The following is a 47,393-nucleotide window of genomic DNA, read 5'->3' on the forward strand; positions in this document are numbered from 1 at the left end:
CGTCGCCGTTGCCGAGGGTCAGCGGGGTGAGGACGTAGTAGCCGATGGACTGTTCGTCGGCGGCGGTGCGCTGCCGGACCACGACCTCGTGGGCGGTGTCGTAGCGGCCGGTGGCGGTCACCGGGCGCCACATGTCGCGGTGCGGCAGGTCCCGTCCGGGGGCGGCCAGCTCGGTCACCGGGACCGGCTTCGCGGCCAGGCTGGACGCGATGAGCTGGTTCTGCGCCACCTTGTGCTCATGACGGTGCAGCTGCCAGAAGCCCAGCTTGATCATGACGGGGATCAGCACGAGACCCACGAGGGTGAGGATCACCCACTGCCGGGACAACAGGAAGCGGTACACGGCTTCGACGGTACCTGGGGCGGTCCGGCCGCCCGGCGCCGGGTCCGGGGGTGCCGGCCGCCGCCCCGCCCTCAGACCCGGTCGACGATGCCCACCCGCCCGTCCGAGCGGGCGCAGTGCGCCCCGCAGTACCACTTGCCGTCGGCCTCGACGCCCTGGCCGATGATCTGGACCCGGCAGTGCTCACAGATAGGCGCCATGCGGTGGATGGCGCAGGAGAAACAGTCGAAGACATGCACCGCGCCCTGCGCGTGCACCTCGAACGTCATCCCGTAGTCGTTTCCGCAGACCTCACAACGTGCCATGCGCCACAGCGTGCGGGTGGGGCCGGTGCGGGGCGAGGCGCCGGCGGGCGTGTTGGGCGGGCTTCACCCGGACGCAGGCGCGGACCCGGCCGGCGCGACGTCCTGCAGCAGCTGCATGAACGCCGCCTCGTCGATCACGACCGTGCCGTACGCCGCGGCCTTGACGGTCTTGGAGGTGCGGGCGTCCGGGTCGTTGGTGACCAGCAGGCTGGTCACCCGGGACACGCTCGTGGCGACGTGCAGTCCGGCCTCGATCGCCCGGTCCTCCAGCAGCTCCCGGTCCACCGAGGTGTCGCCGGAGAAGGCCACCCGCATCCCCTGCACGAGCCGCCCGCCCTCGGCGTAGCGCCCCGGATTGGGGTACGGGCAGGCCGGCCGCTTGCGGGAGGGTCGCCAGGTGGACGGGCGGTAGGTCGACGCGGCGGCGGTCCGGCGGGGCGCGGGGCTGTCCGACCACTCCGTGAGCGGCTGGCAGCTCAGCAGCGGCAGCCGGAGGTTCTCCCGGGCGGCCCGCCGCAAACTGGGGCGAAACGCCTCGGCCAACACCCGGGCGTCGTCCAGCGCGTGGTGGGCGCGCTCCTGGACGACGCCGTAATGGGCGGCCAGCGACTCCAGCTTGTGGTTGGGCAGCGGCAGCCCGAGCTCCTTCGACAGCGCGATCGTGCACAGCCGCTGGCTCACCGGGGCGACCGCGGCGGCGCGGGCGTACTCACGGGCGATCATCGACCAGTCGAACATGGCGTTGTGCGCCACCAGCACCCGGCCGTCGAGCCGCCTCGACAGCTCCGGGACGACGTCCGGGAAGAGCGGGGCGTCGGCCAGCACCGCGCTGGTGAGCCCGTGGATCCACACCGGGCCGGGGTCCCGCTGCGGGTTGACGAGGGTGTACCAGCGGTCCTGGACCTCGCCCGTCGCGTCGAGTTGGTACACGGCCGCGGAGATGATCCGGTCGTCCCGCGCCAGGCCCGTCGTCTCCACGTCGACCACCGCATACCCCTCGGGGTACCCGGACGGCCAGGGAGCCGGCGGCGTGGGCGGCGTCGGTGGCGCGGGCGGTCCCGGCTGCTGCCCGATCTTCGGCGCGATCGGGTCGGCTGCTGCCATGCGGTCTTCGAGCATGGTCCCTGAGGATACGGGCCCCCACCGACACCGGCCGAACCCGGACCGCCGCCACAACCCGCCCGGACGGCCCGCATTCCGGCAAATCCGGCCCACCGCCGCGCGTTTGACGCCACCGCGTCCCGATGCCCCCTCAGCCCGGCAGCAGGGACGCCACCAATGCCTCCAACGCGACCGTGAACAGCCGCTCGGGGTCTGCCGGTGCGGCCAGGGCGCGGGCCAGCGCCGGATCGTGTTCCGCGGTGGGGGAGTCCCACAGCTCGCCCTCGCCGGGGTGCTGCGCGGGCGACCGCTCGCGGGCCCGCTCGACCAGCACGAAGCCGACGACCTGGAACTGCACCGCGCGGACCGCCTCGGCGGCCGGCCGCCCGCGCAGCCCGGCGGCGTGCAGCTCATGGACCAGCGCCTGCTGGGCGGGCAGGAACATCCGCTCCGTCAGGCCGCGTTCGTGCACCATCGCGATCAGCTGCGGCCGTTCGCGCAGCGCCGCGTACAGCGCCCGGGCGACCGAGACGACCCGGGCGTGCGGGGTGCGTCCGGTGGGCCGGATCTCGCCCATCTCCCGGACGGTGCGCTCGACCAGCGCGTCCAGCAGGGACTCGCGGTTGCCGACGTGCCAGTAGATGGAGGTGACGGCGGTGCCCAGCTCCGTGGCGAGCCGGCGCATGGTCAGGGCGGCCGGGCCGTGCGCCCGCACCAGGCGGGCGGCGGCCGCCAGCACCTCTTCCCCGGTCAGCGCGGTACGTGTCATGACCCCCACCTGTCCCGTCAACTCCCTTGCCCGCAAGGCCCTTTACCCTTCGTCCCGCACGGTGTAACAGTGTTACAGGCGCCGATGGAACCCCCGGAAGGTCACGACCTGAGAAGGGCGGTACGACATGGCACGCATACGCTACGGAGCCCGCACCGAGGCGGAGATCGCCGCGGCGCGCGCCACCGGCTCCCGGCTCCCCGACATCTGGTCCACCGGTGTGGTGGCGCTCTGGGAGAGCGATCCGGACGCGGTCGCGGCGGTGCTGCCGCCGCCGCTGAAACCCTCCGGACGGCCGCTGGTCCGGGCCACCGTCAGCACCGTTACGCTGCCCGGCTATCCGCTCGGCGCCGGCTCGGTCGCGGTCACCGCCGAGCACGACGGCGTGGCGGGCTGGTACCCGCTCGTCATGCCGATGACCCACGAGCGGGCCCTGACCGGCGGCCGGGAGGTCTTCGGGGAGCCGAAGAAGCTCGGCGAGGTGACCGTGGAGCGCGACGGCCTGACCGTACGCGCCGCACTGGCCCGGCACGGCATCGCCTTCGTGGAGGTGCGCGGCGCGGTGAGCGGCCGCCTGCCGCTCCCGGAGCCGTCGGAGCGGACGGACTTCTACTTCAAATGCCTTCCCGCGGCGGACGGTTCGGGCTTCGACGGCGACCCGGTACTGGTGCACTGCGTGCGGCGGGAGAAACACCGCACCCTGGAGCGGGTCACCGGCGACGTCGTCCTGCGGGAGTCGATGTACGACCCGGTCGCCGACCTCCCCGTCCGCACCCTCGTCGGGATCACGCTCGGCGAGAAGAGCAGCGACCAGCGGGGCAGGGTCGTCGCGCGGGTGGACCCCGAGGCCCTGCTGCCCTACGTCCACCAGCGGTACGACGACCCGCAGCAGATCCTCGACGGGCCGCCCGAGGGGAGCCTCTGATGGAGCTGCGGGCGGGACAGGTCGCGGTCGTCACCGGCGCCGCGAGCGGCATCGGCCTCGCCCTGGCGCGGCGCTTCGCCGCCGAGGGGCTCAAGGTGGTCCTCGCGGACGTCGAGGAGGCGCCGCTGCGCGCCGCCGCGGACGCGCTCACGGCCGACGGCGCGGAGGTCCTCGCCCGCACCGTCGACGTCGGGGTGCGCGACGAGGTGCAAGCTCTCGCCGACGCGGCGTACGCCACCTTCGGCGCGGTCCACGTGCTGTGCAACAACGCCGGCGTCGGCTCCGGCGCCGAGGGCCGCATGTGGGAGCACGAGGTCAACGACTGGAAGTGGGCCTTCGCGGTCAACGTGTGGGGCGTCTTCCACGGCATCCAGGCGTTCGTGCCGCGCATGCTCGCGGGCGGCGCCCCGGGCCACGTCGTCAACACCTCCTCCACCGACGGCGGTATCGCCCCGCTGCCCACCGCGTCCGTCTACGCCGTCACCAAGGCCGCCGTGGTGACGATGACGGAATCGCTCCACGCCCATCTGCGGGCGGAGGGCGCGCCCGTCGGGGCGTCGGTGCTGTTCCCCGGCCCGCACATGCTGCGCACCGGTCTGTGGGAGTCGCACCGCAACCGGCCCGCGCGGTACGCCAAGCAGCAGCCCCGCCGGACGCCCTACCGCAGCCTCGGCCAGTGGGAGGCGGCGATGAAGGAGGCCGGGCAGGAGATCGCGTTCACCCCGGTCGAGGAGGTCGCCGGGACGGTGGTGGACGGGATCCGGGCGGACCGGTTCTGGATGCTGCCGCCCGGTGAGCACACCGACCGGCAGATCAGGGCCCGGGCGCGGTCGATGCTGGAGCGGTCCGCCCCGTCGTACCTCGAACGCTTCATCCTGGACTGAGGGGTGTGTGATGACCGACCAGGACCCGTACCTGATCATCTCCTCCGACTGCCACGCCGGGCTGCCCACCGAGGAGTACCGGCCCTATCTGGAGCGCCGCTTCCACCGGGCCTTCGAGGAGTTCCTCGGGGAGCGCGGCGCCCGCCGGGAGGAGGCCACCCGGCTCGGCATCCGCAACGACGCGTTCGCCGCCCGATGGTTCGCCGACAACGAGGAGGGCCTGCGCGGCGGCTGGGACCCCGCGCAGCGCCTCAAGGAGCTCGACGGCGACGGCGTCGCGGCGGAGGTCGTCTTCCCGGACGCGGACGCGGTGGACAGCCGGACCGCCGCGCCCTTCGGCGTGGGCCTCGGGCTCTCCGGCGACCAGGACCCCGAACTGGGCATGGCGGGGGCCCGGGCGCACAACCGCTGGCTCGCCGAGTTCGTCTCCGCGCACCCCGAACGGCACTGCGGCGTCGCCCTGTTGCCCGTGACGGCGGACCCCGGCGAGGTCGTCGCGGAGATCCACCGCGCCAAGGAGTCCGGACTCGGGGCCCTGATGATCCCGTCCATGTGGGCCGACAAGGCGCCCTACCACGACCGGCGTTACGACCCCGTATGGGCGGCCGCCGCCGGGTGCGCGATGCCGGTGGTCACCCACTCCGGTGCCGCGCCCCGCCACGAATACGGCGACCACCTGGGCATCTACGTCTCCGAGGTGACCTGGTGGCCGGCCCGGCCGCTGTGGTTCCTGCTCTGGTCCGGCGTCTTCGAACGCCACCCCGGCCTGAAGTTCGGCGTCGCGGAGTCGGGCTGCTGGTGGCTGCCGAACCTGCTGTGGTTCATGGACCGCCTCTATCTGGGCGCGCACGGCGGCAAAAAACTGTCCCCCTTCGCCGAGTTGAAGCGGGCGCCCCACGAATACCTCGACCGCCAGGTGTTCGTCTGCGCCACCAACACCAAGCGCCGCGAACTCGCCCAGCGCTATGAGATCGGTGTCGACAACATCCTCTGGGGCAGCGACTTCCCGCACCCCGAGGGCACCTGGCCGGACACCCGCAGGTGGTTGCGCGACACCTTCCACGACATCCCGGTCGCCGAGACCCGCCGGATGCTCGGGCTGTCCGCGGCCGAGGTCTTCGGCTTCGACCCGGTGGCGCTCGCCCCGCTGGCCCGCCGTATCGGCCCGACGCCCGCCGAACTCGGCCAGCCCGGCGACCAGTCGGCGGTCGAGGCGGCCTGGGCCCGCTCCCGCGCCGTGGGCCGCCACTGGCTCACCGGCCACGACTTCCCGCTCCTGGGAACGGAGTGATGACCATGACCGCACCGATGGGGACCACCATGACGACGACCGGGACGCCGACCGAGGAGCGCTACACCGTCATCTCCGCCGACTGCCACGCCGGCGCCGACCTGCTCGACTACAAGCCGTACCTGGAGTCCCGCCACCACGACGCCTTCGACGCCTGGGCGGCGACCTACGTCAATCCGCACGAGGACCTGCTCGCCGACACCGCCGACCGCAACTGGAACTCCGCCCGCCGGCTCGCCGAACTGGAGGCCGACGGCATCGTCGCCGAGGTCGTCTTCCCCAACACCATCCCACCGTTCTTCCCCAGCGCCTCCCTCATGGCGCCGCCGCCCACCGGTACGGAGTTCGAGCTGCGCTGGGCCGGCCTGCGGGCCCACAACCGCTGGCTGGCCGACTTCTGCGCGGACACCCCGGGCCGCCGGGCCGGCGTCGCCCAGATCCTCCTCAACGACGTCGAGCTGGCCGTACGGGAGGTCCGCCGCACCAAGGAGGCGGGGCTCACCGGCGGCATCATGCTCCCCGGCACCCCGCCCGGCTCCGGCCTCCCCGAACTCCACTCCGCGGCCTACGACCCCCTCTGGGCGGTCTGCGACGAACTGCAGGTCCCGGTCAACCACCACGGCGGCTCCGCCTCCCCGCCGCTCGGCGACGAACCGGCCGCCCGCGCGGTCTTCATGGTCGAAACGACCTGGTTCTCGCACCGCGCCCTGTGGCACCTGATCTTCGGCGGCGCCTTCCGCCGCCACCCCGGCCTCCGGCTCGTCCTGACGGAACAGGGCTCGGGCTGGATCCCCGGCGTCCTGGACATGCTGGACTACTACCACAGCCGGCTGGTCACCGCGGCGACCCGGACCGCCACCACCGCGGAGTCCCGGTTCGGCGCGGGTCTGGCCGCCACCATGGACGACACCCCGGCCGCCGTCTGGCGCGACCACTGCTTCGTCGGCGCCAGCTTCATGCGCCCGCACGAGGTGCCGCTGCGCCACCGCATCGGCCTCGACAAGATCATGTGGGGCAGCGACTACCCGCACGACGAGGGCACCCACCCCTACTCCCGCGAGGCCCTCCGCCTCGCCTTCGCGGACCTGCCCCCCGACGAGACCGCCGCCCTGCTCGCCACCAACGCCGCCCACGTCTACGGCTTCGACCTCGCCCACCTGGCCCCCATAGCCGCCCGCGTGGGCCCCACCATCACCGAACTCACCCACCCCCTGGACAAGATCCCCCCGAACGCCACCAGCCCGGCCTTCGCCCCGGGCGGCTCGGTACGGGTGTGGTGAGGGGCGGGGGCGGTCGGCCTCGGCCGGGGACCGCCCGCCCCGCCGTCACCCGCCCAGCAGCCGCGCCTCCTCCGGTACCTCGTGCACCGTGCCGTCCGGTCCGCGGCTCACCCGGTGCAGGGTGGCGCCCGGCGTGCGGGTCACGACGTCCGTCAGGCGGCCGGCGGAGAACAGGCCCGCCGCGCCGTCGTCGACCGCCCAACCCGTCGGCAAGGCAGCGTTCTTGACCGCCTCGCGGTAGCCGGGACGGCGCAGGGACTCGGTGTCGTAGTGCGGGCACAGGCTGCCCGGCAGCAGGCCCAGGCCGTCGGCGAGCGGGGCCGGCGGGCCGAACGAGTCGGAGAAGGCGCTCTCGAACCAGCAGCAGGCACCCGCGCTGATGCCGCACAGCAGGACGCCCGCCGCGTACGCCTCGCGCAGCACCGCGTCCAGACCGTGCAGCCGCCAGACGGCGAGCATGTTGGCGGTGTTGCCGCCGCCGACGTACACGACGTCCTGCGCGAGGACGAACGCCCGCAGATCGGTCACGGTCCGGCGGAACAGCTCCAGGTGGCTGGTCTCGCAGTCCCGCTCGGCGAACGCGGTGTGGAACTTCTCGACGTAGCCGGGGGCGTCCCCGCTGGCGGTGGGCAGGAAGCAGACCTTCGGCCGCGGCCGCCCGGTGGCGGCCAGCACGAAGTCGTCGAGCAGGGTGTCGGGGGCGTCGGAGAAACCGCCGCCGAGGACGGCGAGGGTGGGTGCGGTCGTCATCGGGCCTCACAGCGATCGTCGGCAGCTGACATCACGTCTCACATACTTCTGAGTAACAACCCCTAGCGGCGCCCCCGTCCACGCCTTTATGGTGCGGGACATGCCGCACCTGCCCGATGTCGTGTTGTGGTCCGTACCGGCCTTCGTCCTGCTCACCGTGGTGGAGATGGTGAGCTACCGCCTGCATCCCGACGAGGACGCGGCGGGCTATGAGGTCAAGGACGCGGCCACCAGCGTCGGCATGGGACTGGGGAGCCTGGTCTTCGACGCGCTGTGGAAGATACCCATCGTGGCGATCTACGCCGCGATCTACGAACTCACCCCGCTCCGCATCCCCGTGCTGTGGTGGACGCTGCTGCTGATGCTGCTCGCCCAGGACTTCTTCTACTACTGGTCGCACCGCGGCCACCACGTCATCCGCGTCCTGTGGGCCTGCCACGTGGTGCACCACTCCAGCAAGAAGTTCAACTTCACCACCGCCCTGCGCCAGCCCTGGACGACCTGGACCGTCTGGCCGTTCTACGTGCCGATGGTCGCGCTCGGCGTGCATCCGGCCGTGGTCGCCTTCACCTCCGGCGCCAACCTCGTCTACCAGTTCTGGGTGCACACCGAACGCGTCGGCAAACTGCCCCGCCCCTTCGAGTTCGTCCTCAACACCCCCTCCCACCACCGCGTCCACCACGCCTCCCAAGGCGGCTATCTGGACCGCAACTACGGCGGGATCCTGATCATCTGGGACCGGATGTTCGGCTCGTTCGTCGCCGAGACCGAGCGGCCCGTCTACGGCCTGACCAAGAACATCGAGACCTACAACCCGCTGCGGGTGGCCACCCACGAGTACGCCGCCATCGCACGCGACGTACGGGCCGCGGACAGCTGGCCCGAGCGGGCCGGGCGGATCTTCCGCGGCCCGGGCTGGCAGCCGGCCGCCAAGCGGCTCGGGACGGACCCCGCCCCCGCCCCGTCGCCCGCCTCTGCCGCCCCGTCCGTCGAGGAGACCGTCGCGTGACGGCCCGGTGGCCGGGGGCCGTCCGGCCCCTGCTGGCCGCGTTCGCCGTGCTCGCCGTCGTCCACCTCGCCGCGCTGCTCGCCGGTGCCACCCTCGTCGACCACCTCACCAAACCCGCCCTGATGCCGGTGCTCGCCGCGTACGTCCTCGCCCGCGGCGGCCCCGTACTGCTCGCCGGGGCGCTGCTGTTCGGCTGCGGCGGTGACACCTTCCTCCAGATCGGGGGGCACGGCGGGGGAGTGGTCTTCCTGGTGGGGATGGGCTCGTTCGCCGCCGGGCACGTCTGCTACCTGCTGCTGTGCGGGCGCCACGGCTCCCCGCCGGGCGGCCGGGCCCGTACGGGGGTGCTCGCCGGCGGCTACGCCCTCGCGCTGGTCGCCACCGTCGCCCTGCTGTGGCCGGGCCTCCCGGCCGACCTGCGGATCCCGGTCGCCGGATACAGCCTGCTGCTCACCGCGATGGGCTTCGGCGCGCTGCGGGCGGGACCGTGGGCGGCGGCCGGCGGACTGCTCTTCCTGCTCTCCGACACCCTGATCGCGTCCGGTATCGCCCACTGGCCCCAGCTGCCGCTCCCGCAGTTCTGGATCATGCTCACCTATACGGCGGCGCAGTTCGCCCTGGCCGAGGGCGTGCTCCGGGCGGCCGGGCAACGGCAAGGGGCCGGGCGCCGAAGCACCCGGCCCCCGCAGACGGTCACCGCCTGAGCCGCTTCCCGGCCGTGTCTTCCCGGTGGCCGGTCAAGCCGTCCCGGTTACTTCTTCACCGCGTCGAGCGCGTCGACGATCCCGTAACCGAAGTGGCTGTTGATGTGCTGCGTGCCGGTGCAGGTGGTGTCACCCGTGGGGCAGCCGGGGTTGTCCGCCTGCTCCTTGAGGAGCCACTGGATCTCCTGCGGGCTGGACTTCGGGTGGGCGCTCTTCAGGAGCGCCGCGATGCCCGCCACGTGCGGGGTGGCCATGGACGTACCCGCCAGATAGGCCCAGTCGCCGCCCGGCATGGTGGAGAGGATGTTGCCGTTCTTGGCGGGCAGGTCGGGCACCTGCTTCGAGTCGCCGCCCGGCGCGGCCACGTCGATCTGGCCCAGGCCGTAGTTCGAGTAGCCGGACTTGAGCTTGTGCACACCGGTCGCCGCGACCGTCACCGTGCCCGGCAGCTGGGTGGGCACGTCCCAGCAGGTCTTCGGGTTGATGGTGCGCTCCACGGGCGTGGAGTCGTTCGGGCTGGAGGCGTCGGGCAGCTGCGGGGCCGCCAGATCGAGGTTGGAGTTGCCCGCGGCGGCGACGTTGAGCACGCCCTTGCGCTGCGCGTAGCTCGCCGCCCGGCCGACCGCGTCAACGATGGCCGCCTGGTCGGCGTCATCCTTGCAGTTGAACATCCACGGGTCGACGTAATAGCTGTTGTTGGTGACCGCCACGCCGTGGTCGGCCGCGAAGACGAAGGCGCACACCACGCTCTCGGCGTAGAACAGGCTCGTCTCCGGCTCGCTGACCTTGATGGCGGAGACCTTCACGCCCGGGGCGACACCGGCCACCCCGACGCCGTTGCGGGCCGCGGCGATCGTGCCGGCGACGTGCGTGCCGTGGTAGTCGCTGGCCGGGTCCCAGGGCCGCCAGGCCCCCTTGGAGGTGTCGGCCACCCCGCCCACGCAGTTGGCGGACTGCTTGGCGGAGAAGTTGGGCTTCAGGTCCGGGTGGGTGTCGTCCACACCGGTGTCGATGACGGCGACGGTGACGTTCCGGCTGCCGGGGTTCACCTTCGCGGCCCGGTCGGCCTTGATGGCGGGGAGGTCCCACTGCAGCGGTTCGAGCGGCTCCTCGCCCTTCGCCTTCGCGGTCCGGCCGGCCGCCGCGAGCTGGGACTTCGACAGGTCCACCTTCTGCGGCTTGCCGACGTCCGTGGTGCCCGACGCCTTCAGTGGCGCGGTACGGGTCGCACCCGCCGACGCCACGCCCGGCACGGTGCGCATGGAGGCGGCGAACTGCGGATCGGCCGAGTGGACGACGATCACGCCTATCTTCTCGTGGGCGACGATCACCTTCCCGCCGGCCCGGGCTATCGCCTTCTCGACCTTGCCGACCGTCGCACGGCCGGGCGTGGTGTTGACGACGTACGACAGCAGCGGGCCGTCGGCCGAAGCGGCGGCGGCCCGGGCCTCCTGCGGCGCGGCGGTGGCCGCGGGGGAGAGGACGCCGAGGGACGCCGTCAGAGCCAGCCCGAGCGGTACGGCCAGCGCCCGCATGCGTCTGGAGCGGGGATGAGCCATGGGTACTCCACATCATCCGTGAGACCGCCCGGGCGCGGGTTTGCGCACGGGCGGGTGCAATGAGACGTGAAGTTATCGGCGATCACTCGGGTGCAGCAATGGAATCCGGAGAAAAAACCGGGCGAAAACCGTACGACGGCCGAAGCGGTACGCCCTTACCACAACCGGAGGTTGACGTACCGTCACGTCCGCCGGGGATCAGTCCGTGCGGCGCAGGGTGCTGATGCTCAGCGGCGGCAGCGGGATCCGCCGGCCGTACCAGCGGCGCACGGCGGGGGCCGCACCCGGCCGGGGCTCCGACGGGGCGGTGGCGAGCGGCGCCGGCAGCCGGACGCTGCCGTAAGGGCGCCGACGGGGAGTGGAGGGCTGCGGGGCCTGCTGGGGCGGCGGGTTCACACCGGGCTCAACGAAGCGCCCCGCGCGCGGTGGCGGGCCGTGCGGCCATCCGCCGCATTTTCCTCAGGGTTTCCGCCGGCGGCCCCCTGTCGGATCGGGGGCCACCGCTCTACGATGCGTGATCCACGTCACTTACGTGAGCTTTATCGTCGGCCTGGGCCGACCCTCGCGCAGCCGCCGGACCCGGCCCGGAGCACCCGCCCCCTCGCGTCAGGAGATTCCGTGAGCGCCGCACCTACCCTCGACCCGGGGACGCACGAGCCGCCCGACTACCAACAGGTGCAGTCGAGCGCGGAATTCGACGAACTCCGCCGCGCACACCGCTCGTTCGCCTTCCCGCTCACCGCCGCCTTCATCGTCTGGTACCTGGTGTACGTCGTGCTGTCGAGCTACGCCGGCGGCTTCATGGCCACCAAGGTCGTCGGCCACCTCAACGTCGCTTTCGTCCTCGGCCTGGCCCAGTTCGTCACCACCTTCCTCATCGCCTGGTGGTACTCCCGGCACGCCGCCCGCAGGCTCGACCCCAGGGCCGAGGCCATCAAGTCCCGCCTGGAGGCCGGCGCATGAGCCCCTATCAGCAGCTGTCCGCCGTCCCGCTCGCGGCCGGCGGCGCGGGCGAGCACCGCCCCCTGATCATCGCCCTCTTCGCCGTCTTCGTCGCCGCCACCCTCGGCCTCACCGTCTGGGCCGGCCGGCAGACCAAGGGTGCGGAGGACTTCTACGCCGGCGGCCGCCAGTTCAGCGGCTTCCAGAACGGCCTGGCCATCTCCGGCGACTACATGTCCGCCGCGTCCTTCCTGGGCATCGCCGGCGCCATCGCCCTCTTCGGCTACGACGGCTTCCTCTACTCCATCGGCTTCCTCGTCGCCTGGCTCGTCGCGCTGCTGCTGGTGGCCGAACCGCTGCGCAACTCGGGCCGGTTCACCATGGGCGACGTCCTCGCCTACCGGATGCGCCAGCGTCCGGTCCGCACCGCCGCGGGCACCTCGACCATCGTCGTCTCGATCTTCTACCTGCTCGCCCAGATGGCGGGCGCCGGGGCGCTGGTCACCCTGCTGCTGGGCATCACCAGCGAGGCCGGCAAGGTCGCGGTCGTCGTCCTCGTCGGCATCGTGATGATCCTCTACGTCACCATCGGCGGCATGAAGGGCACCACCTGGGTCCAGATGATCAAGGCGGTACTGCTGATCGCCGGCACCCTGCTGATCACGTTCCTGGTGGCGCTGAAGTTCCACTTCAACATCTCGTCGCTGCTCGGCGCCGCGGCGGAGAACAGCCGCAAGGGCGCCGCCTTCCTGGAGCCCGGCCTCAAATACGGCGCCACCGCCACCTCGAAGATCGACTTCATCTCGCTGGGCCTGGCGCTCGTCCTGGGCACCGCCGGCCTGCCGCACATCCTCATCCGCTTCTACACGGTCCCCACCGCCAAGGCCGCCCGGAAGTCCGTGAACTGGGCGATCGGCATCATCGGCGTCTTCTACCTGATGACCATCGCGCTCGGCTTCGGCGCCGCGGCCCTCATCAAGCCCGCGGACATCGAGAAGCCCGGCAACACCGCCGCCCCGCAGCTCGCCGAGGTCATCGGCGGTGGCGCCGGCTCCACCGGCGGCGCCGTCCTGCTCGCCCTCATCTCCGCGGTCGCCTTCGCCACCATCCTCGCCGTGGTCGCCGGCCTCACCCTCGCCTCCTCCTCGTCCTTCGCCCACGACATCTACGTCAACGTCCTCCGGAAGGGCGAGGCCACCGAGAAGGAGGAGGTCGGCGCGGCCCGCTGGGCGACCGTCGGGATCGGCGCGGTCGCCGTCGTCCTGGGCGTCTTCGCCCGCGGGCTGAACGTCGCCGGCCTGGTGGCGCTGGCCTTCGCGGTCGCCGCCTCCGCCAACCTCCCGACGCTCCTGTACAGCCTGTTCTGGAAGCGCTTCACCACCCAGGGCGCGCTGTGGTCCATCTACGGCGGCCTGGCCTCCTCCGTCCTCCTGGTGCTCTTCTCGCCCGTCGTCTCCGGCAAGGAGACCTCGATGTTCCCCGGCGCCCACTTCGCCGTCTTCCCGCTGGAGAACCCCGGCCTGATCTCCATCCCGCTGGGCTTCCTGCTCGGCTGGCTGGGCTCGCTGCTCTCCAAGGAGGAGCCGGACGCCCAGAAGTACGCCGAACTGGAGGTCCGCTCCCTGACCGGCACCGGAGCGCACTGACCGCCCCTGAGGCATCCGTACAGGACCCGGGCGGGGCGGCGTCGTAGAGATCTACGACGCCGCCCCGCCCACCTCGTGCTTCTCATCCCTGCTCTCTGTCGGACCCATCGCGTAGGCTCGAAGACGTACTGATCGACCAGCGGACGAGGTAGCGGTCCGTAGCTCTCGGGGAGGGGGCCCTGTGCTCATCGACACTTACGGCCGTGTGGCCACCGACCTGCGGGTTTCGCTCACCGACCGGTGCAATCTGCGCTGTACGTACTGCATGCCGGAAGAGGGCCTGCAGTGGCTCGCCAAGCCGGACCTGCTCACCGACGACGAGATCGTCCGGCTGATCACGATCGCCGTGCGCGACCTGGGCATCGAAGAGGTCCGCTTCACCGGCGGTGAGCCCCTGCTCCGCCCCGGCCTGGTCGGCATCGTCGAACGGGTCGCCGCCCTCACCCCGCGCCCCCAGATGTCGCTGACCACCAACGGCATCGGCCTGCAGCGCACCGCCCGGGCCCTGCGCGACGCCGGCCTCGATCGCGTCAACGTCTCCCTGGACACCCTCCGCCCCGACGTCTTCACGGCCCTCACCCGCCGCAAGCGGCACGATGACGTCCTCCGCGGCCTGGAAGCGGCCCGCGAGGCCGGCCTCACCCCGGTGAAGGTCAACACCGTCCTGATGCCCGGGCTCAACGACGACGAGGCCCCCGACCTGCTCGCCTGGGCCATCGCCCAGGACTACGAGCTCCGCTTCATCGAGCAGATGCCGCTCGACGCCCAGCACGGCTGGAAGCGCGACGGCATGATCACCGCCGGTGACATCCTCGCCTCGCTGCGCACCCGCTTCGAGCTCACCCCCGAGGGCCAGGAGGTCCGCGGCGCCGCACCCGCCGAGCGCTGGCTCGTCGACGGCGGACCGCACCGCGTCGGCGTCATCGCCTCCGTCACCCGCCCGTTCTGCCGCGCCTGCGACCGCACCCGGCTCACCGCCGACGGCCAGATCCGGACCTGCCTGTTCGCCACCGAGGAGACCGACCTGCGCGGCGCGCTGCGCTCCGGAGCGCCGGACGACGAGATAGCCCGCATATGGAAGCTGGCGATGTGGGGCAAGAAGGCGGGCTCCGGCCTGGACGACCCGTCCTTCCTCCAGCCCGACCGCCCGATGTCCGCGATCGGCGGCTGACCCGGACGAAGCGCCCCGGCCGTCAGCGCCCGCTCGCCGACGCCTCCCATTCCTCAAGCGCCACCACGTCCTTGAGGAACCCGCGCACGCCGAGGAACTGCGACAGATGCTCCCGGTGCTCCTCGCACGCCAGCCAGGTCTTGCGGCGGTCCGGAGTGTGCAGCTTCGGGTTGTTCCACGCCAGCACCCACACGGCGTCGGCCCGGCAGCCCTTGGCCGAGCAGATGGTGAGGTTCTCGGTGGAGTTCGGGGAGTTCACGCCTCAACCCTACGTCCGCCCGCGGCGGCCGCCCGACCGGCCTGCGGACATGACGACGCCGGGCAGCCACGGGGGGAGCCGCCCGGCGTCGGTCCGTCGCTCCGACGGGGGATGCGGAGCGCGTACGCAGTATGTCACGGGGAATGGTGCGCGGTGCACCGGAACTCCATGATTGATCTGAGCTTTTCTTGAGCTTTGCAGACCGGTAGGTGATCAGCTGAGGTCGGAGTCGGGTGCCGCCGCGCCCGCCGCGGGCCGTTCCGGAACGGAATCCGCCGTACCGTCCGTCGGCCCCGGCGTCAGCATCGGCCGGCTCGGCCCCGCCACGAACGTCTTCGGCAGCGAAGGGACGTTCTCCCGGCCCGCGTTGGCGATCACCACCGCGATGTACGGCAGCGCCATGCCCAGCACCAGCGTGGCGATGGCCACCGGCCGCTCGATGTTCCACAGCACGACGGTCAGCAGCACCGCCACGGTCCGCACGCCCATCGAGATCACATACCGGCGCTGCCGGCCGCGCACGTCCTCGGTCAGACCCTGCCGGGCCCCGGTGATCCGGAAGGTCTGGCCGCTGCTCTGCTTCCGCACCACGATTCCCACCACCTGCTCGGTTCCGCCGGAATTCACCCCGGTTTCCGGTCGGATTCCACGGTACGCCCAGGCTGCGCCGCATTCGAGACCGGGTCCCGCCCACCCGGCCCGGGCTCCGGCGTGCGCGGCGGTCGGGGCGGAGCGACACTGGCGGGGCGACCCGCACGTGCGACCTCATGTGCACCGCGCCGTCAGAGGAGGCGACATGACGTGGTTGTGGGCCATCATCGTGGGGCTGGTGCTGGGCCTCATCGCCAAGGCCGTCATCCCGGGCAAACAGCAGATCCCGCTGTGGCTGACCATCATCTTCGGCATGCTGGGCAGCGTCCTCGGCAACTGGGCGGCCACCGGCCTCGGAGTCAACGAGACCAAGGGCATCGACTGGGTCCGCCACCTGCTGCAACTGGCGGGCGCGGTCATCATCGTCGCCATCGGCGACCGGTTGTGGGTCTCCGTGCGCGGCCATCGCAGACACGCGACCTGAGAAGAACCTGAGAGAACCAGCAGAGACACCGGGGCGGCCGGCGCGCACCACGCGCACCGGCCGCCCCGTCGTACGGCTTCCTCAGCGGCCCTGGAGGTGGGCCAGCTTCCGCCCCGCCTTCAGGTACGCGTCCCCGGTAGCGTCCGCCAGCTTCTCGGCGAGCACCTCGCCCAGCGGACGGATCGCATCGGCCTCCGCCAGCACCACCGTCCGCTGACCGCCCTCGCCCTCCACGACCAGTCGCAGCGCGTTCTGCTTGGCCAGCCGCCGGGCCGCCGAGGCGCTCGGCGTGAACTCCAGCACCTTGCTCAGCACCGTCGCCACCGTCTCCGCGCCGTGCTCGGCGACCTCGACGACCGGCAGCGACTCCACGTCGGAGAAGGACTTCTTGGAGAACTGCGCGATGAACCCGGCCCGCGCTGCCATCGCCGCGTCCAGGCCGTACAGCGCCGTCACGACCTCACCCGCGAGGATCTTCTTCAGGTCCATCGGGTGCAGCGAGCGGTCCGTGACCCGGCCCAGGGCGAGCGTGATCTCCTCGTCCGTCCACTCCGTCCAGGCCTTCAGGTACGGCTCCATCAGTCGGTCCGGCACCGACATGATCTTGCCGAAGACATCGTCGGCGGGCGCGCTCAGCCCGACGTAATTGCCCTTGGACTTCGACATCTTGGCGCCGGTGCCGTCCGTGCCCTCGATCAGCGGCATGGTCACCACCAGCTGCGGCCGCTGCCCGCGCAGCTCCATCAGCTTCCGGCCCATCTGCAGATTGAGCAGCTGGTCCGAACCGCCCAGCTCCACGTCGCACTCCAGCGCCACCGAGTCCAGACCCTGCGCGATCGGGTACAGCAGCTCGGTCATGGTCAGACCCGAGCCCGCCGCGAGCCGGTTGCGGAAGTCCTCGCGCTGCAGCAGCTGCGAGGCCGGCACCTGCGCGAGCAGCGACAGCAGCTCCGGGAAGGTGTACGGCGCCAGCCACTCGCTGTTCTGCCGGAAGCTGACCTTCTCGAAGTCGAAGAAGGGGCGGACCTGTTCGCGGTACGTCGCGAGGTTGTGCGCGATGTCCTCGTCGGTCAGCGGCGGCCGCTCGGCCGTACGGCCCGACGGGTCACCGATCTTGGCGGTGAAGTCACCGATGATCAGCGTCACGTCATGGCCCAGCCGCTGGAACCGGCTCAGCACGATCAGCGGAACCGCATGCCCCAGGTGCACATCGGTCGCCGTCGGGTCGATGCCCAGCTTGATGTGCAGCCCCGTGCCGGCCGCCCGGCGCTCCTCGATCCGCTCGGCCAGCTGCTCCACACCCGGCAGCACCTCGACCGTACGGGACGCGATCAGCTCGGCCTGCTCCTTGGCGGGCAGGTCCGTCAGGTCGAGATAGCGCCGCGCGCCCGTCTCCTGGAGCAGCTCCCGGACCGTGGCGTCCGAGGAGAGGTCGGCGGAGAGCAGCGTACTGGCGCGGGCGACGGATTCGCCGAGGCGTGTCATGGCGTCCCTGATCGATCGTGGTTCCCGAAACGGGAGGACAGGGGCACAGTCTATTAGCCCCCTGTGACAGTCCCGCTGCTGCGCCCGTGCGCCCGCCCGGTCACCCGCGCTCACCCCCGGCCCACGGCCGGCCTCCCGGCCCGCCTCACACCCCCCGGCTCACCGAGCTCATGTTGAAGTCCGGGACGCGCAGCGCCGGCATCGCCGCCCGGGTGAAGTAGTCGCTCCACTCCCGCGGCAGCGTGCGCTCCGTACGGCCCGCCTCCACCGCCCGGGACAGCAGGTCCACCGGCGACTCGTTGAACCGGAAGTTGTTGACCTCGCCGGTCACCTCGCCGTTCTCGACCAGATAGACGCCGTCCCGGGTCAGCCCGGTCAGCAGCAGCGTCGCCGGGTCCACCTCGCGGATGTACCACAGGCAGGTCAGCAGCAGCGCCGGCCCGTCGTGCCCCGCGGACGCCACCATCTCCTCCAGCGAGCGCGAACCGTCGCCCTCCAGAAGGAGGTTGTCGATGCCGGGAGCCACCGGCAGACCGGTCAGGCCGGCGCTGTGCCGGGTGGCGACCAGCCGGTTCAGCACGCCCTCGCGCACCCACTCGGTGCCCGTCAGCGGCAGCCCGTTGTCGAAGACCGACGCGTCGTCCCCGGAGGAGTGCGCCAGCACGAACGGCGCGCACTCCAGGCCGGGCGCCCGCGGGTCGCTGCGCAGGGTCAGCGGCAGCTCGCTCAGCCGCTCACCGATCCGGGTGCGGTCCGCCGGCCGGTCCGCCGGCCCGCCCGCGCCCTCGGCCGGCCGGGAGAAGACCGTACGGCCCTCCGCGGCGTCCCGGGCCCCGGCGGACCACATCTGGTAGATCAGCAGGTCGGCGACGGCGGTCGGCGGCAGCAGCGTCTCGTACCGCCCGGCGGGCAGCTCCACCCGCCGCTCCGCCCAGGCCAGCCGCCGGCCCAGCTCGGCGTCCAGCTCCCGCGGGTCGACGTCGGTGAAGTCGCGAGTCGCCCGCCCGGCCCAGGCCGAACGGGGCGCCGCCGCGCCGGGGGCCGCCGCCTTGGCGTTCAGCTCCAGCGTTCCGGTGGGCTGGTCGTGCCGCAGCCGCAGCCCGGCCGAGGTGCCCAGGTACGACGAGACCACGCCGTGCTGCGCGAAGCCGTACAGCTCGCGCCCGGCCGCCCGGGCCTGCTTGAAGGCCTCGCCCAGCGCCGGGGCGAACGCCGCGAACACCTCCGAGGAGGTCTCGGCCGGCGCGTCGGTGAAGTCCGCGGCCGCCTTCTCACCGCCGACCAGCGGCTGGGCGTCCTCGGCCGGACCGGCGTCCCGCGCCGCCGCCTCCGCCGCCCGCACCAGCGGCTCCAGCTCGTCCGCGGTCACCGCCGAGCGCGAGACGACCCCGGAGGCGGTGCCCTCCGCGCCGTTCACGGTGGCCACCACCGTCAGGGTCCGCCCCCGGGTGACGCCGTTGGTGGTGAGCGCGTTGCGCGCCCAGCGCAGATTGGCGTCGGAGTGCTCGTCGGCGATGACGACACACCCGTCGGCGCGGGACAACGCAAGGGCACGCTCGACGATCTCGTGCGGCGCAGTGGTGCGACGGCTCATCGACCGGCCTCCTGGGTGGTGTTCACGACGCTGACGCCCTCGGAGAGGACCGACGTGCACCCGCATGGCGCGGCCCGCCCTCCCCCCTCTTCTTACCGGTTCGCACGGAGTCGCGTCACGACTTCACCGTGGGGGAGGCACCCGGCTCACTGCGATGAGCCACCCTCAAGACGGCTCAGCATGAGCGAAAGGGCGCTGCTCGCATCGTTGCGGTTCTGCTCCTGCGATCCCGTTCCTGATCTGTCCACCTCGGTGGTCAAGACGAAATTTCCCTTACGGCCGGTGAGGTACGTGTAGTAAGTGTCGACCTTATTGCCATTTTCGTCCGAGACCTCATGGCCTTCCTCGGCCACCACTTCATCAAAACCTTTCAGCTCTGGAATGTTGATCTCGTGGACATCTTCAAGCTGTGTTTTTCCAGATCTTTGCGTGGGGCATCGCTGCAAGGCCTCGCGCTTCTCGGTCAAGCCGTACTGGGCCGAATCCGCTGCTTTGTAGGCAGTGGTCCCAGAGTAGGCAAGGACTGCCTTGTCCGGTGTCTGGGACGAGCGCAACAGGGTGGTGAACGCACCGGCAATCGGTTGTGTCGACCAATTACAGTTCTGGTCAACTGTGATTTCGTTCAGATCGCTGTTCTCGTAGGGATCCTGTGCCACATATCCGCTGCCCCAGTCCGCAGGCTTCAGCGTCACGCTTTTCACGACAGCGCTGGCTGCAGCAACTGAGTCGACGCTCGGAATGCTGGACGGTTCGCCGGAATTCGCGTTGGGGGAGGGGCTGCCCGAAGGATTTCCACCGCCGTTGCCGGCGGTGGAAGCGAAGGCGATCGCGACTGCGATCGCCACGACGGCGACGGCGGTGCCGATGAGCACCGGCGGAGTGCGCCACCAGGGGCGTCGAGGGGGCGGGGTGCCGGGCGCCGGGGCATGCCCGGGCAGCGGGCCGCTCGGAGGCCCGGCAGGCGGGCCGGTCGGTGGTGGAGAGCTCACGTGCCTCATCTACCACCGGTGGCAACGGCTCCCCGGCGCCGAGCATGAATTCACCTGACTGACCGGCGAAGGGCAGGCGAGCAGATCTGCGCCGGGCGGGGTGGCCGCGCCCCTGTCCGGGGCCGGCGCAGGCCACCCGTCAGGCGCGGCCCGCCTCGCTCGACGTGTTCAGGATGTTCACGTCCCGGAACAGCGCGGACGGGCAGCCGTGCGACACCGCCGCGACCTGTCCGGGCTGCGCCTTTCCACAGTTGAATGCCCCACCCAGGACGTACGTCTGCGGACCACCCACCGCCTCCATGGACCCCCAGAACTCCGGGGTGATGCCCTGGTAGGCGACGTCCCGGAGCTGCCCGCAAAGGCGCCCGTTCCGGATCGCGTATGCCCTCTGTTGAGTGAATTGGAAGTTGTACCGCTGCATGTCGATCGACCACGAGCGGTCGCCCACCACGTAGATGCCGCGCTCCACGCCCGTGATCAGCTCCTCGGTGGACGGTCCGCCGGGCGCCGGCTGCAGGGACACGTTCGCCATCCGCTGCACGGGGACGTGGCCCGGCGAGTCCGCGTAGGCACATCCGTTGGAACGCGCGAAACCGGTCAACTTGGCGATCCTGCGGTCGAGTTGGTAGCCGACCAGGATGCCGTCCCGGACCAGGTCCCAGGACTGCGCGGCCACCCCCTCGTCGTCGTAGCCGATCGTGGCGAGACCGTGCTCGGCGGTGCGGTCGCCGGTCACGTTCATCAGCGGGGAGCCGTACGCCAGCTTCCCGAGCTGGTCGAAGGTGGCGAAGGAGGTGCCGGCGTACGCCGCCTCGTAGCCCAGCGCCCGGTCCAGCTCGGTCGCGTGCCCGATCGACTCGTGGATCGTCAGCCACAGATTGGACGGATCCACCACCAGGTCGTAACGGCCGGGCTCGACGCTGGGCGCGCACATCTTCCGGGCGAGGTGCTCCGGCATCCGGGCCAGCTCCTCGTCCCAGTCCCAGTGGCCGCCGGTCAGGTACTCCCAGCCGCGGCCCACCGGCGGGGCGAGGGTGCGCATCGAGTCGAAGTCGCCGCTGTCGGGGTCCACCGCGACCGCGGTCAGCTGCGGGTGCAGCCGGACGCGCTGCTGCGTGGTGCTGGTGCCCGCGGTGTCCGCGTAGAACTTGTTCTCCTGGACGGTCATCAGCGAGGCGTCCGCGTGGGCCACGCCGTCGGCGGCCAGCAGCCGGGAGCTCCACTCCGCCAGCAGCTCCGTCTTGTCCGCGTCCGGCACGTCGAACGGGTTGATCTCGTACGAGGACACCCACGTACGGTCCGGATGCGCGGCCTCGTCCGCCAGCTCGACACGCTCCTCGGAGCCGGCGGCCTTGATGACCTTCGCCGAGAGCTTCGCCATCGCCACCGCCTGCGCGGCCACCCGCGCCGCGGCGTCCATCGTCAGGTCCACCCCGGACGCGAAGCCCCAGGCCCCGTCATGCACCACCCGAACCGCGTACCCCAGGTCGGTGGTGTCGGAGGTGCCGGACGTCCGGGCGTCGCGGAGCCGCCAGGACGCCTCGCGGATCCGCTCCAGGCGGAAGTCCGCGTGCGTGGCGCCCAGGGCGCGGGCCCGGGCCAGCGCGGCGTCGGCCAGCGCGCGCAGCGGCAGCGCCAGGAACGATGCGTCGAGGGCATGGGGTGCAGCGGCCAAGGCGTCCTCCCGTAGTCGGCGCCTGCATCATGCCTTGTGGCGGGCGCGCGGCCCAGAGGACTGGGGGTGTGGCACGGCGCGTCGGCCACCGTGGGTGGTGGTTCTGTGGGGACCCGACAGAGGGCGGCGCGCGCGCCTGTCCGGGCTCGATTCCCCGGAAGGGCCCTGTGACCGATAGTTTCGTATCGAACGCAGGACGGACAGGAAACGGAAAGGGTGATCTCTTGAGCCGCTCGGTTCTGGTCACCGGAGGTAACCGCGGCATCGGCCTCGCCATTGCCCGGTCCTTCGCCGAGGCAGGCGACAAGGTCGCCATCACCTACCGCTCGGGCGAGCCGCCCGCGGGATTTTTGGCCGTGAAGTGCGACATCACGGACAGCGAGCAGGTCGAGCAGGCGTACAAGGAGATCGAGGAGAAGCACGGGCCGGTCGAGGTGCTGGTGGCGAACGCCGGCGTCACCCGTGACCAGCTGCTGATGCGGATGTCCGAGGAGGACTTCACCTCGGTCCTGGAGACCAACCTCACCGGCACGTTCCGGGTGGTCAAGCGCGCCAACCGTGCGATGCTGCGGGCCCGCAAGGGACGGATCGTGCTGATCTCGTCCGTGGTGGGTCTGATGGGCGGCGCGGGACAGGCGAACTACGCCGCCTCCAAGGCCGGTCTGGTGGGCTTCGCCCGCTCGCTCGCGCGCGAGCTGGGCAGCCGCAACATCACCGTCAACGTCGTCGCGCCGGGCTTCGTCGACACCGACATGACCCGGGTGCTCACCGACGAGCAGCGGGAGAACATCGTCAAGCAGGTGCCGCTCGCGCGTTACGCGCAGCCCGAGGAGGTCGCTTCCTCGGTCCGCTTCCTGGCCTCCGACGAGGCCGCTTACATCACCGGAGCCGTCATTCCCGTCGACGGCGGATTGGGCATGGGTCACTGATCAGCATGAGTGGAATCCTCGCAGGCAAGCGCATCCTCGTGACGGGCGTTCTGACCGAGTCGTCGATCGCGTTCCAGGCGGCCAAGGTCGCCCAGAACGAGGGCGCCGAGGTCATCCTCACCGGCTTCGGCCGGCTCTCCCTGGTGGAGCGGATCGCCAAGCGCCTCCCCAAGGAGGCCCCGGTCATCGAGCTGGACGTCACCAACCAGGAGCACCTGGACGGCCTGGCCGACAAGATCCGCGAGCACCAGGGCGACGGTGCCCGCCTCGACGGCATCGTGCACTCCATCGCCTTCGGCCCCCAGGGCGCCTTCAACTTCCTGGAGGCCGACTGGGAGGACGTCAGCACCGCGGTCCAGGTCTCGGCGTACTCCTACAAGTCGCTGACCATGGCCTGCCTGCCGCTCATGGAGCACGGCGGCGCGGTCGTCGGCCTCACCTTCGACGCGCAGATCGCCTGGCCGAAGTACGACTGGATGGGCGTGGCCAAGGCGGCGCTGGAGAGCACCAACCGCTACCTGGCGCGCGACCTCGGCCCGAAGGGCATCCGCTGCAACCTGGTCTCGGCCGGCCCGATCAAGTCGATGGCCGCCAAGTCCATCCCCGGCTTCGAGGAGCTGGCGGACGTGTGGAACCACCGCGCCCCGATCGGCTGGGACCTGGCCGACCCGGAGCCGGCCGGCCGCGGCGTGGTCGGCATGCTGTCCGACTTCTTCCCGCGGACGACCGGTGAGATCGTGCACGTCGACGGCGGCGTCCACATGATGGGCGCCTGACGGCCCCCTCGCCTCCTTACGCCGTACCCCGGTACGCCGTACTCGCGCGTCGCACTCCGTACTGCCCGTCCCGGTCGCCGGGGCGGGCAGTACGCGTTGTGGCCTGCGCGACCTCTCGACCGAGGCGAGGGACCGTCCGACCGCCCCGTGACCAGGGCACCAGCCCCCGACCCCCGGCCCCGCCCACCACCCCCTAACGCTCCGCCGAGCTCTCCAGTACCCCCGCCCGGCACCCGAAGGGATGGGTGCTGGCCTCGGCCGCGGCGCGATCCCCGTCGCCCGCGCGGATCGCCTCGACCAGGCGGGAGTGGTCCATGTGCGCCTCCGGACGCAGCTCCTCGCCGACGTCCGCCCGGAGGAAGTCGCGCAGCACCCCGCCGAGGTCGGCGTAGATCTCGGCCAGCACCTCGTTGTGCGAGGCGGACACGATGGCCATGTGCAGGGTCGCGTCCGCCTCCACGAACGCCTCCGCGGCACCGGACTCCCAGGCCCGCTCGCGCCGCTCCAGCAGGGTGTCGATCTGCCGTAGGTCCTGCTCGGTGCGGCGGCGCGCGGCGAGCCGGGCGGCGGCCGCCTCCAGGGCGCTGCGCAGCTCGGCGACGTGCCCCGGCTCGGCGGCCGCGAACCGGCGGTTCATCACCCCGGCCAGTTCACTGGTCGCCACCACGTACGTGCCGGAGCCCTGCCGGATGTCCAGCAGCCCGTTGTGCGCCAGCGCCCGCACGGCCTCGCGGACGGTGTTGCGGGCCACCCCGAGCTGCTCGACGAGTTCCGGCTCGGTCGGGATGCGCGAACCCACCGGCCACTCGCCGGAGGTGATCTGGGCGCGCAGCTGCGCGATCACCTGGTCGGCCAGGGCGGAGCGGCGGGGCGAGGTCAGAGGCGGCATGGCAGCGCTCCGGTGTGCGGGGGACGGACGGACGACGACGGCGCGGCGCCCGGCGGGTCCTCCCGGCCCCCGGTGCCGGCCGGGACAGCAGAGGCTATCGACATCGGCTGGACAAGTATTCATCCCATGATTCTATGATGACTCCCATGGCAGACGAAGACCTCGCGACCGTCGGCACCGAAGCCGACGCCCGTACGACCACCACCGCCCCGGCGCCCGACGGCACCGGGGCGCAGCCGGACGCCGCGACCGGAACCCCGGGGAGCGCCCCGGCCGCCGGGCGCTGGCTGCCGCGGATCGTGATCGCCGGTCTCGTCCTGGCGGCGCTCAACCTCCGCCCGGCCATCACCAGCCTCGGCGCGCTCCTGGAGGAGGTCCGCGACGGCCTCGGCATGAGCGGCACCCTCGCCGGGCTGCTCACCTCCGTGCCGCCGCTGTGCTTCGCGGTCTTCGGGTTCGCCGCGCCCCGGCTGGCCCGGCGCTGGGGGCCCGGCGCGATCGTCTGCGCGGGTATGGCCGCGATCGCCGTGGGCGTCGTGGTGCGCCCGTACGCCGGCGGCACCGGCGGGTTCCTCGCCGCCAGCGCGCTCGCCCTGGCCGGCATCGCGGTCAGCAACGTGCTGATGCCGGTCGTGATCAAGAGCTGGTTTCCTGACCGGGTCGGCCCGCTGACCGGGCTGTACTCGATGGCGCTGGCCCTGGGAACCTCGCTCGCCGCGGCGGTCACCGTGCCCATGACCCGGGCCCTGGGCGGCAGTTGGCGCACCGGGCTGGCCGTGTGGGCGGGGCTCGCCGCGGTCGCCGTGCTGCCGTGGCTCGCGGTCGTACGACAGCGCGCCACGGCCTCCGGGCCGGCCGCGGGCGGCGCGCGTACGGGGCAGGCCCCGCTGCGGATCACCTCGTCGCCGACCGCCTGGGCACTCGCCGTCTTCTTCGGCCTCCAGGCCACCGCCGCGTACATCACCATGGGCTGGATGCCGCAGATCTTCCGCGACGCCGGGGTCTCGGCCCAGACCGCGGGGGTGCTGCTCGCGGTCACCATGGCGATGGGGGTCCCGCTGTCCTTCGTGCTGCCGCGACTGGCGTCCCGGATGCGGCATCAGGGTCCGCTCGCGGTGCTCCTGGGGATCTGCGGGCTGGCCGGCTATACGGGGCTGTGGCTGGCGCCGGCCGCCGGGGCGTGGGCCTGGGCGCTGCTGATGGGCATCTCCAACTGCTCGTTCCCGCTCGCCCTGACCATGATCGGCATGCGCTCGACCAGCTCCGCCGGTGTCGTCAAGCTGTCCGCCTTCGCCCAGAGCGTCGGCTATCTGATCTCCATCCCCGGCCCGCTGCTGGTCGGCACGCTCTACCAGCACAGCGGCGGCTGGAGCCTGCCGATCGCCCTGATGGCGGGCCTGATGGTGCCGCAGATCGCGGTCGGCGTGCTGGCCGGCCGGGACCGCCGGATCGAGGACGAGGCGTGAGCGCCGGCCGGGTGCCCCGCCCCGGGCTCACGGCCGGATCCGCGGGTGCGACACTGGGCCCATGCCAGTGCTCGAACCGAATCCGCAGGGCAGCCAGAAGAAGCTGCTCCTCGTGCTGGGCCTCATGCTCGGTGTGACCGTCGTCGTCGCGATCATCGCGAGCATCGCCGCGCCACGATGAGGGCTGCCGCGCCACGGTGAGGGCTGCCGCGCCGTGCGGCGGGCCGCTGAGGTACGGCCGTCCGGTCGGCCCGGTCCGGCCGCTGGGGTACAGCCGGTGCGGCCGCTGGGGTACAGACGGTCCTGCCCCCGGCCGGGGGAGACGGCCGGGGTGGGGGAAACCCCCATCCCCTAAGGGACCGGTATCAGGGATAAGTGGGGGGCTTCCCGGATAGGAACGGCCGCCGGTGATCCGTAGCTTCGAAGTACACCGCACAGCGCGGTGGCCGAGCCGCAGCCCGCGGCCGCGCAGCCCCTTCGATGCGTTACGGAGGCGATCCCCATGTCCGCCGCGTTCAGGCGGTCACCCGCAGCCCAGGCCGCCCGCCTGCGGAGGACCAGCGGCCCGCGGACGCACGACTCCCGGACACACAGCCCGCGGACGCACGGCTCCCGGACGCACGGGCTGCGGATACTCGGCTTGCGGATACCCCGGCCGCGCACGCGCGGTCTGCGGGCGCGGCTGCCGTGGTGGGCGCTGGCGCTGCCGGTGGTTTCCTTCATGGCCCTGTTGGCGGTCGTGGCGAGCCCCGCCCGGGCGAGTGCGGCGAGCGCCCCGCAGGGGTTCGCGGTGCTGCTCCAGTACCTCGCGGGAATCCTCCGGATAGGCGCCTGAGCGCCCCGGTTGCCCGCCGTCACCCTGCAGGGGGAGCGCTTCAACACCCCGCGCCCCGCGCCGCCTTTCGTGCGAAGCTGGGACGCATGAGCGTCGATACACCCCGCCGGATTGTCCTCCTCCGCCATGCCAAGGCCGAATGGTCGGAGACCAGCGATCATGAGCGTCCGCTCGCCGAGCGCGGCCGCAAGGACGCCCCCGTCGCCGGCCGCTGGCTGGCCGGTTCGGGCGTCACCCCCGACCTGACGTTGTGCTCGACGTCGACGCGCACCCGCGAGACATGGAAGCTCGCCGTCCATGAACTCCCCCAGCGCCCCAAGACCGTCTATGACGAGCGGATTTACGAGGCCTCCCTGGGCGAGCTGATCGCCCTGCTCAACGAGACCTCGGACGATGTCACCGACCTCGTGCTGGTCGGGCACAACCCGGGTGTGCACGCCCTCGCGGACGCGCTGTCGGGGGAGGCCGACGGCGATCTGCTGCCGCGGATGAACCGCAGCGGCTTCCCGACGGCCGCGATCGCCGTGGTCGCCTTCAACGGCTCGTGGAAGTCGGTGGAGCACGGCGTCGGCCGGCTGATCGCGTACTGGACGCCGCAGGGCTGAGTCCCCACCTCGCCCGGACGCCGCAGTACCGAGCCTCCCGCCCGGATGCGGCAAGGCCGAGCGCCCCGCCCGGACACCGCAGGGCTTGAGCCCCCGCGCCGCGTCGGCGCCGCCAGGCCGAGGTCCCCGGCCCGGCAGCCGCCACCGTCCCACGGCGCGAGATGCCCGAGCGGGCCGGCAAACGGAAGCGGGGCCCCGGCACACCGCCGGGGCCCCGCTCATGCATCGGCCCGTCGCTCAGGGCTCACGTGCGGGCGCGTCCCTCAGGCTCGCCGCCCCGCGCCGCCGAGCCCTCCGGTCACCGGGGGCTCTCCTGGCCAAGCCGGCCACGCCCACCCCGCTCACGGCACCCACCCCGCTCACGGCGGTACGCGCCGCCCCGGCTCACCCACGTCTGTGCCGCCCCGGCGCACCCCACGCACGCGCTGCCACTGCTCGCCCCACGTCCGTGCCGCCCTCGCTCGCCCCACGTTCGTGCCGCCCCCGCTCGCCCCGCTCGCCCGCTCACTCCGCGTGGGTGTCCGCCGCCTCGACCTCTTCGCGGGTGATGCCCAGCAGGTACAGCACGGTGTCCAGAAACGGCACGTTCACGGCCGTGTGCGCCGCCTCCCGCACCACCGGCTTGGCGTTGAAGGCGACCCCGAGACCGGCCGCGTTGAGCATGTCGAGATCGTTGGCGCCGTCACCGATCGCCACGGTCTGGTCCAGCGGCACCCCGGCCTGGTGGGCGAAGTCCCGCAGCAGCCGCGCCTTGCCCGCCCGGTCCACGATGGGCCCGGTGACCCGGCCGGTGAGTTTGCCGTCGACGATCTCCAGGGTGTTGGCGTTGGCGAAGTCCAGCCCCAGTTCCTCCTGCAGCGCGTCGGTGACCTGGGTGAAACCGCCCGAGACGACGCCGACTTGATAGCCGAGCCGCTTCAGCGTCCGCACCAGGGTGCGGGCACCGGGGGTGAGCCGCACCTCCTTGCGCACCGCCTCCACCACCGACTCGTCGAGCCCCGCGAGCAGCTTGACCCGGGCGTGCAGCGACTGCTCGAAGTCCAGCTCACCGCGCATCGCGGCGGTGGTCACCTCGGCCACCTCGGCCTCGCAGCCCGCGTGCGCCGCGAACAGCTCGATGACCTCGTCCTGGATCAGCGTCGAGTCGACGTCCATCACGACCAGCCGCTGGGCCCGGCGCTGCAGCCCGGCCGCCACCACGGCGACGTCGACGCCCAGCTGCGCGGCCTCCAGGGCCAGTGCCGTACGCAGCGCCCCGGTGGCCGCACCGGAGACGGCGAATTCAACGGCGGTCACCGGATACTTGGCGAGCCGGAAAATACGGTCGATGTTGCCGCCGGTGGCCGTTATGGCGGCGGCGATGGCGGCGGTGGACTCCGCGGTGAGCGGGTGACCGAGCACAGTGACGTGCGAACGTCCGGTGCCGCGCGGACGGTTGTCACCCCGGCCGGAGATGATCTCCGCCTGGAGGTTCAGGGACTCGGCCCAGCTGTGCACGGTGGCCCGCAGGTCACCCTCGGAGGAGCCGCTGGTGCCCTCCCCGGGGGACGGGGTGGTGACCAGTGCGCACAGCGTGATGCGCCCCCGGGTCACGACCTGCTCGATGTCCACGACATCGACGGAGTAGGCGGCGAGGGTGTCGAAGAGACCTGCGGTGATGCCGGGCCGGTCCTTCCCGAAGATCTTCACGAGAAGGGTCGGTACGTCATCGCCCGGTACGGCGGTGGCAGGCGGGATCTGCGATGCGCTCATGGTGCCCTTACGTTAACCGCCGGGCCGTCGCGTCCGTACGGCTGTCCGGGGTTCGGACCGCGGCGGCACGGTCCGCCACCGGCCCGCGCCCCTCGCGGTGGCCCCGCCGGCCGCGGTCCCGGCGGGCCCGTCGATCGTTATGCAGTCGTGTCCGTCCCGCCCGGATCCGCAGGTCGGGACAACCCCGGCGGAAAGCCCAACCTCCTTGGCCCGCCGCGGGGTTCGGTACGCCGCGGCCGGCGCGTGCCGGGGGCGGAGCACACCCGGACCGCGAACGCGGCAGCCCGCGCACGCCCGGCCGGCGCACCGCGCACGCACCGCGGCCATGATCCGGATGTTGTCCGCTTCCTCCCATGATGCGGCTTCCGCGGCCGGTCCGCACGGCCTCCGGGGCCGTCCTGCACGGCGTCCCCGGCGCGGGCCGCCGCCCCGTCCGCGCACCCGCCCGTCCGGTACACCCGTAATCCGGTGATCCCTGCGGATCCATGGGCTCTTCCCGTGCTCCGGGAGTGTTTGGCGGGCCCCGCGGAAACCGTCTGCACCCCGGCCCCGTCCCGGTTTCCGGTCCGCGGGCCGAGCCTGAAATAGTTCCTCACGATGTTCGCCATCCCTAGACTTCCCGCACAGGGCGTCACTCGGGGGACTATGTAATGGGGCATGGAGTGCCTGAACTCGTACTCGAATTGAACGGAAGGACCTGGACGCTCGATCCGTCCCGGTCCTACAACGTGGGCCGTGATCCGCAGGGCGACATGGTGCTCGACGACGCCAGGGTCTCCTGGCGCCACGCCACCGTGCGATGGGGCGGCCGCAGCTGGATCATCGAAGACCACGGCAGCACCAACGGCACCTACGTCCAGGGCCAGCGGATCCACCAGACGGAGATCGGCCCCGGCTCGGCCGTGCATCTGGGCAACGCCACCGACGGCCCCCGGCTGACCCTGTCCGCCGCCGCGCCGGCCGCCGACGCCTTCCACGCGCAGTCCGCGATGACGCCACAGCAGCAGCCGGCCGCCCAGGCGTGGCAGGCGCCGCCCGCGCACCAGGCGCCGGGCCGGCAGTCGCCCGTTCACCCGCAGCCGCCCGCCCAGCAGGGCTGGCAGGCGCCGCCGCAGGGCCAGCAGCCGCCGTACGTCCCGCCCCAGCAGGCCGTACCCCAGCAGCCCCAGCAGGGCGTCCCCCCGCAGCAGGCCCGCCGGCCCCAGCAGCGCTCGGCGCCCCACGCCGGCGGCGCACCGGCCGGCGACCGCAGCCCGACCACCTTCCACCGCCTCGACATGGACCGGGTGATGCGGATCGGCCGTGCGCTGGAGAACGAGCTGGTCGTCTCCGACCTCCAGGTCTCCCGCTACCACGCCGAATTCCACGCCACCCCCGACGGCCGCTTCGAGATCCGCGACCTCGGCAGCCACAACGGCACCTACGTCAACGGCCAGCCGGTCCCCAAGTCCGGCAAGGCCCCGGTCGGTCCGAACGACATCATCGGCGTCGGCCACTCCACGTTCCGGCTGGTCGGCGACCGCCTGGAGGAGTTCGTCGACACCGGCGAGGTCTCCTTCTCGGCCCGTCACCTCACGGTCACCGTCGAGGGCGGCAAGCAGATCCTCAAGGACGTCTCCTTCGGCGTCCCGGAGAAGTCGCTGATCGCGGTCATCGGCCCGTCCGGCTCCGGCAAGTCGACGCTGCTCAAGGCGCTCACCGGCTACCGCCCCGCCGACCAGGGCGACGTCCTCTACGACAACCGCAACCTCTACAAGCAGTTCGCCGAGCTGCGCCAGCGCATCGGCCTGGTTCCGCAGGACGACATCCTGCACAAGGAACTGACGGTCCAGAAGGCACTGCGCTACGCCGCCAAGCTCCGGTTCCCCGGCGACACCGCGGAGTCCGAGCGCGAGGCCCGGATCGACGAGGTGCTGCACGAGCTCAAGCTCCACGTGCACAAGGACAAGAAGGTCACCTCGCTCTCGGGCGGCCAGCGCAAGCGCGTCTCGGTGGCCCTGGAGCTGCTGACCAAGCCGTCGCTGATCTTCCTGGACGAGCCCACCTCGGGCCTCGACCCGGGCATGGACCGCGATGTGATGCAGCTGCTGCGCGGCCTCGCCGACGACGGCCGTACGGTCCTGGTCGTCACCCACTCCGTGGCCGAACTCGGCCTCTGCGACAAGCTGCTGGTGATGGCACCGGGCGGTGGCGTGGCCTACTTCGGCCCGCCCGAGGAGGCGCTGAACTTCTTCCAGTACGACACCTGGGCGGACGTCTTCTCGGCCTTCGAGAACTACCGCGACTACGACTGGATGGGCCGCTGGCGCGGCTCCCCGCACTTCCAGATGTACGCCGCCGACATCGACGCCACCGCCCCGCAGTCGGTGTCCATCCAGCCGCCGCCGGCCCGCATGCAGAAGTCCCAGAGCTGGGGCTCGCAGCTGTGGACGCTGATGCGGCGGTATGTCTCGGTGCTCGCCTCCGACCGCGGCTTCCTGGGGCTGATGCTGATCCTGCCGGCGGTGCTCGGCGTGGTCTCGATGCTGATCCCCAGCGACTACGGCCTCGGCTACGGCCCGCTGAACCGGCACCGCACCAACCGCGACGCCAGCACGATCATGCTGATCCTCGCGGTCGGCATGTGCTTCTCCGGCGCCGCCAACTCGGTGCGTGAGCTGATCAAGGAACGGGTCATCTACGAGCGTGAACGGGCCACCGGCCTGTCGCGGTCGGCGTATCTGATGTCCAAGGTGATCGTGCTGGGCGTGGTGACCGCGGTCCAGGGCGTGATCATCGCGGCGATCGGCTTCTCGACCCGGAACATGCCCACCGAGGGCCTGATCCTCCCCAAGGCCCCGGCGGTCGAGATGGCGCTGGCGATCATCGCGCTGGGCTTCACCTCGATGATGTTCGGCCTGATCATCTCCGCGCTGGTCAAGACCGCCGAGAAGACCATGCCGCTGCTGGTCATGTTCGCCATCGTCCAGGTGGTCTTCACCGGCGTGCTCTTCCAGCTCTTCGACACCCTCGGCGTCGCCCAGGTCGCCTGGCTGATGCCGTCCCGCTGGGCGGTCGCCGCGATGGGCGCGACGGCCGACATGAACACCCTGCTGCCGTGGGAGCTGGGCAACCCCGACCCGCTGTGGAAGCACCAGACCGGCGTCTACGTGATGGACATGATCATCCTGATCAGCCTCGGCGTCGGGTTGGCCTTCGTCGTCGCGCGGCTGCTGCGCCGCCACGAGCCGGAGGTCATGCGCAAGTAGCGCCCGGCCCGTACGCATGCGCCGAGGGGCGGCACCCGACTGCGGGTGCCGCCCCTCGGCGGTGTGTGCGCGTCCCCCTGCGCAACGTCAACCGGTGGCTCAGTAGGCGGAGTTGACGTTGTCCATCGAGCCGTACTTGTCGGCCGCGTAGTTGCAGGCCGCGGTGATGTTGGCGACCGGGTCGTAGATGTTCCAGGAGGTGCCCGCGACGTGGTACGTCTTGAAGGTCGGGTCGATCACCTGCAGCAGGCCCTTGGACGGGATGCCGTTCTGGGCGTTGATGTCCCAGAGGTTGATCGCCATCGGGTTGCCGGAGGACTCCCGGATGATGTTCCGGTAGATGCCGTTGTACGAGCCGGGGATGCCCTTCTGGGCCATGACGTGCAGCGACTCGCGGATCCAGCCGTCGAGGTTGTTCGGGTAGGTCTTCACGGCCGGCTTCGGCGCGGCGGCCGGGACCGCGGTGCGGACCGCGGAGCGGCTCGCGGCCTGCTTCGCCTTGCGCTCCTTCTCGGCCTTGGCCTTCGCCGCGGCGGCGGCCTTGGCCTTGGCGGCCTTCTCGGCGGCGGCCTTCTTCGCAGCTGCCTTCTTCGCGGCGGCCTGCTTCGCGGCGGCCGCGGCCTCGGCCTTGCCCTTGGCGGCGGAGGCGTCGGCCTGCTTGGCGATGGTGGCCTGCTGGGCCCTGGCGGCCGTACCGACGGCGCTGAAGGCGACCGGCTTGACGTTCTCGATCGCGGTGGCCTGGGTCTTGCCCTGATCGGCGTCCGCACCCGGAACGGCGGCGAAGATCAGAGCTGCGGCACCGGCTGCAGCGACACCGGCGACACCGAGCTTGTGCGACCGGTTGAAGCGGGAAAGAGCGTGCTTGGGCATGGCGGGACAGACCTTCCGAAGGGGGACGTCGCACGGGCCTTGAGCGGCGGCCAACGCCGAGTTCTGACCACGGCGCCGAGCGACGAGGGCCATTCTTAGCGGCCGAAAATTGCCCCGGCAAAGGTGTGACGTACGATCCGGGTTAGTGGAACCAGTAGCGGGAATATCGCATCCGGAATGGATAAATCCCTGGTCAGATGCGATTTCACCGGCCACTAACCCGGGTCGTAAGTGATTTACGCCCTATTGGCGGCGTCACAGCCCGAAGGGGAAGGTCTCGCCATCAGTAATTGCAAACGCACAGCCCGTATGCGCTAGATCTCGACCAGCACCTGATCCAGGCTCTTCCGTACCAAATCGGGCACTTCGCACTCCGGTGCCGGGTAGCCCACCGGGATCACCGCGAACGCCTTCTCGTTCGCCGGCGGCCCCAGCACCTCCTGCAGGAACCGCATCGGGCTGGGCGTGTGCACCAGCGCCGCCAGCCCCGACAGATGCAGCGCGGACAGCAGCATGCCGACCGCGATCCCCACCGACTCGTCGACGTAGTAGTGCTTGCGCCTGCTGCCGTCCGGACCCAGCCAGTGGCGCTGCTGGAAGACGACGATCAGGTGCGGCGCATCGGTCAGATGCGGCTTGATCTCGTCCGTGCCCAGCGGCCGCAGGGCGGCCAGCCACTCCTCGCCCAGCCGCCCCCGGTAGGAGCGGCGCTCCTCGGCCTCCGCCGCCGCCCTGATCCGGCGCCGCACCTCGGGGTCCTTGACCAGGACGAACGTCCAGGGCTGCTGATGTGCCCCGGACGGGGCGGTCGCCGCACAGGCGATCGCGTCCTTCACCACCTGCTCCGGCACCGGGTCGGCGGCGAACTGCCGGACCGTGCGCCGCCGGCCCATCCGCTCCCGCAGCGCGGCGGCCCGGGCCAGCGACTCGGCCACGGGCATCCGCGCGGGCCGGTACGGCACCGGCCGGTAGGGCTCACCGTGGGTCGGCGTCCAGTTCCTCGTGGAGTGCGACATGCACCGAGTCTCGGACCCGGTCCGGCAGCAGCAGATGCAGATCGCCGAATTCGTGCCACAGGTAGCGCCGCTCCACCGCCGCCTCGTACGCCCGCTCCAGCGCGGCCCGGTCCGCGGCCGCCGACGCCACCGCCCGCAGCATCAGCAGATGGGAGGCGGTCGGCTCGTGCAGCCCGGTGAGCAGGCCGTCCACCGCCCGCACCCCGCGCTCCGGCGTCACCACCAGGTCCGTCCACCCGGCCGCGGCCCGCACCCGCCCGTCCGCACCGGTCGCCGACTCCAGCGCCCGTACGGCCGTCGTGCCCACCGCGACGATCCGGCCCCCGGCGGCCCTCGGCGCCACCCTGCGGCGGGCCCGTGCGGCGTTCACCAGCCATGCCGTCGCCGCCGGCACCGCGAAGCGCTCCGGGTACGGCGGCTCGAACGCCTCCGCCGACGCCACCCCCGTGTGCAGCGAGATCGGCGCGAACTGCACCCCCCGGCTCACCAGCCGCGCCACCAGCTCCGCGGTGAACGGCCGGGCCGCGCTCGGCATCTCCGCGCTGCCGGCGCCGGGGGAGTCCACCGCGAACACCGTCCGGTACGCGGTCAGCGGCTGGTCCCGGTCGGTGTAGCCGTACCGGATCGGCCGCCCGTGCCGCCGCAGCAGCTCCGGCACCCGCAGCCCGGACGGCCGCGCCCACCACAGCCGTACGCCTCCCGGGTCCACCGGTGCCTCCAGGGTCAGCCGCGCGCCGCCGGGCAGCCGCACCACCGTGCCGGGCGGACCGCCTGGCCGCGGCAGGGTGCTGCCCCGGCCGTCCGGACTGCGCAGCTCCACCGCCCAGCAGCCGGCCACCGCCCGGCCCGCCGGATGCCACCGGTCGGCCCTGGTCGAGAAGTGCACCACCACCGGCTCGCCGCGCCCCCGGCCGTCCCCGGTCCGGCCGTCCACCGCCGCCGGCAGCGTCCGTGAGGTGTTCACCACCAGCACGTCCCCGGCCCCGAGCAACTCCGGCAGCTCCCGGAAGAGGTGATGGGCGGGCTCCCGCGTCCCCCGGCTCACCAGCAGCCGTACGTCGTCCCGGCCGAGACCCGGGCCGCGCTGCTCGGCCGGCACCCGTGCCGACAGCTCCGCCGGGACCCGCAGCGCCCCGGTGATCACCGGGACCCCGTCCCGCCGGACGTACCGGTGCCGGCCGGGCGGAGCAGTTCCGCGGCCGTGTACCGGCCGCTGGGAGCTGCGCCGTCCAGCAGCCGCAGCAGCGCCGGGACCACCGTCTCCGGCAGCGGCCGGTCCGCGTCGTCGTCCGGGACCGCGGCCGCGTACAGATCGGTCCGCATGTCTCCCGGGTCGACCCACCAGACCCGCAGCCCCGGCTCCTCCACCGCGAGCACCGCCGACTGCTGGTCCAGCGCCGCCTTGGCCGCTCCGTAGCCGCCCCACGTCGGGTACGCCTCGACGGCCGCGTCCGAGCTGATGCTGAGGACCGCACCGCCCGGTTGCCTTCCCGGCGCGACATCCGGCTCGCCATAATAGGGCGATTCGGACATATCTCTACCATCTGCTCCCCCTATATGAGGGGCAGTACCCCTATAAAGGAAATCACCCTCATACGATTCCCAATAGGAGGAGCAGCGCAAAAGCGGCAAAGCAGTCTGAAGCATGCCCAGGGGTGCCACCACATTCACCTCCAGCGCCCGCCGCAGCCCCTCAAGCGGCAGGTCCGCCAGCCGCACCAGCGGCTCGGCCCCCAGCGCGCTCGCGTTGTTCACCACCAGATCCAGCCCGCCCAGCTCCCCGGCCGCGGCGACCAGCGCCGTCCGGTGCCCGCCGTCCGCCACGTCCCCCGGCAGCGCCACCACCCGGCCCCCCGCCCCGGCCAGCGCCCGCGCCGCCTCCGCGAGCGGCCCGGCGGACCGCGCGTCCACCACCAGATCCCAGCCCCGTTCGGCCAGCGCCCCGGCGAGCGCCCGGCCCAGCCCCTTCGACGCCCCCGTGATGATCGCCACCGGCATGATCGCGTCCCCTTCCGCCCGGACCGGCCACCCCGGTCCGCGCCCTCACCGTAGGAACGCCACCACCCGCCGGGCGTCGGCCGCCGGACCGGCCCCGGCCACGGCATTCGGCCTAGGCCGGTGGTCCTGGTCGCCGGCCGGCGCAGGACCGATCCGGGTCGTCGACCCCGCCGGTACGGTGAAGCCATGACCAACGGACCGGGAGCCGGGATCCCCGCGGTGAGCACCGCGATCCTGGCCATGAGCAGGCATCTTGAGGTGCGCGACGTCCTCAAGACGATCGTGGCCTCGGCCCGCGAACTGCTGGACGCCGAGTACGCCGCCCTGGGAGTGCCCGACGACCACGGCGGCTTCGCCCAGTTCGTCGTCGACGGCGTCAGCGCCGAGCAGTGGAAGGCCATCGGCCCGCTGCCCCGCCAGCACGGCATCCTCGCCGCGATGCTGCACAACGCCACCCCCGAACGGCTCGCCGACGTCCGCCAGGACCCTCGCTTCGGCGGCTGGCCCTCGGCCCACCCGGACATGCGGGACTTCCTCGGCCTGCCGGTCGCCGACGGGGACGAGATCCTCGGCGCGCTCTTCCTGGCCAACAAGCGCTGCCCCAAGCCGGACGGCGGATGCGGCTTCACCGAGGACGACGAGCGCCTGCTGGGCATACTCGCCCAGCACGCCGCCATCGCCCTGACCAACGCCCGCCTCTACGAGCGCAGCCGCGAGCTGACCATCGCGGGGGAGCGGGCCCGGCTCGCCCACGAACTGCACGACGCGGTGTCCCAGAAGCTGTTCTCGCTCCGGCTCACCGCCCAGGCCGCCACCGCCCTCGTCGACCGCGACCCGGTCCGCGCCAAGGACGAACTCCACCAGGTCGCCGCGCTCGCCGCCGAGGCCGCCGACGAACTCCGCGCCGCCGTCGTCGAGTTGCGGCCGGCCGCCCTGGACGAGGACGGCCTGGTCGCCACCCTGCGCTCACAGGCCCAGGTCCTCGACCGCGCCCACTCCTCCCACGTCACCTTCGCCGCCCACGGCGTCCGCGCGCTGCCCGCCGCTCAGGAGGAGGCCATGCTCCGGGTCGCCCAGGAGGCGCTGCACAACGCCCTGCGGCACTCGGGCGCCGAGCACGTCGAGGTCACCCTCTCCCGGGCCGGCCAGGGCGCGCTGCTGCGGATCGCCGACGACGGCTGCGGTTTCGACCCCGGCATGGTCCGCCGGGCCGGCCGCCACCTCGGCCTGGTCTCGATGCACGACCGCGCCGGCGGCGTCGGCGGAACGCTCACCGTGCAGTCGGAGCCCGGCAAGGGCACCGCTGTCGAGATGGAGGTGCCCGGTGGCTGACACCCGACCGATCCACGTCCTGCTCGTCGACGACCACCAGGTCGTCCGCCGCGGGCTGCGCACGTTCCTGGAGGTCCAGGACGACATCGAGGTGGTGGGCGAGGCCGCCGACGGGGCCGAGGGCATCGCCGCCGCCGAGCAACTCCGCCCGGGCGTCGTCCTGATGGACATCAAGATGCCCGGCATGGACGGCATCGAGGCACTCCGCAAGCTCCGCGAACTGGACAACCCCGCCCGGGTGCTGGTCGTCACCAGCTTCACCGAACAGCGCACCGTCGTCCCGGCCCTGCGCGCCGGAGCCGCCGGCTACGTCTACAAGGACATCGACCCCGAGGCGCTGGCCGCCGCCATCCGCTCCGTGCACGCCGGCCACGTCCTGCTGCAGCCCGAGGTGGCCGGCGCGCTGCTCTCCCAGGAGGACGGCAACGGCGGCCAGGGACGCGGGACCTCCCTCACCGACCGCGAGAGCGAGGTCCTCGGGCTGATCGCGGACGGCCGCTCCAACCGCGAGATCGCCCGCGCGCTGGTGCTCTCCGAGAAGACCGTCAAGACCCATGTCTCCAACATCCTCATGAAGCTCGACCTCGCCGACCGGACCCAGGCGGCACTCTGGGCCGTACGGCACGGAATCGGGGCCTGACCAGGCGCAAAAGCCGCCACGACCGGGCCGGCGGCGGTGCCGGGCCGGGGTCGGACGGTCCTTCGGTACGACAATGCGTCAACCCGAACGTCGACTGCCGGTCCGAGATTCATACTGTCGTGTAGCCGTAGCCCGTTCGGCGTATCCCTCCTCGTGCCGGGCCGTTGTCCAGAGCAGCCGTGACGGCTGGTCACGGCAACGGCAACGAGGAGCAAGAGAAGTGAAGAACATCAAGCGGGCAGCGGCCGTCACGATGGTGGCGAGCGGTCTCGCCCTCGCCGGCGCCGGCATCGCCTCCGCCCACACCCCGCAGGCGCAGGGTGCCGCGGTGCAGTCCCCGGGCATCGGCTCGGGCAACCTCGTCCAGGCCCCGGTGAAGGTTCCGGTGAACGTCTGCGGCAACACCATCTCGGTCGTCGGTCTGCTCAACCCCAGCTTCGGCGACCCCTGCGTCAACTTCTGAGCGCAGCAAGCGCTTTGCGCGCGGCCCGCGTGACGATCCCGTCCGCGCGGGCCCACACCGGACCGGCCCCCTCACCGCCGTGAGCGCGCGGCCGGTCCCCCTCCACACCCCGCCATGCCCATCAGTGCCGTTCACCGGCCCTGTGCCCCCTCACCGGAGGAATCCCCCGCATGAACACCGCCAAGAAGGCCGCCCTCGTCCTCGCCACCACCGCCCTCGGCCTGGGTGCCGCCGCCGGCTCCGCGTTCGCCCACGACGCGCACGCGAACGGCGAGGCCAAGAACTCCCCGGGCATCGTCTCCGGCAACCTCGTCCAGGCCCCGGTGCACGTCCCCGTGAACGCCTGCGGCAACACCGTCTCCGTCGTCGGCATCCTCAACCCGACCTTCGGGAACGTCTGCGAGAACGTCTGACCGTCGCCGCACCGGCCCCCTCCGGCCGCGCGGAAGCCGTCCTCACCCCTCTGTTTTCTTTTCTTCTTCCCACCACGCAAGGACCACATCTCATGAACACCGCCAAGAAGGCCGCCCTCGTCGTCGCCGGTACCGCCCTCGGCCTGGGTGCGGCCGCCGGCTCCGCCTTCGCCACCGACGGTGCGCAGGCCGCCGGTTGCACCACCACTTCTCCCGGCATCCTCTCCGGCAACCTCGTCCAGGCGCCCGTGACCGTGCCGGTGAACGTCAACGGCAACAGCGTCAACGTCGTCGGCGTGCTCAACCCCGCGTTCGGCAACCGCAGCACCAACTTCTGAGCCGCCCGCAGCCGCACCCGTCATTGCGGTCCCGTGCCACCACGCAAGGAACTCACCTCACCATGAACAGCGCCAAGAAGGCCGCCCTCGTCCTCGCCGCCACCGGCTTCGCCCTGACCGCCGCGGCCGGCTCCGCCTTCGCCGCCGGCGGCGCCCAGGCCGACGGCAAGGCGACGGTCTCCCCGGGCATCGGCTCGGGCAACCTCGTCCAGGCCCCGGTGCACGTCCCGGTGAACGCCACCGGCAACACCGCCAACGTCATCGGCGTGCTCAACCCCACGTTCGACAACACGAGCTCGAACAGCTGAGGTTGTCCGATCTGGGGTGAACAGCTCACCCTGCCCGGGCTGTCCGGCCCAGCTCGGCAACGGCCCCGTCGTCGACCACACCATGGCCCGGCGGGGCCCGCCCTTTTCCTCCCCCGTCAGCCGCCGCGCCGCTCCCGCTCCTCCACGGCGGAGTTGTACGCCGCGACCTGCGCCCGGCGGGCCGTACGCTCCACCGGACGCAGCGCCTCCGCGCGCGCCGCCATCTCCGACGCGCTCACCGCCGCGCCGTGCTCCGTACCGTCCCCGCCGGCCGCACGCGCGATGTCGATCAGCGCCCCGACCCGCTGCGCCAGCTCCAACACGCGCACCGCCCGCGGCGGATACCCCGGAGCCAGCACCTGACGGCCCGCCTCCGCCCGCGCCCGATACGCCGCCAGCGCCGCCTGCGCCACCGGCCCCGCCCCGGCCACGTCCAGCTTCGCGAGCACCTCGGTCGCCTCCCGCAGCGCCTCCGCCAGCTCCCGCTCCGCCTCGCCCAGCGACGGCACGTCCGCCGGCGGCGCCTCCCGCACCGGCAGACACCGCCAGACCACCTCGACGTGCACATCGGGCGCCGCCCCGCCCTCCGGGCCGGCCTCGTACGTCTCCGGGACCAGGCCCAGCCCGGCGCCGGTGACGATCACCGCCTCCTCGGCCTCCAGCGCGCGGGCGTTGAATTCCGGCGGCCCGCACAGCCCCAGCGGATGGCCGGGCACCGGCAGCGCCACCCGCAGCCCCACCGCGCCGAGCGCGCGCAACCGCCCCAGCGCGAGCGTCAGCCCGACCGGCGCCTCCTCCCCGGGCAGGCCGGCCACGCGGTGCACCGCGTCGTCCTCCGCGATACGGTGCACCGCTTCATCAGGTGAGACAAGTCCGGCCAAAAGGGCATTTCCCCATGACGCCAGCCGTCCTGAACGAGGTTCCTTGAGCATGGCCCCCAGCCTAGGGAACGGCACTGACAACGAGTGGCGTAGGTTTGCAGGGGGGCTGCGCCTACAGGTGCACGCGACGACCGAGATGCAATGGGAGACAACGCGCTCATGAGCGATGTGCTGGAGCTGGTGGACGTATCCGTGGTCCGCGAAGGACGGGCTCTGGTGGACCAGGTCTCCTGGTCGGTCAAGGAGGGGGAGCGCTGGGTGATCCTCGGCCCCAACGGCGCCGGCAAGACCACCCTGCTGAACGTCGCCTCCAGCTACCTCTTCCCGACCCAGGGCACCGCGTCCATCCTCGGCGAGCAGCTCGGCAAGGTCGACGTCTTCGACCTCCGCCCGCGCATCGGCATCGCCGGCATCGCGCTCGCCGACAAGCTGCCGCGCAGCCAGACCGTGCTGCAGACCGTCCTGACCGCGGCCTACGGCATGACCGCCCACTGGCAGGAGGACTACGAGGACGTCGACGAGCAGCGCGCCCGCGCCTTCCTCGACCGCCTCGGGATGAACGACTACCTCGACCGGAAGTTCGGCACCCTCTCCGAGGGCGAGCGCAAGCGCACCCTGATCGCCCGCGCCATGATGACCGACCCCGAGCTGCTGCTGCTCGACGAGCCGGCCGCCGGCCTCGACCTCGGCGGCCGCGAGGACCTGGTCCGCCGCCTCGGCCGCCTCGCCCGCGACCCGTACGCGCCGTCGATGCTGATGGTCACCCACCACGTCGAGGAGATCGCCCCCGGCTTCACCCACGTCCTGATGATCCGTCAGGGCAAGGTGCTGGCCGCCGGCCCGCTCGAGCTGGAGCTGACCTCCCGCAACCTCTCCCACTGCTTCGGCGTCCCCCTGGTCGTCGAGCGGGTCGGCGAGCGCTGGACCGCCCAGGGCCTGCCGCTGGCCTGAACACCCGTCCGCCCGGCCGCCGCTGACCGATCGCGCCCTGTCCCCGGGCCGCCGTACCGATCTACCATGAGCCCGTGGATCCATGGGTGTGGTGGCTGATCGCCGCCGTAGGGCTGGGTATTCCGCTCGTCGTGACCGCGATGCCCGAATTCGGGATGCTCGCGGCCGGTGCCGTCGCCGGTGCCGTCACCGCAGCGCTCGGTGGCGGCACCGTCGCGCAGTTCCTCGTGTTCGCCGCCGTGTCCGTCGCGCTCATCGCCGTCGTACGCCCCCTCGCCAACCGCAACCGCCGCCAGAGCCCCCAGCTCGCCTCCGGCATCGACGCCCTCAAGGGGAAGAGCGCCACGGTCCTGGAGCGGGTCGACGGCGGCGCCGGCGGCCGCATCAAGCTCGCCGGCGAGATCTGGTCCGCCCGCGCCCTCGACGCCGAACGGATCTACGAGCCGGGCCAGCAGGTCGACGTCGTCGAGATCGACGGCGCCACCGCCGTCGTCATCTGACCCGAACACGCTGCGCGACGAGCCACGACTCTGAAAGACTGATCAACGGCAAGCCGGTCACCGGCCGGCACGGACCAGCAACGAAGGGCACGGGAGCCGCTGTGGAACCGATCATCATCGTCCTGATCATCCTGGTGGTGCTCGTGTTCATCGCACTCATCAAAACGATCCAGGTCATCCCCCAGGCCAGCGCCGCCATCGTCGAACGCTTCGGCCGCTACACCCGCACCCTCAACGCCGGCCTGAACATCGTCGTCCCGTTCATCGACTCGATCCGCAACCGCATCGACCTCCGCGAGCAGGTCGTGCCGTTCCCGCCGCAGCCGGTGATCACCCAGGACAACCTCGTCGTGAACATCGACACCGTCATCTACTACCAGGTGACGGACGCCCGCGCGGCCACCTACGAGGTCGCCAGCTACATCCAGGCCATCGAGCAGCTCACCGTCACCACCCTCCGCAACATCATCGGCGGCATGGACCTGGAACGGACCCTCACCTCCCGCGAGGAGATCAACGCGGCCCTGCGCGGCGTCCTCGACGAGGCCACCGGCAAATGGGGCATCCGCGTCAACCGCGTCGAGCTGAAGGCCATCGAGCCGCCGACCTCCATCCAGGACTCGATGGAGAAGCAGATGCGCGCCGACCGTGACAAGCGCGCCGCGATCCTCCAGGCCGAGGGTGTCCGGCAGTCCCAGATCCTCACCGCCGAAGGTGAGAAGCAGTCCTCGATCCTGCGCGCCGAAGGTGAGGCCAAGGCCGCCGCGCTCCGCGCCGAGGGCGAGGCCCAGGCCATCCGGGTGGTCTTCGAGTCCATCCACGCCGGCGACCCGGACCAGAAGCTGCTCTCCTACCAGTACCTCCAGATGCTCCCGAAGATCGCCGAGGGCGACGCCAACAAGCTCTGGATCGTGCCCAGCGAGATCGGCGACGCCCTCAAGGGCCTCGGTGGCGCCCTCGGCAACTTCACCCCGCCGACCGGCGGCGGCTCCATCCCCAAGCCCAGCACCCCGAAGCACGAGACGCCCCCCATCGACGACTGAGCCCGTCTCCGCCGCCGCCCGCGCCCCTGGTGCATGATCGGGCAGGACCACACCGAGCATGCACGGGGGAGCCAGCATGACCCTTTGGGAAGCCGCCGCCGTCCTCGCCGCCGGCGTCGGCGCCGGCACGATCAACACCATCGTCGGGTCCGGGACCCTGATCACCTTCCCGGTGCTGCTCGCCCTCGGACTGCCGCCCGTCACGGCCAACGTCTCCAACACCCTGGGCCTGGTGCCCGGCTCGCTCAGCGGCGCCTTCGGCTACCGCCGCGAACTCTCCGGCCAGCGCCGCCGCCTGCTCCGCTTCGGGCTCGCCGCCCTCCTCGGCGGCCTCGGCGGCGCGATCCTCCTGCTGGCCCTGCCACCGGAGGCGTTCGCCATAGTGGTCCCCGCGCTGATCGCGGTCGCCCTCGTCCTCGTCGTCGCCCAGCCCCGGCTCTCCGCCCGGCTCCGCGCCCGCCGCGCGCGGAGCGGCACCGCCGCCCACCCCGACGGCGGCCCCGTCCTGCTCCTCGGACTGCTGCTCGCCAGCGTCTACGGCGGCTACTTCGGCGCGGCCCAGGGCGTGCTCTACATGTCCCTCATGGGCCTGCTGCTCGACGACGACCTCCAGCGCCTCAACGCCCTCAAGAACGTCCTCGTCGGCGGCGTCAACGGCGTCGCGGCGGTCTTCTTCCTCTTCGTCGCCCACTTCGACTGGACCGCCGTCGCCCTGATCGCCGTCGGCTCCACCCTCGGCGGCCTGCTCGGCGCCAGGATCGGCCGACGACTGCCGCCGACCGCCCTGCGCGCGGTCATCGTCCTGGTCGGCCTGGCGGCCATCGCCCATCTCCTGCTCAACTAGCGGGAGTTGGGCAAGGGCCGCCGCCCCGGACGGCGCTACGCCGGCAGCGCCAGCCACTCCGGCAGACCGTCCCGCACCGACACCCCCAGCGTCGACAGCAGCGCATCCGCCGGCGTCGGCTCGAACGGCCGCCGCAGCAGCTGCATCCCCGCCTGCTCGGGCGTACGGTCCGCTTTGCGGTGATTGTCCTCCGCGCACGAGGCGACGGTATTCAGCCAGGTGTCCCCACCACCGTGCGACCGCGGCACGACGTGGTCCACGGTCGTCGCCCGCCGCCCGCAGTACGCACACCGGTGCTGGTCACGCACCAGCACCCCGCGCCGCGACCATGGCGCCCGTCTTCGGAACGGCACCCGTACGTACCTGCTCAGCCGGATCACCTGCGGCACCGGTACGTCCACCGAGGCGGCCCGGACGCGCATCCCGGGGTGGGCGTGCTCGACGACCGCCTTGTCCTGCATGACCAGCACCACCGCGCGCCGCAGCGACACCGTCGCCAGCGGCTCGAAGCTCGCATTCAGCACCAGCGTCTCGCGCATCCCGTCCACCTCCCGGACCCGCTCCGCCCCCGCGGCGAAGTTGCTCCACTGTGCAGCGGCAGGTATTCCCCGAACAACGCAATTTCCGCATGCCACAAGGGAAATGGCGGACGAGCACGAGATGAAGACCGGGTGATCCGGCGACGGCGCACACAGGAGACCGCACGGACCGCGACCGGCCGAAAAGAGTGCGCTCCGGGTCCCGCCCCCGTGAAACACGCGGGACCCGGAGCGAACGGCAGCCGACGAGGACGCCCGACCCGAGGCCGGGCTCCGACAAGCAGCGGGCGACACACCTGCGCCCCGCCGCTCCCGCCACTGCGGTACCGACTGCCCGACGCCCTGATGAGGGGCGGCGGCACAGGTACCACTCTGCGTGCCGGAAGCGCCGGGGCGCAACGGAATTACGGTGCTCAGCCCTTGGCCGGCGCCTCGTACTCGCCGATCAGCTGGGCCCGCCCGATCGCATGGAAGCGCAGGTTGAAGCCCACCACCGCGGGCGAGGCGTCCGCATCGGGCCCGAGCTTCTCCTGGTCCACCGCGTAGACCGTGAACACGTAACGGTGCGGACCGTCCCCGGGCGGCGGCGCCGCCCCGCCGAAGTCCCGCGTCCCGTAGTCGTTACGCGCGTGCACGACGCCCTCGGGCAGCCCCTTCATGTCCCCCGAGCCGGCACCGGACGGCAGCTCCGTCACCGACGCCGGGATGTCGAACAGCACCCAGTGCCAGAAGCCGCTGCCCGTCGGCGCGTCCGGGTCGTAGCAGGTGACGGCGTAGCTCTTGGTCCCCGAGGGTGCCCCTTCCCATCGCAGGTGCGGCGAGCGGTTCCCGCCCGAGTGGACCTGCTCCGGCCGCAGCGTCCCGCCCGGCTCCACCTCGTCGCTCACCACGGTGAACTCCGGCACCGGCGGATGGAAATCGTGCGGAAGCGGCCGCCGCTTCAGCTCGGACACATGAACCTCCTGGTCGCTCGCTGACACTCTGTCGGGCCAGGTTAGAGCCAGTTCCGCTTACCGCCGACCTCCGCCAGCCACTGGTGGAGATAAGCCGCCCAGTCGGTCCCCTCGAAGTCGTGCAGCCCCACGGTGAACGACCGGTAGGTGTCCGACCCCTCGGAGAACAGCCCCGGCTTCTTGTCCATCTCCAGTACGACGTCCATCTCCCGGTCGTCCGCCACGAAGGACAGCTCGACCTGGTTCAGCCCGCGGTACTGCTGCGGCGCGTAGAACTCGATCTCCTGGTAGAAGGGCAGCTGCTGCCGCGTGCCCCGGATGTGCCCCTGCTCCAGATCCGCCGCCTTGAAACGGAACCCGAGCCGCCCGAACGCGTCCAGGATCGCCTGCTGCGCCGGCACCGGATGCACGTTGACCGGGTCCAGATCACCGGAGTCCACCGCCCGCGCGATCGCCAGCTCCGTCGTCACCCCGACGCTCATCCCACGCAGATGCGTGCCCAGGAACGTGGTGATCGGCGTCTCCCACGGAATCTCCAGGCCGAACGGCACGGTGTGCGCCGCTCCCGCCTGGACCTCGAAGGCCCCGCCCAGCTGCACCTTCGTGAACTGGATGTTCCTCTTGTACTCCTCGTCGCCGCTCTCCACCTCGACCCGCGCCTGCAGGCCGACCGACAGCCCCTGGATCTCCTGGGCCACCGACCCGCCCTGGATCCGCACCTCGCCCTGCACCACTCCGCCCGGGACGACGTTCTCCTCGAAGAGCACCGTTTCCACCGACGCACCCCCGGCCCCCAGGCTCGCCAGCAGCTTCTTGAATCCCATGCTCGTCCTCCCCAGGCACAGCGCCTGTGCTCCATTACGACCCGCGGGTCGCTACCTACGAACGCGAAACCGGCACGGGCCGGTTCCACCGCCCACACCTTCCCAACCCCGCCGCCCCCCTGGCCAGCCGGCACCCCTGATGCCTCCACTACCCTCGATCCGCATGACCGACGTACCGGAACGAATGCCGCTCAACCGCGACTTCTTCGACCGCCCCGTTGTGGAGGTGGCCCCCGACCTGCTGGGCCGCACCCTCGTACGCCACACCCCCGACGGCCCGATCGAGCTCCGGCTGACCGAGGTGGAGGCGTACGACGGCGAGGGCGATCCCGGCTCCCACGCCTACCGAGGCCGCACCGAGCGCAACGCCGCGATGTTCGGCCCGCCCGGCCATGCGTACGTCTACTTCATCTACGGCATGTGGTTCAGCCTCAACGCGGTCTGCGGCCCCGAGGGCCAGGCAAGCGGTGTCCTGCTGCGCGCCGGCGAGATCCTCAGCGGCGCGCACCTGGCCGCCGCCCGCCGCCCCAAGGCCCGCAGCGCCCACGAGCTGGCCAAGGGCCCGGCCCGACTGGCCACCGCCCTCGACATCGACCGCACCCTCGACGGCACCGACCTCTGCCGCGGCGGCGACGCCCCCCTCACCCTGCTCCACGGCACCCCGCCCACCCCTGACCGGGTGTGCAACGGCCCCCGCACCGGAGTGGGCGGGGACGGCGCCCACCACCCCTGGCGCTACTGGATCGACGGCGACCCGACGGTCAGTCCCTACCGTCGTCACGTCCCCCGCCGCCGCGCCACCTCGGCTACTTGACTCTGCTTGCGCGACCGCCTAACGTAGCCCGAGCCGTTGGAGACGGACAGCGCCTTCTGCGCCCTCCGCCAGGCGGCACAACCCAACTACTTCGCACGACTCCCTGACGGGTCGGCTTTCGCGTTGCCGAAAATCGATCCGGCCGACTCGATTATGAGTCGCCAGGGAAATTCGCTAAAGTAGTGACCCGCCGAGGGGCCGCCGAAAAGGCACCCCGAAGCACTCCGACGAAATCGGAAGCCGGAATCGAAAGAAAGCCGGATCTGATAAAGTCGGAAACCGCGAAGAAGCCGAAAGGCCGAAACGCGCCGGCGAAAATCGGAGCCGCAAGGATCTGATAGAGTCGGAAACGCAAGACCGAAGGGAAGCGCCCGGAGAGCCTGGTGAAACAGGCACAAAGGAAGCGT

The 47,393-nt window shown here is 71.9% G+C and carries 52 protein-coding genes (1 of these 52 running past the window's edge); 28 read left to right on the forward strand and 24 right to left on the reverse strand.

What is annotated here, in order from left to right; genetic code table 11:
- The 4 genes from IG62_RS0108460 to IG62_RS0108475 all read right to left on the reverse strand — a co-directional run.
- Positions 1 to 343: the beginning of an SURF1 family protein gene (locus IG62_RS0108460; RefSeq protein ID WP_030799325.1), read on the reverse strand. The gene continues 524 nt to the left of window position 1, outside the view; 343 of the gene's 867 nt are visible here — the first part of the coding sequence; it begins with the start codon at positions 341 to 343; the stop codon falls past the left edge of the window.
- Positions 344 to 414: 71 nt separating this feature from the next.
- Complete coding sequence (locus tag IG62_RS0108465) at positions 415 to 648, reverse strand: hypothetical protein (RefSeq protein WP_077192103.1); 234 nt, start codon at positions 646 to 648, stop codon at positions 415 to 417.
- Between the two features lie 63 nt (positions 649 to 711).
- Positions 712 to 1,767: a DEDDh family exonuclease gene (locus IG62_RS0108470; RefSeq protein ID WP_030799328.1), complete on the reverse strand. Its 1,056-nt coding sequence runs from the start codon at positions 1,765 to 1,767 to the stop codon at positions 712 to 714.
- A 133-nt stretch (positions 1,768 to 1,900) separates the two neighbouring features.
- Positions 1,901 to 2,518 carry a TetR/AcrR family transcriptional regulator gene (locus IG62_RS0108475; protein ID WP_030799330.1) on the reverse strand — a complete coding sequence of 206 codons (618 nt, stop codon included), beginning with the start codon at positions 2,516 to 2,518 and terminating at the stop codon, positions 1,901 to 1,903.
- A gap of 127 nt (positions 2,519 to 2,645) precedes the next feature.
- Here IG62_RS0108475 and IG62_RS0108480 point away from each other — a divergent pair, with 127 nt between their 5' ends.
- From IG62_RS0108480 to IG62_RS0108495, 4 genes are read left to right on the forward strand one after another with little or no spacing between them, the layout of a single operon-like run.
- The gene (locus IG62_RS0108480; RefSeq protein WP_030799334.1) at positions 2,646 to 3,443 is read left to right on the forward strand and encodes an acetoacetate decarboxylase family protein; all 798 of its coding nucleotides are present in this window, start codon (positions 2,646 to 2,648) and stop codon (positions 3,441 to 3,443) included.
- Complete coding sequence (locus IG62_RS0108485) at positions 3,443 to 4,327, forward strand: SDR family NAD(P)-dependent oxidoreductase (RefSeq protein WP_030799336.1); 885 nt, start codon at positions 3,443 to 3,445, stop codon at positions 4,325 to 4,327. The genes IG62_RS0108480 and IG62_RS0108485 overlap by 1 nt, the downstream gene beginning before the upstream one ends.
- A gap of 10 nt (positions 4,328 to 4,337) precedes the next feature.
- Positions 4,338 to 5,618: an amidohydrolase family protein gene (locus IG62_RS0108490; RefSeq protein WP_030799339.1), complete on the forward strand. Its 1,281-nt coding sequence runs from the start codon at positions 4,338 to 4,340 to the stop codon at positions 5,616 to 5,618.
- Positions 5,619 to 5,623: 5 nt separating this feature from the next.
- A complete protein-coding gene (locus IG62_RS0108495) occupies positions 5,624 to 6,898 on the forward strand; it encodes an amidohydrolase family protein (RefSeq protein WP_234326340.1) in 1,275 nt (424 codons plus the stop codon).
- 45 nt (positions 6,899 to 6,943) lie between these two features.
- Here IG62_RS0108495 and IG62_RS0108500 read toward each other — a convergent pair whose 3' ends face one another.
- On the reverse strand, positions 6,944 to 7,648 hold the full coding sequence (locus IG62_RS0108500) for a peptidase E (protein WP_030799344.1): 705 nt from the start codon (positions 7,646 to 7,648) through the stop codon (positions 6,944 to 6,946).
- A 100-nt stretch (positions 7,649 to 7,748) separates the two neighbouring features.
- Here IG62_RS0108500 and IG62_RS0108505 point away from each other — a divergent pair, with 100 nt between their 5' ends.
- Entirely contained in the window at positions 7,749 to 8,657 is a 909-nt protein-coding gene (locus tag IG62_RS0108505) for a sterol desaturase family protein (protein WP_030799348.1), read from the forward strand.
- Positions 8,654 to 9,361 carry a lysoplasmalogenase gene (locus tag IG62_RS0108510; RefSeq protein ID WP_037837982.1) on the forward strand — a complete coding sequence of 236 codons (708 nt, stop codon included), beginning with the start codon at positions 8,654 to 8,656 and terminating at the stop codon, positions 9,359 to 9,361. Before IG62_RS0108505 ends, IG62_RS0108510 begins: the two co-directional genes overlap by 4 nt.
- Before the next feature lie 47 nt (positions 9,362 to 9,408).
- Here the strand turns inward: IG62_RS0108510 and IG62_RS0108515 are convergent, their stop codons facing one another.
- Together IG62_RS0108515 and IG62_RS0108520 are read right to left on the reverse strand one after the other, a co-directional pair.
- On the reverse strand, positions 9,409 to 10,920 hold the full coding sequence (locus IG62_RS0108515; RefSeq protein ID WP_030799353.1) for a S8 family serine peptidase: 1,512 nt from the start codon (positions 10,918 to 10,920) through the stop codon (positions 9,409 to 9,411).
- A 198-nt stretch (positions 10,921 to 11,118) separates the two neighbouring features.
- Entirely contained in the window at positions 11,119 to 11,316 is a 198-nt protein-coding gene (locus tag IG62_RS0108520; protein WP_030799356.1) for a hypothetical protein, read from the reverse strand.
- 222 nt (positions 11,317 to 11,538) lie between these two features.
- On the opposite strand from IG62_RS0108520, the gene IG62_RS0108525 reads away from it, so the two are divergent.
- From IG62_RS0108525 to moaA, 3 genes are all read left to right on the forward strand, one after another.
- Positions 11,539 to 11,883, forward strand: coding sequence for a DUF485 domain-containing protein (locus IG62_RS0108525; protein ID WP_030799357.1), 345 nt, complete (start codon positions 11,539 to 11,541; stop codon positions 11,881 to 11,883).
- Positions 11,880 to 13,508 carry a cation acetate symporter gene (locus IG62_RS0108530; protein ID WP_030799359.1) on the forward strand — a complete coding sequence of 543 codons (1,629 nt, stop codon included), beginning with the start codon at positions 11,880 to 11,882 and terminating at the stop codon, positions 13,506 to 13,508. The genes IG62_RS0108525 and IG62_RS0108530 overlap by 4 nt, the downstream gene beginning before the upstream one ends.
- A gap of 181 nt (positions 13,509 to 13,689) precedes the next feature.
- Positions 13,690 to 14,679, forward strand: a complete 990-nt coding sequence (gene moaA, locus IG62_RS0108535) for a GTP 3',8-cyclase MoaA (protein ID WP_030799361.1) — start codon at positions 13,690 to 13,692, stop codon at positions 14,677 to 14,679.
- A gap of 22 nt (positions 14,680 to 14,701) precedes the next feature.
- Here the strand turns inward: moaA and IG62_RS0108540 are convergent, their stop codons facing one another.
- A complete protein-coding gene (locus IG62_RS0108540; protein ID WP_030799362.1) occupies positions 14,702 to 14,938 on the reverse strand; it encodes a hypothetical protein in 237 nt (78 codons plus the stop codon).
- Positions 14,939 to 15,151: 213 nt separating this feature from the next.
- On the reverse strand, positions 15,152 to 15,526 hold the full coding sequence (locus IG62_RS0108545; protein WP_030799364.1) for a DUF3099 domain-containing protein: 375 nt from the start codon (positions 15,524 to 15,526) through the stop codon (positions 15,152 to 15,154).
- 208 nt (positions 15,527 to 15,734) lie between these two features.
- On the opposite strand from IG62_RS0108545, the gene IG62_RS0108550 reads away from it, so the two are divergent.
- The gene (locus tag IG62_RS0108550; RefSeq protein ID WP_030799366.1) at positions 15,735 to 16,013 is read left to right on the forward strand and encodes a GlsB/YeaQ/YmgE family stress response membrane protein; all 279 of its coding nucleotides are present in this window, start codon (positions 15,735 to 15,737) and stop codon (positions 16,011 to 16,013) included.
- Positions 16,014 to 16,094: 81 nt separating this feature from the next.
- On the opposite strand, the gene tyrS is transcribed toward IG62_RS0108550, so the two are convergent.
- The 4 genes from tyrS to IG62_RS0108565 form a co-directional block, all read right to left on the reverse strand.
- Positions 16,095 to 17,498 (reverse strand): tyrosine--tRNA ligase, encoded by a 1,404-nt coding sequence (gene tyrS, locus IG62_RS0108555; protein WP_030799368.1) that lies wholly within the window; start codon positions 17,496 to 17,498, stop codon positions 16,095 to 16,097.
- A gap of 145 nt (positions 17,499 to 17,643) precedes the next feature.
- Positions 17,644 to 19,092 (reverse strand): metallopeptidase TldD-related protein, encoded by a 1,449-nt coding sequence (locus IG62_RS0108560; RefSeq protein WP_030799371.1) that lies wholly within the window; start codon positions 19,090 to 19,092, stop codon positions 17,644 to 17,646.
- 146 nt (positions 19,093 to 19,238) lie between these two features.
- Complete coding sequence (locus tag IG62_RS47095; protein WP_158795006.1) at positions 19,239 to 19,964, reverse strand: hypothetical protein; 726 nt, start codon at positions 19,962 to 19,964, stop codon at positions 19,239 to 19,241.
- A gap of 256 nt (positions 19,965 to 20,220) precedes the next feature.
- Positions 20,221 to 21,756, reverse strand: coding sequence for a TldD/PmbA family protein (locus tag IG62_RS0108565; RefSeq protein ID WP_030799373.1), 1,536 nt, complete (start codon positions 21,754 to 21,756; stop codon positions 20,221 to 20,223).
- Positions 21,757 to 21,980: 224 nt separating this feature from the next.
- On the opposite strand from IG62_RS0108565, the gene fabG reads away from it, so the two are divergent.
- Together fabG and fabI are read left to right on the forward strand one after the other, a co-directional pair.
- Positions 21,981 to 22,685, forward strand: coding sequence for a 3-oxoacyl-[acyl-carrier-protein] reductase (gene fabG, locus IG62_RS0108570; protein ID WP_030411678.1), 705 nt, complete (start codon positions 21,981 to 21,983; stop codon positions 22,683 to 22,685).
- 5 nt (positions 22,686 to 22,690) lie between these two features.
- A complete protein-coding gene (gene fabI, locus IG62_RS0108575) occupies positions 22,691 to 23,461 on the forward strand; it encodes an enoyl-ACP reductase FabI (protein ID WP_030799376.1) in 771 nt (256 codons plus the stop codon).
- Positions 23,462 to 23,654: 193 nt separating this feature from the next.
- Here the strand turns inward: fabI and IG62_RS0108580 are convergent, their stop codons facing one another.
- Positions 23,655 to 24,350, reverse strand: coding sequence for a FadR/GntR family transcriptional regulator (locus IG62_RS0108580; RefSeq protein WP_030411676.1), 696 nt, complete (start codon positions 24,348 to 24,350; stop codon positions 23,655 to 23,657).
- Between the two features lie 146 nt (positions 24,351 to 24,496).
- Here IG62_RS0108580 and IG62_RS0108585 point away from each other — a divergent pair, with 146 nt between their 5' ends.
- The 4 genes from IG62_RS0108585 (at position 24,497) to IG62_RS0108600 (ending at position 27,256) form a co-directional block, all read left to right on the forward strand.
- Positions 24,497 to 25,816: a CynX/NimT family MFS transporter gene (locus tag IG62_RS0108585; RefSeq protein ID WP_037837983.1), complete on the forward strand. Its 1,320-nt coding sequence runs from the start codon at positions 24,497 to 24,499 to the stop codon at positions 25,814 to 25,816.
- A 61-nt stretch (positions 25,817 to 25,877) separates the two neighbouring features.
- Complete coding sequence (locus tag IG62_RS49475) at positions 25,878 to 25,997, forward strand: SGM_5486 family transporter-associated protein (RefSeq protein WP_261952231.1); 120 nt, start codon at positions 25,878 to 25,880, stop codon at positions 25,995 to 25,997.
- Positions 25,998 to 26,318: 321 nt separating this feature from the next.
- Positions 26,319 to 26,651 carry a hypothetical protein gene (locus tag IG62_RS49805; RefSeq protein WP_324604612.1) on the forward strand — a complete coding sequence of 111 codons (333 nt, stop codon included), beginning with the start codon at positions 26,319 to 26,321 and terminating at the stop codon, positions 26,649 to 26,651.
- 86 nt (positions 26,652 to 26,737) lie between these two features.
- Positions 26,738 to 27,256 carry a SixA phosphatase family protein gene (locus tag IG62_RS0108600; protein WP_030411673.1) on the forward strand — a complete coding sequence of 173 codons (519 nt, stop codon included), beginning with the start codon at positions 26,738 to 26,740 and terminating at the stop codon, positions 27,254 to 27,256.
- Between the two features lie 504 nt (positions 27,257 to 27,760).
- On the opposite strand, the gene serB is transcribed toward IG62_RS0108600, so the two are convergent.
- Entirely contained in the window at positions 27,761 to 29,008 is a 1,248-nt protein-coding gene (serB, locus tag IG62_RS0108605) for a phosphoserine phosphatase SerB (protein WP_030799383.1), read from the reverse strand.
- Positions 29,009 to 29,658: 650 nt separating this feature from the next.
- Between serB and IG62_RS0108610 the strand changes: the two genes are divergently transcribed.
- The gene (locus IG62_RS0108610; protein ID WP_030799385.1) at positions 29,659 to 32,256 is read left to right on the forward strand and encodes an FHA domain-containing protein; all 2,598 of its coding nucleotides are present in this window, start codon (positions 29,659 to 29,661) and stop codon (positions 32,254 to 32,256) included.
- A 99-nt stretch (positions 32,257 to 32,355) separates the two neighbouring features.
- Here the strand turns inward: IG62_RS0108610 and IG62_RS0108615 are convergent, their stop codons facing one another.
- The 4 genes from IG62_RS0108615 to IG62_RS0108630 all read right to left on the reverse strand — a co-directional run bounded on the left by IG62_RS0108615 (position 32,356) and on the right by IG62_RS0108630 (position 36,143).
- Positions 32,356 to 33,129 (reverse strand): transglycosylase SLT domain-containing protein, encoded by a 774-nt coding sequence (locus IG62_RS0108615; RefSeq protein WP_030799387.1) that lies wholly within the window; start codon positions 33,127 to 33,129, stop codon positions 32,356 to 32,358.
- Between the two features lie 314 nt (positions 33,130 to 33,443).
- Positions 33,444 to 34,145: a nitroreductase family protein gene (locus tag IG62_RS0108620; RefSeq protein ID WP_030799393.1), complete on the reverse strand. Its 702-nt coding sequence runs from the start codon at positions 34,143 to 34,145 to the stop codon at positions 33,444 to 33,446.
- The gene (locus IG62_RS0108625; RefSeq protein WP_051797763.1) at positions 34,105 to 35,286 is read right to left on the reverse strand and encodes an S-adenosylmethionine:tRNA ribosyltransferase-isomerase; all 1,182 of its coding nucleotides are present in this window, start codon (positions 35,284 to 35,286) and stop codon (positions 34,105 to 34,107) included. The genes IG62_RS0108620 and IG62_RS0108625 overlap by 41 nt, the downstream gene beginning before the upstream one ends.
- Entirely contained in the window at positions 35,286 to 36,143 is an 858-nt protein-coding gene (locus IG62_RS0108630; RefSeq protein ID WP_051797752.1) for an SDR family NAD(P)-dependent oxidoreductase, read from the reverse strand. Before IG62_RS0108630 ends, IG62_RS0108625 begins: the two co-directional genes overlap by 1 nt.
- 186 nt (positions 36,144 to 36,329) lie before the next feature.
- Here IG62_RS0108630 and IG62_RS0108635 point away from each other — a divergent pair, with 186 nt between their 5' ends.
- The 6 genes from IG62_RS0108635 to IG62_RS0108660 all read left to right on the forward strand — a co-directional run bounded on the left by IG62_RS0108635 (position 36,330) and on the right by IG62_RS0108660 (position 39,637).
- Entirely contained in the window at positions 36,330 to 37,475 is a 1,146-nt protein-coding gene (locus tag IG62_RS0108635; RefSeq protein WP_030799398.1) for a GAF domain-containing sensor histidine kinase, read from the forward strand.
- Positions 37,468 to 38,115 (forward strand): response regulator, encoded by a 648-nt coding sequence (locus IG62_RS0108640; RefSeq protein ID WP_030799400.1) that lies wholly within the window; start codon positions 37,468 to 37,470, stop codon positions 38,113 to 38,115. The genes IG62_RS0108635 and IG62_RS0108640 overlap by 8 nt, the downstream gene beginning before the upstream one ends.
- A gap of 220 nt (positions 38,116 to 38,335) precedes the next feature.
- A complete protein-coding gene (locus IG62_RS0108645; protein WP_030799402.1) occupies positions 38,336 to 38,578 on the forward strand; it encodes a chaplin in 243 nt (80 codons plus the stop codon).
- 170 nt (positions 38,579 to 38,748) lie between these two features.
- On the forward strand, positions 38,749 to 38,991 hold the full coding sequence (locus IG62_RS0108650; RefSeq protein WP_030799404.1) for a chaplin: 243 nt from the start codon (positions 38,749 to 38,751) through the stop codon (positions 38,989 to 38,991).
- Positions 38,992 to 39,083: 92 nt separating this feature from the next.
- Positions 39,084 to 39,329, forward strand: a complete 246-nt coding sequence (locus tag IG62_RS0108655) for a chaplin (RefSeq protein WP_030799406.1) — start codon at positions 39,084 to 39,086, stop codon at positions 39,327 to 39,329.
- A gap of 62 nt (positions 39,330 to 39,391) precedes the next feature.
- Positions 39,392 to 39,637: a chaplin gene (locus IG62_RS0108660; RefSeq protein ID WP_030799407.1), complete on the forward strand. Its 246-nt coding sequence runs from the start codon at positions 39,392 to 39,394 to the stop codon at positions 39,635 to 39,637.
- A gap of 116 nt (positions 39,638 to 39,753) precedes the next feature.
- Here the strand turns inward: IG62_RS0108660 and IG62_RS0108665 are convergent, their stop codons facing one another.
- Positions 39,754 to 40,569 carry a hypothetical protein gene (locus IG62_RS0108665; protein ID WP_030799409.1) on the reverse strand — a complete coding sequence of 272 codons (816 nt, stop codon included), beginning with the start codon at positions 40,567 to 40,569 and terminating at the stop codon, positions 39,754 to 39,756.
- Between the two features lie 108 nt (positions 40,570 to 40,677).
- Here IG62_RS0108665 and IG62_RS0108670 point away from each other — a divergent pair, with 108 nt between their 5' ends.
- The 4 genes from IG62_RS0108670 (at position 40,678) to IG62_RS0108685 (ending at position 43,856) form a co-directional block, all read left to right on the forward strand.
- On the forward strand, positions 40,678 to 41,469 hold the full coding sequence (locus IG62_RS0108670; RefSeq protein WP_037838008.1) for an ABC transporter ATP-binding protein: 792 nt from the start codon (positions 40,678 to 40,680) through the stop codon (positions 41,467 to 41,469).
- Between the two features lie 86 nt (positions 41,470 to 41,555).
- The gene (locus IG62_RS0108675; RefSeq protein ID WP_030799413.1) at positions 41,556 to 41,969 is read left to right on the forward strand and encodes an NfeD family protein; all 414 of its coding nucleotides are present in this window, start codon (positions 41,556 to 41,558) and stop codon (positions 41,967 to 41,969) included.
- A 101-nt stretch (positions 41,970 to 42,070) separates the two neighbouring features.
- Positions 42,071 to 43,012 carry an SPFH domain-containing protein gene (locus IG62_RS0108680; RefSeq protein ID WP_030799416.1) on the forward strand — a complete coding sequence of 314 codons (942 nt, stop codon included), beginning with the start codon at positions 42,071 to 42,073 and terminating at the stop codon, positions 43,010 to 43,012.
- A gap of 76 nt (positions 43,013 to 43,088) precedes the next feature.
- A complete protein-coding gene (locus IG62_RS0108685) occupies positions 43,089 to 43,856 on the forward strand; it encodes a sulfite exporter TauE/SafE family protein (RefSeq protein ID WP_030799418.1) in 768 nt (255 codons plus the stop codon).
- Between the two features lie 35 nt (positions 43,857 to 43,891).
- Here IG62_RS0108685 and IG62_RS0108690 read toward each other — a convergent pair whose 3' ends face one another.
- The 3 genes from IG62_RS0108690 to IG62_RS0108700 all read right to left on the reverse strand — a co-directional run bounded on the left by IG62_RS0108690 (position 43,892) and on the right by IG62_RS0108700 (position 46,172).
- A complete protein-coding gene (locus IG62_RS0108690; RefSeq protein WP_030799422.1) occupies positions 43,892 to 44,395 on the reverse strand; it encodes an HNH endonuclease in 504 nt (167 codons plus the stop codon).
- Between the two features lie 413 nt (positions 44,396 to 44,808).
- Positions 44,809 to 45,348, reverse strand: coding sequence for a YbhB/YbcL family Raf kinase inhibitor-like protein (locus tag IG62_RS0108695; RefSeq protein ID WP_030799424.1), 540 nt, complete (start codon positions 45,346 to 45,348; stop codon positions 44,809 to 44,811).
- 41 nt (positions 45,349 to 45,389) lie between these two features.
- Positions 45,390 to 46,172 carry a sporulation protein gene (locus IG62_RS0108700; RefSeq protein ID WP_030799426.1) on the reverse strand — a complete coding sequence of 261 codons (783 nt, stop codon included), beginning with the start codon at positions 46,170 to 46,172 and terminating at the stop codon, positions 45,390 to 45,392.
- A 163-nt stretch (positions 46,173 to 46,335) separates the two neighbouring features.
- Here IG62_RS0108700 and IG62_RS0108705 point away from each other — a divergent pair, with 163 nt between their 5' ends.
- Complete coding sequence (locus IG62_RS0108705) at positions 46,336 to 46,986, forward strand: DNA-3-methyladenine glycosylase (RefSeq protein ID WP_030799427.1); 651 nt, start codon at positions 46,336 to 46,338, stop codon at positions 46,984 to 46,986.
- 151 nt (positions 46,987 to 47,137) lie between these two features.
- Here the strand turns inward: IG62_RS0108705 and IG62_RS48395 are convergent.
- A partial coding sequence (locus tag IG62_RS48395; protein ID WP_234326342.1) for a hypothetical protein occupies positions 47,138 to 47,393 on the reverse strand: 256 nt, incomplete at its 5' end.

It is taken from the genome of Streptomyces sp. NRRL S-337 (assembly GCF_000720175.1).
Classification (GTDB): Bacteria; Actinomycetota; Actinomycetes; order Streptomycetales; family Streptomycetaceae; genus Streptomyces; species Streptomyces siderophoricus.

What these genes read in the sequence shown, in the direction of transcription:
- IG62_RS0108465 (WP_077192103.1), bottom strand. Translation starts at nt 648, where the DNA reads ATGGCACGTTGTGAGGTCTGCGGAAACGACTACGGGATGACGTTCGAG.
- IG62_RS0108470 (WP_030799328.1), bottom strand. Translation starts at nt 1,767, where the DNA reads ATGCTCGAAGACCGCATGGCAGCAGCCGACCCGATCGCGCCGAAGATC.
- IG62_RS0108475 (WP_030799330.1), bottom strand. Translation starts at nt 2,518, where the DNA reads ATGACACGTACCGCGCTGACCGGGGAAGAGGTGCTGGCGGCCGCCGCC.
- IG62_RS0108480 (WP_030799334.1), top strand. Translation starts at nt 2,646, where the DNA reads ATGGCACGCATACGCTACGGAGCCCGCACCGAGGCGGAGATCGCCGCG.
- IG62_RS0108485 (WP_030799336.1), top strand. Translation starts at nt 3,443, where the DNA reads ATGGAGCTGCGGGCGGGACAGGTCGCGGTCGTCACCGGCGCCGCGAGC.
- IG62_RS0108490 (WP_030799339.1), top strand. Translation starts at nt 4,338, where the DNA reads ATGACCGACCAGGACCCGTACCTGATCATCTCCTCCGACTGCCACGCC.
- IG62_RS0108495 (WP_234326340.1), top strand. Translation starts at nt 5,624, where the DNA reads ATGACCGCACCGATGGGGACCACCATGACGACGACCGGGACGCCGACC.
- IG62_RS0108500 (WP_030799344.1), bottom strand. Translation starts at nt 7,648, where the DNA reads ATGACGACCGCACCCACCCTCGCCGTCCTCGGCGGCGGTTTCTCCGAC.
- IG62_RS0108505 (WP_030799348.1), top strand. Translation starts at nt 7,749, where the DNA reads ATGCCGCACCTGCCCGATGTCGTGTTGTGGTCCGTACCGGCCTTCGTC.
- IG62_RS0108515 (WP_030799353.1), bottom strand. Translation starts at nt 10,920, where the DNA reads ATGGCTCATCCCCGCTCCAGACGCATGCGGGCGCTGGCCGTACCGCTC.
- IG62_RS0108530 (WP_030799359.1), top strand. Translation starts at nt 11,880, where the DNA reads ATGAGCCCCTATCAGCAGCTGTCCGCCGTCCCGCTCGCGGCCGGCGGC.
- IG62_RS0108550 (WP_030799366.1), top strand. Translation starts at nt 15,735, where the DNA reads ATGACGTGGTTGTGGGCCATCATCGTGGGGCTGGTGCTGGGCCTCATC.
- tyrS (WP_030799368.1), bottom strand. Translation starts at nt 17,498, where the DNA reads ATGACACGCCTCGGCGAATCCGTCGCCCGCGCCAGTACGCTGCTCTCC.
- IG62_RS0108560 (WP_030799371.1), bottom strand. Translation starts at nt 19,092, where the DNA reads ATGAGCCGTCGCACCACTGCGCCGCACGAGATCGTCGAGCGTGCCCTT.
- fabI (WP_030799376.1), top strand. Translation starts at nt 22,691, where the DNA reads ATGAGTGGAATCCTCGCAGGCAAGCGCATCCTCGTGACGGGCGTTCTG.
- IG62_RS0108580 (WP_030411676.1), bottom strand. Translation starts at nt 24,350, where the DNA reads ATGCCGCCTCTGACCTCGCCCCGCCGCTCCGCCCTGGCCGACCAGGTG.
- IG62_RS0108585 (WP_037837983.1), top strand. Translation starts at nt 24,497, where the DNA reads ATGGCAGACGAAGACCTCGCGACCGTCGGCACCGAAGCCGACGCCCGT.
- IG62_RS49475 (WP_261952231.1), top strand. Translation starts at nt 25,878, where the DNA reads ATGCCAGTGCTCGAACCGAATCCGCAGGGCAGCCAGAAGAAGCTGCTC.
- IG62_RS49805 (WP_324604612.1), top strand. Translation starts at nt 26,319, where the DNA reads ATGTCCGCCGCGTTCAGGCGGTCACCCGCAGCCCAGGCCGCCCGCCTG.
- IG62_RS0108600 (WP_030411673.1), top strand. Translation starts at nt 26,738, where the DNA reads ATGAGCGTCGATACACCCCGCCGGATTGTCCTCCTCCGCCATGCCAAG.
- serB (WP_030799383.1), bottom strand. Translation starts at nt 29,008, where the DNA reads ATGAGCGCATCGCAGATCCCGCCTGCCACCGCCGTACCGGGCGATGAC.
- IG62_RS0108610 (WP_030799385.1), top strand. Translation starts at nt 29,659, where the DNA reads ATGGGGCATGGAGTGCCTGAACTCGTACTCGAATTGAACGGAAGGACC.
- IG62_RS0108615 (WP_030799387.1), bottom strand. Translation starts at nt 33,129, where the DNA reads ATGCCCAAGCACGCTCTTTCCCGCTTCAACCGGTCGCACAAGCTCGGT.
- IG62_RS0108620 (WP_030799393.1), bottom strand. Translation starts at nt 34,145, where the DNA reads ATGTCGCACTCCACGAGGAACTGGACGCCGACCCACGGTGAGCCCTAC.
- IG62_RS0108630 (WP_051797752.1), bottom strand. Translation starts at nt 36,143, where the DNA reads ATGCCGGTGGCGATCATCACGGGGGCGTCGAAGGGGCTGGGCCGGGCG.
- IG62_RS0108635 (WP_030799398.1), top strand. Translation starts at nt 36,330, where the DNA reads ATGACCAACGGACCGGGAGCCGGGATCCCCGCGGTGAGCACCGCGATC.
- IG62_RS0108650 (WP_030799404.1), top strand. Translation starts at nt 38,749, where the DNA reads ATGAACACCGCCAAGAAGGCCGCCCTCGTCCTCGCCACCACCGCCCTC.
- IG62_RS0108655 (WP_030799406.1), top strand. Translation starts at nt 39,084, where the DNA reads ATGAACACCGCCAAGAAGGCCGCCCTCGTCGTCGCCGGTACCGCCCTC.
- IG62_RS0108660 (WP_030799407.1), top strand. Translation starts at nt 39,392, where the DNA reads ATGAACAGCGCCAAGAAGGCCGCCCTCGTCCTCGCCGCCACCGGCTTC.
- IG62_RS0108665 (WP_030799409.1), bottom strand. Translation starts at nt 40,569, where the DNA reads ATGCTCAAGGAACCTCGTTCAGGACGGCTGGCGTCATGGGGAAATGCC.
- IG62_RS0108670 (WP_037838008.1), top strand. Translation starts at nt 40,678, where the DNA reads ATGAGCGATGTGCTGGAGCTGGTGGACGTATCCGTGGTCCGCGAAGGA.
- IG62_RS0108685 (WP_030799418.1), top strand. Translation starts at nt 43,089, where the DNA reads ATGACCCTTTGGGAAGCCGCCGCCGTCCTCGCCGCCGGCGTCGGCGCC.
- IG62_RS0108690 (WP_030799422.1), bottom strand. Translation starts at nt 44,395, where the DNA reads ATGCGCGAGACGCTGGTGCTGAATGCGAGCTTCGAGCCGCTGGCGACG.
- IG62_RS0108700 (WP_030799426.1), bottom strand. Translation starts at nt 46,172, where the DNA reads ATGGGATTCAAGAAGCTGCTGGCGAGCCTGGGGGCCGGGGGTGCGTCG.
- IG62_RS0108705 (WP_030799427.1), top strand. Translation starts at nt 46,336, where the DNA reads ATGACCGACGTACCGGAACGAATGCCGCTCAACCGCGACTTCTTCGAC.